We start from the raw sequence: 57,671 nt of genomic DNA, 5'->3' as shown, positions 1-57,671 counted from the left end.
GCATTGGTGGGGGAAGTGGTGAAACCAATCTGGTTGTTCACAATGATGTGCAAGGTTCCGCCGGTTTTATAGGCCTTTAGCTGGCTCATGTTCAAGGTCTCGTACACCACGCCTTGCCCCACGAAAGCCGCATCCCCGTGAATCAACACGGGCATATATCCGTAGTCGCCTTCAATACCTACCTTGTCTTGCTGGGCGCGGACAATGCCTTGCACCACTGGGTCAACGGCTTCCAGGTGTGAAGGGTTCGCGGCAATGTATACCTGTGTGTGGCACCCTTCATATGACTCATAGACCGATTCGGTGCCCAGGTGGTATTTCACATCCCCCGAGCCTTGCAAAGAACCCGGGTCAAGATTTCCTTCAAACTCCGAAAATATCTGCGCATTGGATTTCCCGGCCACATTCACCAACACATTTAGCCTTCCCCGGTGCGCCATCCCGATGGTCACCCCCGCCAGACCATCATGAGCCGCGTCGTCCATTACTCTAAGCAGCAATGGAATCAAGGATTCTCCGCCTTCCAACGAGAAGCGTTTCTGGCCGACATACTTGGTTTGCAAGAAACTTTCAAAGGCTTCGGCGGCGTTGAGACGATTCAGTATCGCCGCGCGAACCTCCTTGGTGGGGGGCTCGTAGGGTTGCTCGATTTCTCGTTGTATCCAGTCACGCTGCTCGGGGTCTTGGATGTGCATATATTCGATGCCGCTGGTGCGAGTGTAGGTGTCGCGCAAATGCCCCAGGAGCTCGCGTAAGGTCATGCGCTGGTTTTTCTTGCCTCCGTATACTCCGATGGGGAATTCCGTGTCCAAATCCCAAATCGACAGGCCATAGTTACACAGGCACAAATCGGGGTGATGCCGTACCCGGTAATCCAGAGGATCCGTGTCGGCAATCAGATGGCCGCTAGAACGGTAGGCATGTATCAAACGTTGCGCATTGGCCGCTTTGTACTGATTGCTGTAATTGTTATCAGCTTCGTTTCGAACCCACCCATACGGGTCATAGGGAACTTTTTCAGAGTTGAAAACCCGTTCATAGAATCCATCTTCGCCCTTGAGCTTCTTTTCTACCGTCCCCAGGAAGGTTCCAGACAGTGCCCCTTGAATCACGCGATGGTCATAGGTCGAAGACATATGCATGATTTTGCCAACCCCCGCTCGGGCTAGCTGTTCATCGCTAGCTCCAGCCCACTCGGCCGGGTATGCCGTGGCACCCACGCCAATAATCGAGCCTTGCCCCACCATGAGGCGCGGCGAGGACATCAGCGTTCCCAGGGTGCCTGGATTGGTCAGGGTCACGGTGGCACCGTTGTAGTCTTCCATGGTCAGTTTACCTTCGCGAGCTTTACGCACCAGCTCTTCGTAGGCGGCCACAAATTCGTGGAAGGACAGCGTGTCGGCCTTTGGCACCACCGGGGTTACCAATAGGCGTGATCCATCGTCTTTGGGCAGGTCTATGGCCAGTCCGAAGCCCACGTGAGCGGGATGGAAAATATAGGGTTTACCATCTCTAAGCTCGTAGCGAACATTCATTTCCGGCAGTTCCGACAGGGCTTCGACGATGGCATATCCAATCAGGTGGGTGAACGATACCTTGCCGCCTCGAGTGCGGCGCAGATGGTCGTTGATTTGAATGCGGTTTTCAATTAATACTTTCGCGGGGATTTGCCGGTAAGAGGTCGCGATGGGTACCGACAGGGAGGCTTCCATGTTTTTCGCGATGGCCGCGTTGATGCCTTTGAGGCGCTCCAGTTGATCTTCGGCGGCGGGGGCAAGATGCCGGTTATGCTCGATTTCGGCGGCTTCCCGGGCGGCGTAGGGTGAACTCGGGTCGGCCGCACGCGATCGCGGCGCTGGTGGCAGGTCGGAACGGGAGACGTCGAGGGTGCGAGCGGGGATAGCGGTGGGGGTGCTTTCGTAGGCTCCAACCCCGGTCTCGCTCTCGGGCGCTGGGCTGGGGGCGGTTTGCCCGCTGGGGGCGGCTTCATGAGGTGCTAGCTCGGTATCACGGCTAGCCACACCATCTGGATTCATTAATCCCAAGGATTCCATCTGTTGAAAATAGCTGCGCCATTCGGGTGAAACCGTTTGTGAATCTTGTAGGTACTGACGGTAATACTCGGCGATAAATTCCGGTGAGGCTTGGTTTCCTGACACCTGTGTCTGAGCCACTGTAATCCCTTTCATGTTATGGTAGTTAGAAGCTAATACTAAATCTAGTAGGGTTTTGGAATTTCCGCCAGAAGACGACGCAATGAGGCCAGTCTTTCGGCGTGTTCGGGATGCTTGTCCAGTTCACAGTCGGGGGAACCTTCCCGGTGGGTACAGCCCCGCGGACAAAGTTGAGCAATGGCATCCAGTTCGCTAAATCCTTTCACCAAGCCCGCTTCATCTACGTGTGCCAACCCAAAGGAACGCACTCCCGGCGTGTCAATCACCCAACCGTCGGGAACCGCCAGGGCGATGGCCGAAGACGAAGTATGGCGGCCTTTGCCGGTAACCTGGTTCACTTCCCCGGTGGCTCGCTGGGCGGCGGGCACCAAGGCATTAATCAGCGTGGATTTCCCCACTCCGGAGTGCCCCAGCAGCACGGTAGTTTCCCCCCGCAGCCTTTCGCGTAAATCCTGGAATTCCCCGGTGTCATAGTTATCCCTGCGCAATTTCCATACCGGCAGCAGGGTCTTGTACCGATTGGTCAAATTCGAGGCCGCATCCAAGTCGGTTTTCGTAATCGCTAACAGCGGCTTGACCCCGGCATCCAGGGCACTGACGATAGCGCGGTCTATCATGCCGGGTTTCGGTTCGGGGTTAGCCGCCGCCACCACTATCAGCATCTGGGTGGCATTGGCGACAATCAGTTTTTCTTTTATCCCGGTCTCTGATTCGTCAAATGTCCGGCGCAGCGCGGTGTGGCGTGGCTCGAGGGTTACGATTCGCGCCAAGGTGTCTGCCGTCCCAGAAGTGTCGCCTTCCAGACTGACTTTGTCGCCCACCACAATGCCTTTGCGTCCCAAGGCGCGGGCTTTCACGGCTTGTACCGCTCGTTGCTGGTCGGGAATCGCCACGGTGAATCGTCCTCGGTTTACAGCGGTAACGGTTCCGGGGGTGGCATCAGCAAAGTTGGGGCGTTTCTTGGTGCGCGGGCGGGTGCCTTTGCCGGGGCGCACTTTTACTCTGGGGTCGTCGGTGCCAATGTCACGTCGATTCATGAGGTGCTCCTATAACCTGCGCCCACATTTGCGGAAAATCTGGCAGAGTTTTCGTGGTGGCGCCAATATCGTCAATTTGTATCGTTCGGTACAATCCCATCAGGGCGGCAAAAGTCGCCATGCGGTGATCCCCGTAAGCTCGCATCATGAGGGGCTGGTCGGAAGGTAGCCGCGCTCCAAGCTGTGTTCTGGGAATTCCAATAATTTCCAACCCGTCCTCCGGGGTGATAGCACACCTGATACCCAGTTTTTGTAATTCTTGGTACAAAGCATTTAAACGGTCGGTTTCGTGTCCCCGCAGGTGACTCAGACCTTCGAGGTGGGACACCCCCGAGGCGTGCGCGGCCAAGGCTGCAATCGTAGGAACCAGTTCGCCACATTGACTGCAATCTAGTGAAACCGCCCGCAAAACCCCGGTACCACGCGCGGTGATCACCCCGCAGCGGTGACGCACCTGCATGCCGAACTGGGGCAGAATCTGGCGCCATAAATCACCCACTTGGCTGGTATGTGCTGGCCAGCCGGGCACTGAAACCACCCCGCCGATAATCCCGGCTGCTGCCAGGAACGGTCCGGCGTTAGACAGGTCGGGTTCAATGGCAAGATCTTGGCCAAACACCGAATCCGGTTCCACCCGCCATTGCCAGGTGCCGTCGGACTGTATCGATCCAGTGGCATTAATTCCACGTAAAGACAAAGCTTCCAGGGTCATCTGGATGTGTGGCAACGAAGGCACCACCGGGGTTTTACAACGTATAGTCAAAGGTTTCCCCCACAGTGGCGCGCTCAGCAGCAATGCCGAGACGAACTGCGAGGATGCAGCGGTATCCACGGTGATTACCTCGGGAACATCACCTCGGCGGGGATTAATGGTAAAGGGGAAGATGCCGTCCAAGGGGTCGTCACTTTCCCAGTTGGCACCTAATGAAGCCAAAGCCTCCAGCAACCCGCGTAACGGGCGCTTGTTTGCCGCCGCATCGGCTGTAAATCGCGCCGGCACTCCCAAAGCCACCACCAGGGCGGGTAGGAAGCGCATCACCGTGCCAGCCAAGCCACACTCAATTTGTACCGGTTGTTCCAATTCCGGGAGGTTACGATGGTTCGCTAGGGAATCCGAGGACGCCAAAGCTTCCAGCCCTGCACCAGAATTACTGCTGACACCGGATTGCTTGGTTTCTTCCCATAAACCGGGAATCGGCTGGATTTCTACCGGGTTACCTGCGGGGGGCCACGGGGAAATCCGCGCCCCCAAGCCTTGCAAGGCTCGCACCATCAAATCCGTGTCCCGCGCATACAGCAGACCCTCCACCCGCGAATCCGTATCCCCTATCGCGGAAAGCAGCAGTTCCCGGGCGCTAAGCGACTTAGATCCCGGCAGATGCACACTGGCATAGACCGACCCACTCGCTTGAGGAGCCGACCAAGGAGTTGGTGCAACATCCGTTTTCACGCCTCTAGCTTAGCGGTTGGGGTTCATGAGGTGCGGGTCGCTTCACAACTTCATTTCACGTTTTGCGGCTTTTCCCTTGATATCCTCAGGAAATACCGGAGCGCAGCGAAGAATATTTTTCCTTTGGAAGCACCCTTTATGCTGGAAGCATGAAAATTCTACACACCTCTGATTGGCACTTGGGTCGCGAATTTTACGGTTATGACCTGCGCGAGTACCAGGAACAATTTTTGGCGCAAATGCTAGGGCTACTCCGCGAGTTCCAGCCCGATGCGCTGGTGATTGCCGGGGACGTGCTGGATAAAAAGAACCCGGCGGATGTGGATGTGCTTATGTTGTCGGAATTCATCTGTGCTGCGAACGAATACTGCCATGTGGTAATAATTTCAGGTAACCACGATGGCGCATCTCGTCTGGGATTCCTCTCCGATGTTTTGCATCGCGTGGGGGTACACATTGTGAGTCGCGGCTCACAGGTGGGGATTCCAATCGAAATTCCTAATCGCGAGGGGAACTTGGCGGGACGGCTGTACCCGATTCCTTACCTTTACCCCCACCAGGAACGCGAGGAGCTCTCGACCTGGACTGATACCGAGGGTAATCCCCATCCGGATGCGTGGCTGGAACAAAACGCTGCACACAGTGAATCCGAGGCTCCGCAACAACGTCTTTTGCCTGGGAAAACCGGGATAATCAACGCCGCAGCTTTAAGGCGTATCGGTAATGACATCTTGGCACGGGGACGCACCGTGCCCCTAATCGGCATAGCACACGACAATTTCACCAAGAATTTCACGCCCCCTGAGGACGAAGTGGGCAAATACACTGTGGGGTCGCTGCCGAATGTGGATAACACGGTTCTCGCTACCTTAGGGGGGGTGGTATCAGGTAATCAAGGGCTGGATTACTTCGCTTTGGGACACATTCACAAGTGCTACCCAGTGATAAAAAGCTCGGGCTTCGAAGCCTGGTATTCGGGTTCTCCTCTGCCATATGCCACGGATGACACGAATGACAAGTACGTGCTCGCAGTCGAGATTAACCCGGCTCACGAGGTAACGGTCGAAAAAATCCCCTTGAGCATGCCCTATCAGGTATGCGAGTTTAACGATAGTTTCGAGAATCTGTTGAATCTAGGAAACCCTAAATACGCCGGGCTTCACGACGCGTTTTGTCAGATTACCCTTACGGAAAACTACACGCCCGAAAATGCCTTGCAACGCATTAAAAGCATCTTTCCACGTATGACTCGCCTGCAGACCTCCTCGAAGACTGGAGGAACTGCGAAATGGGTAACCGAGGCGGTTTCCCCCTTGGAATTCACCAAGACATTTTTGAAAAACGCCCAGTGCTCCGAGGAAGCCATCTTGCTAGTGGAAACAATCTACGAAGAATTAGTGAAAGGCGGCAGCAAATGAGATTTCATCGGCTAACCATGGAAGGAGTGGGTTCCTTTGCCCACCGGGAAGTCGTCGACTTTGATGCCCTGGGTTCTCAAGGCCTGTTCTTGATTCACGGGGATACCGGGGCGGGGAAATCCACGATTTTGGACGCCCTGTTTTGTGCCCTGTACGGCAGTGTCCCCGGGGGCTCAGAAAACAACGAACGCCGCATGGTGTCTTGGTATCTGCCGCCCAAGACCAAACCTCGACTGACTTTGGATTTTTCCGTGGGTAACAAGTTCTACCGGCTAACCCGCACCCTGTGGAGTTACAACGAGCTGGGGGAAAAACTGTCGAACTATCACGCGGCAACACTAGAGGTATCCGTAAAACCGGATTTCTGTGAAATCGACGAAACTATCTCCGGGGTCAATGCGGTCGCCGACCGGGTAGTGCGGGTTCTTGGTCTAGAATCCAAGCATTTCGAGCAAACCGTGATGCTCCCACAGGGCAAAGCCCAAGAATTTTTGACCGCTAACGGTACCGAACGCTATGGGGTGCTAAAAAGTCTATTCAAATCAGAGATTTATTCCGATCTGGAAGAGGCCGCCAAGGCTCGACAAAAGCAAGGTGCAGACGAGTCCAAGCAGTATAACGCCGCCCAGTTGGAACGCCTAAGCACGTTGGTTTCTGGACTGGTGAATAATCCGGTACTCGAAGGTTGCGGTATTGACCTCGATTCCATCCAAGAAGCTCTTCACCCGAAACAGGATGGGAAGAAAGGCTGGCAGCCTCGGGTTTTCGACACCCTTTACCCCCAGGTGAAACCGCAATTAGATCAGGTGAAAGAATTTATAGCGAATCAAAGTCAACACACACGACAGCAACTGGAGGAAGCTCAAAAACTTGCCGATAAAGCGGCCGATGATTTTTCTGGGGCTAAAGCCACCTTCCAAAAGATTCAGGCCGCGCACGCCCTGCAAGACCAACTCCAGGTTTTAGAGGCTCGCACGGAAGAAATCGCAAATCTGCGCGAGGAAAACGCCCAGGCCGCCCGCGCAGCCACAGTGATTACGACCGCTGATAACCTCCAGTCCCCCCAGCTTCAAGCCTCCCAGAAAGTGGCTGAACTGTCTTCACTGGTGCAACAAATTTTGTCAAAAGACCCGGTTTTAAGCAATGTACAAGCGCAAGGGCTGGATTTAGTCGCAGATACTAAAACCTGGTTATCGGCCGATTCCACCATGGATTTCCAGCGTAGTGACTCCTGGAAATCTTGGTTTAAACGGGCACGAGAACTGGTACAAAGCCAAGGAAATCGACTCCAGACAGTAGCCGGAAAACTGACCCAATGTCACCAGCAGGCTGAGATAAACCAAGGTTACTCTGTCCAGCTAGGAGAATTGACCCAGGAGCAAGCAAAGCTTTTGTCGCAACAAGATAACCTGCGCAAAGACCAGGACGCCGCGCGGGCAAAGCTGGAACAAACCCAGCAGCTGGCCGCTGCCCGCGTCGGCTTAGCGGAACAGAAACAAGAATCCGATAAGGCTTTGGAACAGGCTCGCGATTTAGAACGGTTGCAAAAGAAAGCTCAGAAGCTCTCGCAGTCAGTAGCCACGAACAAACAAGCGGTGAAATCCCAAGCCCGCCTCGTCAAACAGGCCTTGGATGCGTGGATTGCCGCTGACGCTCCCCGGTTAGCCGAGACCTTGGTGCCAGGTGAGCCCTGCCCGGTTTGCGGTTCGTGCGCACACCCCCACCCAGCCACGTCCCGGGGCACAGTGGCGGACTACGCCGAGTTTGAATCCGGCAGTGCCCGGTTAGAAGAGTTACAGGCAAAACTCCAAGAATCCGAAAAACAGCTGAGTACCCTCAACGGTGAAATCCAAAATCTGGAAAAAATTCTTGCGGGTCAAAGCCGCCAGGATTTGGAAAAAACCAATCAGGATTTGAATACTAGGCTCCAAGCAGCCACGCAGGCACAGCAGGACTTGGAAAAAACCCAGATTGAAGTCCAGTCCCTGGAAAAACAGCTCCAAGATGTCTTAGCTACCACCTTGGAGCTGGAAAAGTCTTTGGCAGCCACTCGCGCGAATCTGGAAACCGGAGAGGTCGCACTGCGTCAACTGCAAGCTGCCATCAAAGCTGATCTGGGAGAGAAACCTGGCGAAGTCTCCGTCGAGGACTACGCCGCAAAGCTGCTGTGCCACAACCAACAATCTGTCCAGACCTTAGAGCATATAGATGCCATCTATCAAGAGTGGCTTTCTGCCCGGGAACGCTGGCTGGCCAGGCAGGAACAACTGCAACAGGCTCTAAGGGAAAACGGGTACGACACCGTTACAGCGGCTCGCGACGATTTTAAACCGGAAAAAATCTTGGAGTCCGACTGTGCCACGGTTTCCCAGTGGGAAACCGACACGGCTAGCACCAAAAGTAAGCTAGAGGTGTTGCGTGACCTGTTGAATAAAAAAATCCCGGATATGTGCGTCTTAGAGCAGGCTCAACTTGCAGCCAAACAGAAGCTCTCCGATTTGCAGTCTTTGGAAAAAGACCTAGCCTTAGTGTCTCGGAAATTCGAAGAAAGCCTCGCCGGCATCGCTGCCAAGGAAGCCGCCTGGGTCGAGTCCTCAAAGCAGATAGCAACTCTAAACGAGCTGGTCGCAGCTCTTAGCGGCAATAATCCTAAAGGGCCGAGCCTGAGTTCCGCCTACCTGTCGACCCGGTTAAAACAAGTTATCGAGATCGCTAATGACACGGTCAAGGATATTTCTAATGGATATCTCGAGATGTCTTTTACCTCGCACAGCCTAGACGATCGGTCACGTAGCAAGGAGGGCTTGGGAATCAATATTTATAATGCCGCCGAGGATTCCACTACTTCTCCGCTGTCATTATCGGGTGGCGAGAAATTCTATTGCTCGCTAGCCATCGCCCTGGCGCTGTCTGCGGTGGTACAGGCTGAACGTGGGGGTGTTGAACTGGATAATATTTTTATTGACGAAGGCTTTGGTTCCCTTGACGACACCACCCGTGATATTGTTATCAGCACCCTGAAGCGGCTCTACCAGGATTCAAAGCGCAGCGTGGGGATTATTTCACATGTCAACGAGTTGAAAGCGGATATTCCACTGCAGCTCGAGGTGAAAAATTATCGCAGCGGCTCGGGAAGCAACCGGGATGCCGTTAAGAAAGGATCCTATTTGCAGGTTATCGGTTTGGAGTAATTCCCAGGAATTCTCGCACCAACTCTAGTTCACTAACGTCGAACCACAGCAAGCTGGGAAGCTCCACTCCCGCAGATGTCAGGCCATCAGCTTCACTTTCGCTAGTGTTGCCTTCCGGAGAATCACTTTCCGTAACAGCCTCGCTGACATGAAATGACACGACTTCCTCAAGTGGCACGGGACGAGACAGTGAGTACTCCCCGGGTTCCCCGAGTCGGCTTTGTAATTCGGCGGCAGTTTCCGCCACCGCCACCACTAGGCGCGGTTCGCTCGCGGCGCTTTGCAAGTGCCGCGACCGAGCCGCCGCCTGGTATAGAGCCGTGTCCTCGGCGATTTCCTGGTCTTCCCCGTGTAAGCCGCCCAGCTCAGGGAAGTTATTAGCTTTAAGGAATTCCTCGTCCACTATCGTGGCACAACCCCCGCTAAACTCTAGGTTTTCGAGTTCTTGGGGATTAAGCGCCAGATAGACTCGATGTAGTTTTCCTTCTTTCACCGTGCTCTCCTTTATTTGTCGGGGGCGGCAGCTTTTTTACTGCCGGTTTGCCTCACGGGTTTTTCGCCTCGGCGTCACCCGAATGCCGGCCACGCTTGGAAAGGCTTTTTCTTTGCCGCCCCGAATTTATGCCCGCCTTTCGACGCGGGCGCATTCCCAACAGCTGTAGCACCGAATTTGTTAGCTTGAGGAAATCCGTCAGCACCTTGGCCTCGGGGTTTGCCGTGACGATATCACAGCCAGCCACCAGGGCTCGGTCAAAGTCTTCACTCGCATCACGAATACATACCCCGGGGATTTCTGGCAGAAACTGAGCCAGAGCCTGGGAAATAGATTTATCCCAGTGCGAACCCGCCACGCCGGCACGAGCGCGATTGACCACCACCAGGGCAGGACAATGCCACAGGTTCCCCGCCACAGCCTGGTCGTGGTTCACTACCAGGCGACGCAAACCCACCGGATCAGCCAAACCTACCTCAAGCACCAGATCGGCAACGGATAAAACCGCTGTCTGTGCCGCAAAACGCGATGCCCCCATCCCAGCTAAAGGATCTGCAGTGTCTTCGAATCCGGGCGCCAAGTCAACCAGAATCCACGAGTATTTCTCGCGCGCCCATTCCACCACCGCCGCCAAGGGTTTATCGCTAATTTCGCGCCATCGATTTCCTTTGTTCAGCCCCGACAAAAGGTCTACCTGTGACCCCACATTCGTGACTACCTCTGCAAAGTTGCGCTGATTAAGGTGCCCAAGTTGCGCCAAACGACAGGCTTGCACCAAACCGGAAGTCTCGAGGGAAATCCCCAACATTTGTACCAGACAGGAATCTACCGTGTCGGCATCTATCAGCAAAACTTCGCCGTAGCCACGCAGGAATGACGCTAAGTTCACCACCATCGAGGATTTTCCGGTAGAACCGGGAGGCCCCCACACCGCCACGACTTTGCCGGATTTTGGGGCAACGGTAGCGGCGTCAGGCGTGTCGTTCTGGGGGCTCGCTGGCGGATGGGAGGGTGCCTGCGGGCTGGGTGGTGGGGGCGGCATCATGAGTTGCATTACCAGGGCGAGGATTCTGTCGGTATCGCTGTCGGTAATTTCGGGCAGGCGCGGATCGGTTTTGGCCAATACCGAGATTCCACCCCAATGCGTCAGCAATTCCAGGTCATCCACCGGAGCCAAGGCCACAACTGTCGTCTGAGCCTGGGTCAAATCCTGGCGTGCCGCCGCATCTAAATCAATGATTTCGGTGTCAATGATGGCTATATCTACCAGTTGCGCGGCGGAGGCCGCCAAAATCTCGGTAATATCCCTACAGCGGCGCACTATTTTCAACGGTAGATTCTGCTGCTCGATTTCACGGATTATTTCAGCCTCTAAATCCGGATCCAGGCAAGTGGCTATCCCGATTTCACTCATGATGCCACCGGAATAGCCACGAGGGATCGCTGCAAGCCGACGGCGGCGAGCAAGTCCTCTAAGTCTTTGTTTTCCACCAGGATTTCAATCGAAATATCCTCGGTAACCCGCATCGCCACCCCGGGTTTTTTCTCGGATACGAACACGACCCGAGGAGCAATATTGTGCGCCTCCCGAGGCAAATTTTCTACGTCGGTATCGCTGTCCGTCCCGTTGGGGAGCTGCCAGATTTCCAGGTAGTCACCTTTAGAAACCCCACTGGGCAGCGGGGAGGCCAGCTTCAACACGATTTTCTTGACATTTCCAGACCCGCTGGACACGCAACCTCGTGACAATAATTCCCCGGCACCGATGGTTTGAGTGGCGCGAATTTGTCCCAGTTTAGCGGCCGGGAAATAATGTCTGGCCGCCACCCCCGGGTTAGCTTCTATCGCCACCAGCATATCTTTGGTTATGGATTGACCCGCCAAGATAGTGTCCTTGGCCGCCCAGTATCGATCCATATGACCCGCGACCCGAATAGCTACAAAAGTCAGCACCATAGCCAGAGCTATCAGGATGATTCCGATATATACCCGGGGGCTGTGCCACCACCCTTGGGTTTTCCCACTGCCAATCGGCACTAGCATCACCTCCTATTATTTTATCCCTTAGAATATCATCCCCAACTGAATACTTTTTGTTGCGTCTTGGTTCTTTTTGATGTACCATGATGTCATGGACTTCAATTTTTACACGATTGCTGATGTAGCCGACATGCTCAAGGTTTCCCCCGGAGCGGTGCGTAACCTCATCAACAACCAAGAGTTGCGTGCCATCCAGATTGGGGGGCGGGGATTGTGGCGAATTGAACAATCAGCACTGGAGGAATACGTCCAAAAACAATATGCCCAAAGCGCGGAGCGCCTCGAGGCGGGACAGGTTTTGCTCGCCGACTAGGTTTTTCCCCTATAGCTCTTCGCTAGCGCGGACAAGACACATAGAGCAAGGCGTCAAAAGGCAAGGTAACCTGCCTGCCGTGGTCGATGATGTCCACAAAATCTTGCCCCACGCGTTGAATGTAGCCCTGCAGGGAACTATTGTGGGTTACGAACTGAATCTCTAAGCGACTGGCTGCGAAGTCGCGCAGAATTTTCGCGGCGGTGAGTCTTTCTTCTACCTTGGTTGGCCACTCTGGAGTGGCATCCAGACCCGAAATGGCACCTAATGAACGGTACCACACCAGCAACTGCGCGCGCTGCAGCTCCAGAATCAGCCACGTTCCCGCCGCGCGCAATACTTGACCCCGCAAAGATTCTCCGTTCATGAGTCGCAACTCGAGCTCCGCGCCCACACTCCCTAAAAGACGGCCGGCCAGGGTAACTTCGGTAGCCTCAGCGGTGGCCATATCAGCAACTTCCACTTGGCGTTGCACCTGGAGCTGGGCATCAAATTGTGAAGAAATATCGCTAATTAGAGGGTTTTCTCTCATGTTTCCAGTCTAGAACATCCCACCCCTTCAGGGCATAAATCAATCAAACAACACCAAACAACATTGCTTGACAACTAACCTGATGTATGATTGTATTATAGTCATAACAAACCTAAGCCCTCTAAACCAGTGGCTAAACCTAATGAAAGAAGGCGCAACATGACATCCACCACCCTCACCTATCAAACAAAGCCTGTTACGAACCGGGTTGCTCCCGAAGAGAGCTTCCGGTATTTGACTTGCCGCACACCCCCACGTGGGGGCACCTCGCTGTGCCAGCAGACCTCACGGCTCCGGCGCACTCGTCAAAACGCGGGCTCAACTCGCCCCGCTGATACCCGCCCCGGGCCTAGGCGCGGGAAAACCTCTCCGGATTTAGTGGCCAAATCCCCCTTTGATGACCCCAAGTTGTCAGACCCACGACGCTGGGCAGCTCAGATTGCGCGCTGTTCCCTAGAGGCCATCGAAGGTGAACGACCACTGACACAGTTAAATCCGTGGGTTACGCCCCTGCAATATCGGCTCCTAGAAAAGCAGCGCCAACGCAACCAGGGTTCACGCAGCCCGAAACATGGCTCGAAGCTTTCACAAAACCTGGGTACCCCACCGCAAGTACGTCCCGTCCGGGTACTTTCTGCTCGGTGTCGTGCCACCTTAGACGGAGCCCAAGAGGCCACCGTGGTGCTTCACGACGGGAAACGGGGGCGCGCCAGCTCGATGCGCTTGGAAAACCAGGGCAACCGCTGGCTGGTGACGGCGCTAAAAATCGGTTGAGTGCCAACCGCAACGATTGGCACTCAAGCTCAGCTGAAAAAATTCACCGCCGTTTCTTGGAAGCTCTACGCTGAGCCCGGTTTCCAGTCACAGCCGGTTCCAGGGAATCATCCCCGGAATACGTCACCTGTTCGCTCATAGCGGCACGCCCGGTATCCCCCATGACGCTGCGATTGGCACTAATCGACTTGGCTCCCGCCCGACGCCCTTTCGGCTTCGAACTCTTGCGGGAGTGACCGGCCTCATCACGAGGTTCTGATGCCGCGTTCTCATCCGCAACGGCCGACTCAGTTTCGCCGCCTTCCACCAGCTGTGCCTGTTCAAAAGCCTCCATAAAGGCCTTAACATAACCGAACACATTTTGGACGGTTTCTTCCTTTACCCGCTCCATCATGGACTTAAACATCAGGTAGCCCTCGGTTTTGTACTCTACCAGGGGATTTCGCTGCCCCATGGCACGTAAACCGATGCCTTCTTTCAAGTAATCCATCTCGTAGAGGTGTTCGCGCCACAGGCGATCCACCACGGAAAGCAACACCCGGCGTTCCATCTCGCGCATGGGGTCTTTACCCAACTGGGTTACGGCAATCTGGTTTTCCGCCAACGATTTTTCAGCCAATTCGTATTGCAGTTTCGCGTCATCAACCAACTGTTCGGAGATAAATTCGCTGGTCAAGGCACTCCGTCCCCCCACGGCATTCTCTATATCCGCCACCGTTAGGGAAACCGGGTAAATGTTTTTCAACCCCGCCCACAGAGTTTTCAAATCCCATTCACTGGATTCTTGAGCCGTGGTAGCCCCCTCTACCGCCGTGGACACGGTGTGCTCAATAAAGGATTCAATCGTGGGTTCCAAGTTTTTGCCATGCAACACCTGGGAACGTTCCCCGTAAATCGTCTCGCGTTGCTCGGTCATCACGTCGTCATATTTCAAGACATTTTTGCGAATCTCGGCGTTACGACCCTCCACCTGAGCCTGGGCGGATTTAATCGCCGAGGACACCATCTTAAACTCCAAGGGAATATCATCAGGCATCCCCGACTGCATAAACCGCGCCGCCGCCCCGGTGTTGAACAGGCGCATCAAATCGTCTTCCATCGACAGATAGAAACGCGACTTCCCAGGGTCACCTTGACGCCCGGAACGACCGCGCAACTGGTTGTCGATACGCCGCGACTCGTGGCGTTCCGTGCCCAACACATACAACCCGCCGAGCTCCACAACCTCGTCGTGTTCCTTCTTTACCGCCGCCTTGGCTTTCTCTAAGGCTTCTGGCCAGGCGGCTTCATAAGCCTCGGAATCTTCTTCGGGATCCAAACCTTGATCTTTCAAAGCCTGCACCGCCAGAAACTCGGCGTTGCCCCCAAGCATAATATCGGTACCACGACCAGCCATATTCGTGGCCACCGTAACTTGGCTTTTACGCCCCGCCATCGCTACCACCGCTGCTTCGCGTTCATGCTGCTTCGCGTTCAAAACCTGGTGAGGAATATGGCGGGCATTGAGTAACCTCGACAAATATTCGGATTTTTCCACGGAGGTCGTACCCACCAAAACCGGTTGCCCCCGGTGATAGTTCTCTTCGATGTCATCTACCACCGCCGCGAACTTGGCTTCGGCCGACTTGTAGACCACATCTTGTTTGTCTTCACGAATCATGGGTTTGTGGGTCGGAATCGGCACCACCCCCATCTTGTAAGTCTCTTGGAATTCGGCGGCCTCCGTCTCGGCGGTACCGGTCATACCGGCTCGCGAGCCTTGGGGGTAAAGCCGCACATAATTCTGCAGGGTAATCGTAGCCAAGGTCTGGTTCTCGGCCTTAATCTCTACCCCTTCTTTGGCCTCAATAGCCTGGTGCATCCCCTCGTTATAGCGCCGACCCGGCAACACGCGCCCGGTGTGTTCATCCACAATCAAGACTTCACCCTCGGGGGAAACAATGTAGTCCTTGTCCAGTTTGAACAATTCCTTGGCTTTAATCGCATTGTTCAAAAACCCAATCAGCGGGGTGTTAGCTACCTCGTAAAGATTGTCAATTCCCAGGTAATCCTCTACCTTGTCGATACCGGGCTCCAGAACACCAATCGTGCGTTTCTTTTCATCAACCTCGTAGTCCTCGCCGCGATTCAAGGTCAACACCACCTTCGCGAAATCCTGGTACCAGTGGTTGACATCGCCCTGGGCGGGACCAGAAATAATCAAGGGAGTACGAGCCTCGTCAATCAGAATCGAGTCAACCTCGTCGACGATGATGTAGTTGTGACCACGCTGTACCAAGTCCTCAACCCGCTGCGCCATATTGTCACGCAGATAGTCGAAACCGAACTCGTTATTTGTCCCATAGGTAATATCGCAGTTGTACTGCTTGCGCCGCTCCGCCGGATCCATCTGAGCCAAGATAATACCCGTGGTCAAACCGAGATAGCGGTATACCCGCCCCATCAGCTCGCCTTGATAGGAAGCCAGATAGTCGTTGACCGTCACGACATGCACGCCTTTACCACTCAAGGCTCGCAGATAACACGGCAAGGTGGCCACCAAGGTTTTGCCTTCACCAGTTTTCATTTCAGCGATATTGCCCCAGTGCAACGCCGCCCCACCCATGATTTGCTCCCGGAAATGGCGCAAACCCAAAATCCGGTCAGAGGCCTCGCGTACCGTAGCGAATGCCTCTACCAGCAGGCTGTCCAGGGACTCCCCATCCTCAAGGCGCTTCTTGAAGTCCGCAGTTTTCGCTTTCAACTCCTTTTCGGATAGCGCCTTGTATTCATCTTCCAGTCGATCCACTGCGTCGGCGATTTTCACCAGTTTCTTAAGGACTTTACCTTCACCTAAACGCAAGAACTTATCGATAACGGACACGTTTTCCCTTTCCTTTGGGGCTCGTTTGGGACTCTGTGGTGGCGACGCGACAAAGAGCTAAAACATCGCAGCCTCCCCCATTTTAGGGGAAAGTTCCATATTTAGCTAAAGCAAATCGGCAAAATGGCACCTCATGAAACCGAAAACCCAACGTCACCCCCAGGGAAACCTAGCCTCGGGGCTCAAAGAGAACCCCGAGGCTAGGCTACTGAAACCAATAAATAAAACCTATCCTTGGTTGATAGTGCAATTCGCGTTGAGCCGAATCACACCATAAGTCCAGCCTTGACGGTGGTAAACCACGGCGGGTTGCATGGTTTCCGAATCGATAAACAGATAGAAGGGATGCCCCACCAGCTCCATCTCGTCCAAAGCCTCCTCCACACTCACCGGCGTGGTTTCATGCAACTTTTCACGCACAATCACGGGAGAATCCCCCAGTTGATCCTCGCGTACCTCGCCGGGCTTTAACGGGGCGCGAACCGGGGCGGGCTTGGCTTGCGGCTCGGGCATCGCCACATCCAAATCGACATCCGGGGGAATGTCGTAGCGACGGTGATTCTTGATGCGGTCGCGGGCACGACGCAGCCTTTCATAGAGTTTACCCGCCGCAATATCAACAGCCGCATAGCGATCCGAAGACGAAGCCTCGGCGCGCACCACCGGACCTTTGCCATGAACTGTAATTTCGATACGCTCCGCAGTATCGACCTGTCGAGGATTGCGCTCGTGGGTCAATTCCACGTCCACACGTTGCGTACGCGGCGCTAACTGTTCCACCTTGGCGATTTTTTCCTCTACGTACTCGCGAAAATTCGGGTGGATTTCGGCGTTTCGGGCTTTTAGTGTGATTTCCATTGTTGGCCTCCTTAAGAGTTTGAGTTGGGACCCAGCACCAGCTGCTGGGACGGATGGTTCGCGTCTCACCTCCCTTCCGCGCGGGCAACACTCCGTCGTGTTTTACCTGCTGTTTTTACGTTAATTTTATTCTAGTGCAAGCGGATTATCCGCGCAGTATTTCCGGGGGGTTTATTTCATGAGGCGCCGGCTTCGCCGGTGAATTTCAGGCTACTATTGGGAAAACTGGCTGGTGGCGAACACGAATCCACCCAGGATTTCTGTCCCCACGCCTTGCAAAACCCGCGCCATTTCCCGCAAAGTGGAACCAGTGGCGCTGACATCATCAACCAAAACCGCCGCCACCCCGGAAAGCTCCGAACCAGCCCCGGGCGCAACCAGGGTCATTCGATGGTGCCGATTCGTCACCCGCTGCGAATACCCCAGCCCGGCCTGTTTTTTGGTGCCCGGCCGCATTTTTAGTATCTCTAGCACTCCCGACTGGCTCGCCACCCCGGATTTGACCAGCCCAGACATGATGCCGGTGGCGAAAGCCCCCGCGACCGGGGACGATGCTCCCGGGGTGGTCGAGGGTGCGGGGACTACGAACACTTCGCGATGGCACCTCATGACCCCGAGGCGCGCCGCTAAAACCGCCGCGTTTTCACCCGCGGCCGCAAAGTAAGACCGCAAATCCAAACGCGGGTCGTGTTTGCCCGCCAAAACAAAACGGCGCATAGCGCCTTCGTAATTCGCCACAGCGAAACCAGGGATGCCGGCAAGCTCCAGGTCAAGCACCTGGGGTTCACCCAAAATTTGCGCCAAACACCGGTCACAAACCATTTCATCCCAAGCCCCGCAACCCACGCATTCCGTGGGCAGCAGCACCCCACCCAAATCCGTCAACGCGGCCCGCAGTTCGCGACTGACTCGCAGTGCGCGACGTGAAGAATCCTCAAATTCACCGCCCACGATGACTACCCAGGATAGGTGGGGTCTTGCACCCCGCTCAAAGTGTGCTGCCAGTTACGCCCCGAACGCGAAAAGAGTTCGCCGTTCTTGGTGGCCAGGTAAACCTCGTTTTCGGTGCGCCCCCCCGCCAAGGCCACCGCGTCTTTCACCCCCGGCAGGGTCGAAACCGGACCGAACAGCGGGATTATACGCACCGTGGTTTTCTCGCCGCCGCCGGTCAAAGCGGCCAAAGTATAGCCTTGCAACCACGACAAATCCGCCACTGTACTAGTGCCGATTTCCAGCTCCTGAGTGCCCACCAGGGTTTCGGGCAGGCCGTACTGGTTACGCAGGATTATCGCCAGCGAAATCTGGTCTTTGCCGTCCACACTGCGAATCGCCGCCAAACGGCTGCCGTCCGGACTGATTGCTAGGGCGGTAACTATGCGGGAATCGTGCCAGGGCAGCTCGATTTGAATACCACTGCCGTCGTCGTTATACGCCAAAATATGGTTGGGTTGGGCGCTGTCTACCGTCCAAATCCAGCCCAAACGATCTACCACGGGCGCTGCTAATCCCAGGCCAGAGTACAACACCTGGGCGGAGCGTTGCTTCCACACATAGAGTTTTTGACGCGCGCCATCCGTGAAAGCAATCGTTTTCCCATCCACGGACACAGCCGGGTGGCTCATAGAAATCCCCGCTAAGTTCGACGCTGACAGCAGCACTTCAACTTTGTCCCCATCCAGGCGAACCAGGTTGCCATCTTTAATCATCACCGGGTTGACCACCCCCGACGGGTCGCTAATCGGCTCGGTGTTTGGCAGCGGCACATTACCCAGACTCAAACTGACCGAAGAAATCCCCGCCACATCGCGCAAAGTCGAGCCGATTTGCCAATAGGCCAGAGCGATGGTGTGCGGGTCGGTAAAGGGCTGGGTCGAATCGATGTTGACATTGGCTACCCCGTCGAAAACCTCGACGGTTCCCCCGCGCAGACTGGTTCCGGGGGGAAATACCGAGGTCGCCGCGCCACGAAAACTTCGTGGCGGCCCGGCCAAAATCGCGTTGACCAGGTAGGACGCCATGCGGCGGCGCGGGTACCAGCGTAAGTCTGGAATCAAGGCCCCGTGGTTGGCGGCCAAAAAGAATATCGGGGCTGAAGCGTAAATCGAAGCAAATACGGATTGGGACAGAATCACGCCGTCTTCAAGATTCGCGATGCGCCACTGGTTGTCCGCCGCTTTGACCAGGGAAAAACGTTCTTGAATCTCGGAGGTGGTGTTGGCGACTGAATATTTCCCGGAACTGTCGACGCTGCCCACGGCTTTCGCGTTGGCCTGAACCGCAGCATCACTGGTGGTGGTGATGTCTATGCCCGAATCGGTGTCGACAATCACCACTTGGGCATCTGGTTTCCAGTCCACCGCCGCCTTAGAGGCCAAAAAAGACCTGGCTACGGTGAAATCGTCGGAATACCCGGCCGCACAGGCGCGAATAAAGCCCCGCACGATTTCTTCCGGGGACGCATTCGGTACCGGCCCGGGCGCGTTTAGACCCAGCAATGGCTGGTTGGCTGCGATTTCGATATCGGATTTTTGTACCGTTCCGGCATACGGCAGGGTTGCGCAAGCACCTAATGAAACCGCCCCGACCAACAGGGCAGCTATCGTTACGTAACGGGGTTCATGAGGTGACATCCCCGTTGCTCTCCGCCCCCACCACTGTGACTTTCTAAACATCTTCACCCCCGACTGTGCTTTGGTATTCCTCAAGTTTGGGTTCTACGTAGTCAGTCAAGGCTACGGGAGCCGGTCCCATTTCGCCTCCACGCAATCGGGGCAGAGTCAAACGGAAGGACGAGCCGTAGCCTTCTTTGCCCCAGGCCTCCAAGGTACCCCCAGAGAGCCGGGCGTCTTCGAGGGAAATCGCCAGTCCCAACCCGGTTCCCCCGGTGGTGCGCGCCCGAGCGGTGTCTGCCCGATAGAAACGGTCGAAAACCCTCGAGGTCACTTCCGGGCTCATGCCCACCCCGTGGTCGCTTACCCGCAGGGAAACCGCAGTTTCACTGGTGTCCGTGGTGATGACCACCGGGTTGCCTTCCGAATGCTCGATGGCGTTTACCACCAGGTTGCGGATGATACGGGTAACCCGGCGGGTGTCGAGTTCGGCGGTGCAAGGATAGGCGGGCAGGTTCAACACCACCTTGCAGCCGACTTTTTCGGCCAAACTGGCGGTGTCCTCTACTACCTGGCGTGCCAGGGCGTTGATATCTGCCGTTTCAAAAGACAGGCGAGCCGAGCCGGAATCGATACGCGAGATTTCCAGCAAATCCGCCAGCATCGCGTCGAAACGCTCGATTTGGTCGTGCAGCAACTCCGCGCTGCGCAGCGCGGCGGGATCCAAGGCTCGGCGCGCGTCAAAGATTACATCATCGGCGATTCGCATGGTGGTCAGGGGGGTGCGCAGCTCGTGGGATACATCCGAAACGAAACGCTGCTGCAGGCGTGACATTTGCCCCAGGGTGTCGATTTTTGATTGCAAGGATCCAGCCATTTTATTGAAGGAATCCGCCAGCTGCGCCATCTCGTCTTGGCCTTGGGACAACACCCTAGCGTTGAGGTCGCCGGCGGCCAGACGTTCGGCGGTGCGCACCGTGCGGCGCACCGGCACCAACACGGAGTACACCACTACCCAGGTCATGGCCCCCACCAACAGCAGCAGAGCCACACCCCCCGCGCCCAACACTTGCATAACCAAGTCCAGATTGGCCTGTTCATCGGCCAGGGAATACACAAAATACAGTTCATGTGCTCCCGCCAAGGGCAGTATCAGGGGGGTTCCCACCGCAATTCCCGGGGCAAAGCGCCCGTTTGTTTCCTTGATTTTCACGGACTGCCAGTATTGTCCCGGCTTTTTTTCCACGGCTTCGCGCAGTTCGGGGGTGATGGTTTCCCGCAGGTTTCCCGTCCCGATTTCGTTAATCACAAAAGAAGATGTTTCGTGGGGGTTTCGCAGAATCAACACCGCCGGGGCGCTCCCCCCCGAGGCGAGGGTGGCCATGGAAGTAATCACGTCTTGAGCCAATGATTGCACTTGTTCCACCGTGGAGACTGGGGCTAAATCCAAACGATTTTGCGCCGATTTGGCGCGGGAAGCCGATTCGACCAGCAGCTGGTTGAGTCGTTCTTGAAAAATCCCGTCTCGGATTGAATTCGCGGTATACAGTCCGATTCCACCCAAAATCACCAGGGTGGACACCAGCATGACCATTCCCATGCGCAGCGTCAGGGATTTTTGTAAAGGCAGCGGCACCCATGATGACTGCAGCAGCTGTAAAGAATATCGGGTGACGGTGTTGATTAGCTGGCTGACCCGGCGCTGTCGCCTCGAGCGGCGAAACACTGCGGGGGTAGAGGCGCTCACGAATGCGCACTTCCAATCCGGTATCCCACTCCTCGAACCGTCAAAACAACCTGGGGGTTATCCGGATCAACTTCCACTTTGGCGCGCAGTCGTTGTACATGCACGTTCACGAGTCGCGTGTCGGCACCGTGACGTAAGCCCCATACTTGCTCCAGGAGTTCTTCGCGGCTCAAGACCCGCCCGGGTTTCGAGGCTAGTGCCACCAACAGGTCATATTCCAAAGGGGTGAGTCCCAAATCCCGACCGCCGCGAGTCACCTGGTGGGAGGCCAGATTAATCTCGAGGTCGGCGGCTTTCAGTACTTCTTCGGCTTGGGTTTCCAAGTGTCGCAGCCGGGCGGCGACCCGCGCCAGGAGTTCTTTGGGTTTAAAGGGTTTGGGCACATAGTCATCCGCCCCGGCCTCCAGGCCAGCCACCACATCAGTGGTGTCGGTTTTGGCAGTCAACATGATAATCGGCACCACCGAGGTCTGGCGGATGCGCCGACAGATTTCAATTCCGTCCATCCCGGGCAGCATCAAATCCAACAACACCAAGTCGGGGTTTATTCGGTTGAATTCACCCAGGGCTTTTGCCCCGTCGGCGCAAAAGCTCGGGGTGTAGCCGGATGATTCCAAAATAATGCCTATCATTTCAGACAGGGCGGTGTCGTCGTCAACTACCAGAATTTTAGAACTCATAGTCCTATTTTGACATGATTTACGGAAGCTGGGGCATTAGTCCTGGGAAAGCCGGGGATTTTTATTCACTTTGACAAGAAATTACGGCTCGGACATGGCAACATAGACTTGGGCTTAGTGAAAGGGAACAAATATTTATGGACCAACCGAATCAATCACCCACCCCGCCCAACCCCTCAAGTTGGGGCAACTCCGAGGTTCCTACCAGTGGATATGGACAGTTCAGCGCGGGTTCCTGGCAGAATCCCGGGGGGTCGCCCGCTGGCACGACTGCTGAGGCGGGAAATGGCAGTATTCCTCCGTCGGGTGTGTTCGGCGGAATATCGCGTCCAAATAACCCAGCCGGCTCCGACAATCAAAGTACTGCGGATACCTCGGGGATGGCTTTTAGGGGAACTCTGAATGCCAGTGCTGGTGCGAGTGCTGGTGCTGGTGCTGGTGCGGGAACCATGCCGGGGTTTAGTGAAAATCCTCGGGATTACCAGCAGGTTCAACCCGGGGTGATTCCCCTGCGGCCGTTGTCTTTGAGCGATATTTTCAACGGCGCATTCCGGGCGCTGCGCGAAGCCCCTTCGGTGATGTTCGGTCTGATTTTGGGAATCTGGGCCGTGTTTGCTTTGGTTTCGGGAATTATTACCGCCCTGTCATTCCCCGACATAAACCAGGCGATGCAAACGCTTGAAAACAGTGGTGAAAACACCGAGGCCATGTTGGATACCGTCCTGGGAATGATAGAGAGCGCTCTGCTGGTCAGCATCCCCACCAGTATTGTTCGGATTGCGGTTCTGGCGATAACCACGGGTATCGGGGTGGCGGCTATCGCCCCCATGGCTTTGGGACGCCGTCCTTCCATCGGTGACACTTGGGACGCGGTTAAACCCCACTTTTGGAGGCTGATTGGCTTTACTTTCCTGCTGGATTTGATTGCTATCGGGGTGGCGATGCTGGCTTTCTCGCCGCTGATTTTGACTTTCGTTGGGACTTATACCCAAAACCTGTGGATGGCGGTATCCGGGGGGTTACTGGTGTTGCTCACTGGTTTAGCCGGATTCCTGTGCTATGTGTTCATAACCATCCGCGTTATTTTCGCGGTTCCCGCTATGGTTATGGAGAACATCGGGGTGGGGGCATCCATGCGCCGCTCTTGGGCTCTGACCAAGAAGTCTTTTTGGCGGATTTTCGGTGTCATCGCTCTCACATACATGATTTGGATGGCGATTATGGCTGGACTAGGTTTCATTGTCCAGATAGTGGTTACGGTGGCTGCGACCGTCACCAAAAACATGACCTTGGTAATGGGAATCAGCGAAACCTTAAGCGGGGTTATCGCCGGGGTCTATATCCCGTTTATTGCCGGGGTACAGTCCATCCTCTATATCGATTTACGAATGCGCCGCGAAGGTCTGGCTTTAAGTTTGCTGCGCGCTTCCCAACAACAGGACTGAGAGGTTCCCTGTGTTCGCCCCCGTGTTTACCGCCTTCACTGTCTTCCCCACCGACGACAGTGCGAGTGACGCACCCCTGGGGGGGGCAGCCGGGCGGGAATTGTTGGAACGGGAGCTAGAAAAACCCATCTACCAGGAGCATCACTCGATACTCAAAGGCCTTATCTCTCAGCTTATCGAACTGTTTTCCGGCGCGCATTTCAACCCGGATTTGCCTTCCTTCAATTGGATTGTGGTTGCCCTGTTGATAGCGGTGATGGCGGCGGTGGCTACCTTGCTGTTGACCAACAGTTCCTGGCGAATCCACGCCCCAACAACAGGCAAAAAACCAAAAGATTCCGTGGTGTTTGACGACAACCGCAGCGCTATCCAATATTTGGCGGCGGCACGGGCAGCCGTGGGACGCGAAGACTTCTCGGTGGCTTTCCTCGAACAGTTCCGTCACCTCATGAAGATGTGTGAAGGGGAAGGCAAGCTGGTTATCCCCCCGGGGCTCACCGCCGTGGAAGCCAGCCAGAAACTGACCCGGATTGCCCCCAATTTCGGGGTCGACTTGAACTGGGCCGCCACCCAGTTCAACGCTTTGCGCTTCGGTCACCGCCAGGCTTCGCCTGCGGATTTCCACCGGATACGAATTTTGGATGAAAACCTGGAGCGTCAAATCAAATCACATTCTCCCCTCGCGCATCCTTCCGCACAGCTGGCGGCCACAGCACCGACCCCCGCCCTGGCTGCTGCCTCGACGGAGGTGACCTCATGAGTTCCCCCTCCGCTCCCACCGCCACCCCGCGTATCAGCGAAGCCTTGCACCAGTCACGCTGGATTGTGGGCGGTTTCGTGCTGCTGGTAATCTCTTCTCTGATTTTTGGTTTACTGTCCAGGCCTACAGACACTAACCCCTTGTCCCCTAATAATCCCGGCCCGCGCGGGGCAATGGCACTGGCTCAGGTTTTACAGCAAAAGGGAGTGAATGTCCGCAATATCTATACCACTCGTGACGTGGCGCAACTGGGGGAAGACGACCTGCTGGTGGTGACCGGGGTGGCGGATTTGACGGATAAACACATCAGCTCCCTGATGAAATCCCCGCGTACCAACCTGTTGTTCCTGGGTACTTTCGCTCAGACGAATCGCCTAGAGCCCTACGCGGTGGCAGTGGGTGAGAGTACCCCGGATGGAGTGGCACCGCGTTGTAAACTGCCGGCTGCTTTCGAGGCTGGTCCTTTGCACGGTTCGCGCGGTTCTCTCAAGCCTTTGCGTACCCCCGAAGCGGCCTGCTACCAGGTAGCACCCGAGAAATACGCCTATCTGCAGTTCCAGCGTCCTGGGGGGCTGCGGGTTAGCTTCCTGGCCGATGCTGCGGCCGCCGAAAACCGCGAAATTACCCAGAACTCTCAGGCTGCGTTCCTGTTGAACCTGATGCTGCCAGCCAAGAACGTGGGTTGGATTGTGGGCAGTACTTTCCAGCTGCCTTCTGGCCATGACGCCGGGTCGGGCACTGCCGATGTTATCCCCCCAGCCATGACTCGTGCCTTGATATTGTTCTTTGTGGCTTTGCTGGTTTTGGCTTTGGCGAAGGGTCGGCGTTTGGGGCGGGTCATCACCGAGGTGGTTCCAGTGGTGGTGCACGGAGCGGAAACCGTCTATGGGCGGGCTCGTATGTACCGGATTCACGGGGCGTTTGAAACCGCCGCCCATCACGCCCGGGGCTTCACCGCGCGGCGTTTGGGGGAAAGACTGCATCTGGCGCGGGGTATCAGTGCGGAGCAGCTATGCGAGCGGGTCGCGGAGCTCACCGGGATGCCCGAGTCGCGGGTTCATGAGGCGCTAGCGGGATCCCCGCCACGCACGGGAGCTGAATTGGTAAATCTTTTAAAGAATCTGAACAGCCTGGTTGAAACCACCAAAGGGAAGGAACACAAATAATGGAAACACAAGCTGCCATCTTGGATAAATTTTCTGCGCTTAGAGGCGAAATCAACAAGGTAGTCAAGGGGCAGGATGCCATCGTGACCGGGCTGGTCATCGGGCTTATCACCGGGGGACATGTCCTGTTAGAGGGCGTGCCGGGGGTGGCAAAAACCCTTACCGTACGGGCACTGGCGGCGGGGCTGAGCCTCAAAAACACGCGGGTGCAGTTCACCCCAGATTTGATGCCCGGAGATTTGACCGGTTCCTTGATTTTCAACTCGCAAACCTCGACTTTCACCTTCCGCGAAGGCCCGGTATTCACGAACCTGCTTTTGGCTGATGAAATCAACCGTACTCCCCCGAAAACCCAGTCGGCGCTGTTGGAGGCCATGGAGGAACACCAGGTCAGTGCCGACGGGGTCAGTCGGGAACTACCCAACCCTTTTATGGTAATCGCCACCCAAAACCCCGTGGAATACGAGGGTACCTATCCCCTGCCGGAGGCACAGCTAGACCGCTTCTTGCTGAAACTCGAGGTTCCCCTGCCTTCGCGGGATACCGAACTGGAGGTTCTTAACCTGCATTTACGCGGGTTTAACTCCCGGGCGCTGGCGGATTCCGGGCTGCGACCGGTGGCTAGTGCCGAGGATATCGCGGCGGCACGCCAGGCCGTGAAATCGGTGAGCGCCGGTTCGGAAGTATTGGGATACATCGTGGATTTGGTTCGCGCCACTCGGACACTACCCCAGGTGGAGCTGGGGGTATCCCCGCGCGGGGCGACAGCTCTGTTGGCGACCTCGCGGGTATGGGCTTGGCTGTGCGGGCGGGACTTCGTCACCCCTGATGATGTCAAATCCTTGGTGTTGCCCACTTTCCGACACCGGCTGCGCCTGCGTGCCGAGGCCGAGATGGAGGGTGTCACTGCCCAGTCCCTGTTGGATACGGTGTTATCCGCCACGCCGGTGCCCCGTTGAACTCGGGGGGGGTGAAACCCCCGGAGGAAAACCGGGATTCCCGGATGGCACCTCGTGAATTCGAACGAAAAACCCAACCCGCCCCCTTACAGAAAGGATCAGAATAGTGGCTGTGACTTCCCGCTTGGCGATACTGATCGCCTTGGGGATTCCGTTGATGTTCCTGACCGAATGGAAGGCGGCGGGGACGTCTTGGCTGTTGTTGTGCCTCGCGTTGTGGCTGTTTGACGCGCTGCTGGCACCATCGCCACGTCGCTTGACAATTACCCGGCAACTGCCGGTGTCGCTGCGCCTTAACGCCACTACCCCCTATTCGATTACGGTTTCGAACCCCACCCGGCGGCGATTTCGCGCCTGGCTGCGCGATGCGTGGCAGCCTTCCCTGCAAGCCGCGCCGGCGCGGCATCGTTTTGTGCTGGCGGGCAAGCAAACCCTGGAGTTGGCAGCCACGTTCACCCCAACCCGCAAAGGCACCCTGGTCAGTGATTCGGTGACGATACGTTCTTTTGGACCGCTCGGCCTGGGTGCCCGCCAGTTTTCCGCCCCGATTGGGCAAAAAGTGCGGGTGCTGCCCGAGTTTCGTTCCGCGAAGTATTTGCCGTCCCGCCTGGCGACGCTGCGGCGCCTGGAGGGTAACACCCTGTTGACCCAACGCGGGCAGGGATCGGAGTTTGATTCGCTGCGTGAATATGTGCCTGGTGATGATGTGCGCGACATCGAATGGCATGTTTCAGCGCGTAACCGGGTGCCGGTGGTGAAAACTTGGCGGCCGGAGCGTGACCGCAATGTGATTATTTGTTTGGATACCTCACGGACTTCGGCGGTGCGACTGGGAGCGTATCCGCGCCTGGATGCGAATATGGAGGCGGCTTTGCTGTTGGGAGCTTTGGCATCCAGTGCGGGGGATCGGATTCACTTGATTGCTTTCGACAACCGGATTCGCGCTAATATTCAGCCTTCTCGCGGCCAGGGTCTGGTCGGCGAGATGGCCAGTGCTATGGCCGGTTTGGAATCGTCTTTGACCGAGGCGAACTGGATGGGTTTGGGACAAAACCTGTTGGCGACGGTGCGCCAGCGTTCCCTGGTGGTGGTGTTGACTGGCTTGGAGGCCGGGCTGGATCGGGGGCAGTTGATGCCGATGGTGGAGTCTTTGAGTGGGCATCACCAGGTGTTGGTGGCCGCCGCGATGGATCCCGAGGTTAGCGAGCTGACAGTGAAGGCTGATAACACCGAGGAGGCCTTTCTGGCATCCGCCGCGATGGCGGACTGCGAGGAGCGCCGCCGCGCCGGGGATTTGCTGGGTTTGCTGGGTGCCCAGGTTCTGACCACGGATCCCGATGCTTTGCCGCCGGCCGTGGCCGATGCCTACCTAGCGCTCAAGCGTCGCGGCCAAATTTAAGCTACCTAAGGCGTAGTCTCTCTAAAGAGAAGCCGCAGCATTACAGCAATGATGACCTAATTTAGCAGTGGTGCCGGGCGTAAGCCCGGCACCACTGTTTTTCACCATCAATCTGAAAATCTGAATCTTTGGCTCGCGGTTTTGCCGTTTTGTCGCTCGGTGCTCCGGGGTGGCACGGCCGGGCTAGCTATGGTTTGTCCGATAACGCTTAGCGGCAAAGCCGCTAAGAGAAATTACGGAAACCATGAATCGCCACGCTGCGCCGCGCGGGCGAAGCCCGCATATCGGCGCAGTCACCATGTGGAGGCGGTCAGCGACAGCAACGATTTGCTGTCGCTGACCGCAACTCCGCAAACGGCGAAGCCGTAACAGCCACCCCGGACGAGCACCTCCGCTAGCTTCAATACTGCCGTACTCTATCTGACACCAGCGCCTCCACTAGCAAGACATCGCCCCTCGCCACACCGCCGCTCGCTGCGCCGCGCGGCGTACACCGCATATCGGCGCAGTCACAGCGTGGAGGTGGCTAGCGACAGCAACGATTTGCTGTCGCCGCCGTAACTCCTTACTTGGTGTACACCGCCATGTTCTCTGGCAGGACTGCCTTGCCACCGAAGAGCTGCATGGACTTGGTGTCAGCCGGGACGTTAACCCGGGTGGGCTTAGCCAACACCAAATCAGCATTCAGCGAACCCGCCAGGGCACCAGCCACGAGGGAATCAGCATAGGACTGGCCGCTGGACACTAGGACGCTGCCTTTAGCGGGGGTGACCCCGGCCAACATGTAGGCGGTCTCATACCGATCAGAGCCAACAACCTTATCCACCCCCGCACCAGCGGCGCGGCAGGCCGGGCCGCCCGCACACACAGTTTTCGCGGTCGCATCCTTAGCGACAGCCGCACCCGGCTTGACCAAATCCACCGTGCCACCCATCAGGGAAGCAGCCGAAGAACACGCCAAAGCATCAGGGAAGTCCCCGCCAGTAGCATTACACGCGATAGCGGATTTACCCCCCAAAGCCTGCAAAGTCGCAGCCTTCACCGAAGCAGCAGTCTGATACCGATCAACCCCAGCATGGCGGATTACCTCCAAACCAGCGTTCTTTAGCTGGGCTTCCTTCGCAGCCGACACCGCCTGGTATCCGCCAACAATGTGAACCGTCTTAGTCTTATACGCCTTCAAAGAATCCAAAATAGACTGCTCCAACACGCTACCGGTACTCAACACGACCCCACCCTTATACGCACCCGCCAAGGCACCACCAACCAGGGCATCCGGGAAACTAGACCCGGTAGCCAACACAACCACCTCGTGGTTCTTCGCCAGCCCCAGCGCCGCCACCGAGGTAGCCACCCGGTCAGCCCCAGCCGCACGCCTCACCGCACTCTTCGACAAATCCAGCTTCTTAGTGAACTGCTTATCAAACTTGTTTCCCACCGACGGCTTAGCACCGGGCTTCTTGTCGCCAGGCTTCTTCTTCCCGTCCCCAGCCTTCTTAGCCGGGGTGGACGGGCTAGACGGCGTATAGCCGCTGCCACCGTTACCAAACCAAGTACTACCGGATCCGCTGTTAGCAGCCTTGCACTGAGCTTTCAATTCCAAATCACTATTGAAGTCAGAGGCAGCCGGGTCACTGCCATCAGCCTTGACCCACTTCACGAACTCAGTCGCCGAACCATCCTTGCAAGCACCGTCAGTTGACACGCCATCATAGTTAGCCGGGACTTCACCCTTTTTCACCTGCTTAGTACGAGCATCCGGAGTGAAAGCAGTACCAGTGGAATCTTTAAACGTAATCGTCACCTTAGCACTGGTATTCGGTGGGGTGTATGTTGCTTCAAGTTCGGTTTTATCTGCAGTGATACTACCGCTTGACCAGCCGCTGGAGCCTTTGGTAATGGTGTAGGTGACGGCCGTGGTGGTGCCGAGAGCCCAGTTGGCTTTCTTAGTGTTATCGTCAACTAGGGTTTCAGTGAGTGTGTATTTACACGGTCCAGCTACGGAAGTAAACGCAGAATCGAAGATGAGTGTCTTGAGGGTGGTGTAGTAGTTTGTGGCACCGGATGAATTGCTTCTGTCCTTGATTAGCCCGGCTACGTCTACGTCTCCTGTCCATTGAGGACAACTGATTCCATCTGTTGTGGCGGTTATTTTTATTGGTGGTCCTGGGTTACCCCATTTTGTGCCGCTGGTGTCACCGGTGGTTTTCACGACTACTGTTAGATTGGCGCCCTCTCCGAACCTGGAGAATTTTCCGCCGTTCTTTGGTGTATCTGCGGCGAATGCTACGTTCGCAAAAGCGGGGGTGAGACCTATTACTAGCAGGCCTGAGAGGGCGGCTACGCTAAGACGTTTAGAACGCCCCCCCCCCGCAGAATTTCCATAGGTACGAGTCATATGTTTTCCTTTCAGATTTCAGATATGATGAACGGCATGAAGCCGTTTGCGTAGTTACACGCAAGAGCTACATTGTCATATTTCCGGCGGTTTTGCCAATGTTTCGCAAAAACTTGTCTGACTTCTTGGGGGTTTCTGCTGGTGACTCGGTGTTTCGGGTTTCTGAATCCAGGTTTTCCTTTTGTTTTGTCTTGGGGCGTGTTATGTTGCTTGGCCACAGAATTCTGTCCAGAGCACCAAGCGGGACGCGCACCTATTTCCTGTAAAACCAGGGCAACAAGGTAACCGAGGCTGCCTGAAGATACCCTAAAAGAGGGAGCTGCCACGTGCACAATCGCTTTTGATTTGGAACAGGACACCTTGTCGAAGACCTACGGCACCCCCACGTACACCAATGCATACACCGGTATCCAGATGCTGCGCATCGAAGACAGCAATAATTTGATGCCCGTAAATGGTGACCGGCAAGTAACACAGCTGCCGCGCGAAGCCGTTCACCAGCTAGGGTCGATATCCTCGGGGTGCTTACCCAACAGGCGCGCGGATTCCTCGAGGACGACCGCGTGAATCATTTCGCGCAACTCTATTATCGAACGCGCCCGCTGTTCCAGGGGACGACGATACACCACCACCTGCGGGTCAAGACCACGATGCGGATCAGCGCCGAAACCACGGGACAATACGACTGCGTCACGCTCCCACGGAGCCGGGTCGGAAGGCGGGACATCCTCGACCCCGTATTTGATAGCCGAAAAATCAGAACACACCGCCACCAAAGAACGAACTTCCTGTACCACCAGGTCATCGAAAGACTCCCGGCGGGTACGATAGCGCGGCAGCATCGCGGGCACCAACACCCCACGCGAACCGCGTCCATGCCGATCCCGATGCACCGGGTCACGACGGGTACGCGGGGCAGTGGACACCTGCCAATGCAGCTCGCCTCCGAAATCTAAAACCCGTACTTGATGTGTTCCACTAGCCACCCTGCTAGCATAACGCACCCTTCCCCGAAACTCCCAGGAAGCCGCCCCTGGGCGAGCCGCCGGCCAATTTAGTTTAAACCGCGCTAGGGTGGATACGTGAGTTATACCCGCTTGTGTTCCAAACCCGGTTGTGCCAACCCCGCCGTGGCGACGATGACCTTCGACCACGCCGAGGCCACCGCCATCCTAGGACCATTGGCCACCAAAGCCGACCCTATTGGCTATGACCTGTGCCAGAAACACGCCGAGAGACTCTCTGTTCCCCGCGGATGGCAGGTGGTGCGTCTGGCGGATTCCTTTACGCCGCCCGTCCCCAACGACGAAGAACTGATGGCCTTAGCCAACGCGGTTCGAGCCGCCAGCCGCACAGATTCCCCGCGCCAACAGCTTTCCCCCGGACACTATACCGGGTCAATAGACCGCGACTCTAACCCCGCCCAGCCCCAGACCCCGGGGACACGACGGGGACACTTGACCCTGGTGGATTCCCCGAAACGCGTGTCTTAAGGATGGCACCTCATGAACCCCGGCGAACCCTAACGGCGCCCCGGCGAACCCTAACGGTGAATATACGTATGCGCGTCAGGGCCTTCCTTTTCCCGGAAACGCGCCAGCGAAGCCAGAATCTCTTTTTCCGCCTCCGCGCGACCCACCCAGTCGGCACCCTCCACGGACTTCCCGGGCTCTAAATCCTTGTAAACCTCGAAGAAATGCTGAATCTCTAGACGGTGAAACTCGCTGACATCCTCTAACTCGGTACGCCACGACGCCCGCTGATCCCCAGCGGGCACACACAAAACCTTGTCATCCCCGCCATGTTCATCACTCATCCGGAACATCCCCAAGGCACGACAAGTAATCACACAACCCGGGAAAGTCGGTTCCTCTAGCAAAACCAAGGCATCCAGCGGGTCACCATCCAAGCCCAACGAGTCGTCAATAAACCCATAGTCATCGGGATAACGCGTGGAAGTAAACAACATGCGGTCAAGCCGAATCCGACCGGTTTCATGGTCAACCTCGTACTTGTTACGGTTCCCCTTAGGAATCTCGATGGTGACATTGAATTTCAAAAAATCCGTTGACATCTCTACCTTCTTGCTTGGTTCTTCAGCTGGCTTAGACTGTTGCGAGCTTATTTCTTCATTGTGCCATTAAGGACAGGCTCACGGGTAATCTTTTATAATTATCCACGGGTTTGCCCCTAGACCAGCTGGGCTGGCTGGACTGGCTGGACTAGCTGGGCTGCCCCAGTCGAAAGGTTTTCAATGCAGACACACACGCGAGCCGGCATCATCGTCGTGGTGGGCGCACTGGTGCTCGGCGGCGGATACATAATGGCAGACGGAGCCGATGCGGTGCCAGGGATACTCACCTTCAAGCCACCCCTGCCACGGGTGGCGGCCTTCCCCACCCCGAAAGCCGCGTCACCCACCCCGAATCAAGCCCCCCTGTTCGACACCAGCACCGCCCCCGACCCCGCGTTTTTCAAAAACCTGACCCGTGAGTTCATCACAGATTACCGCATGAAAGACATGAAAGTATCGTGGTGGATTGGCACCCTCGACGGGGTGGAACTGGCCTCTGCCAACCCGGATTTGGCGCTCGCCCCGGCATCCACCACAAAACTGTTCACGGCAGCGGCAACCTTGCACGATTTCGGGTCAACAGGACGGGCGCGCACCGTGGTGGCTTGGGATGAATCGGCTCGCAAACTGTACCTGATTGGAGGGGGAGACATCCTGCTGGGGACAGGAGCCGACACGCCAGAAGATATTTTCGGTTACGCCGGTTTGGGGACACTGGCCGCCGACACAGTTCGAGCCTTGACCAAGCATTCCAAAAACATTTTAACACAGGCTCCCTATACCCTGGTGGTGGATGCCTCCTGGTTCGGGACGGAAAAAGCCTCGTCAGCGTGGCGCCCCGAAGACCACCAGTGGGTTGGCCCGATTCAAGGTCTAGGAATCGACACGGGGTCGGTGGCGCGCGGCCAGTACGGCTACGTGCCGGACGCAGCTGGGGTGGCCGGCCAGGCTTTTGCCGCTGCATTAGGTGCCAGCGGGGCTGCGCCCGCCAAGATCGAAACCGGGAAATCTGGACTGGCCAAAACCGAGATTCTCGACCCGGCTCGCCCCCTGCCACAAGTAGTCGAAATCGGGCAGGCACCTCATGAATCCCCAACCATAGTAGCACTGGCGCAAGGTGCCCCCTTCGCCCAAGTAATTCGAAAAATGCTCAAAATCTCGGACAATACCCTGGCCGAAACCCTGGGACGGCTGGTGGCCTTGCATCGCGGGGCAAAGCCCACTTTTGCAGACAGCGGAAAAAGCGTACAAACAGCAATAGGGGAACTGGGGGTTCACCTGGGCAACACGAACCTCGTGGGATGCTCCGGCCTGGCGCATTCCACCCAAATCCCGGCGCAAGCCCTGGCCAATCTGGTGCGCACGGCGGCCAGCCCCGAGCACCCGGAACTGCGTGCCATGTTGGCGAATCTGCCGGTAGCGGGGGCGGATGGAACCTTAAGAAACGTCTACCAGGAAACAACGGCGGCGGGGAATCTGCGGGGGAAAACCGGCACCCTGGCGATTTCACATTCCCTGGCGGGCACGATGGTGTACCAAAACCAGGTGCTGGCCTATGCGCTGATTATTTCCGGATACCCGGAAGAAAGCCCCGGGGGAACCATCAGCGCAAAACAGATGTTTTTAACGGGACTGCTGGGCGGGAAAACCGAATTCTCCCCCACCGACCCCAAAACCAGCCCCGCACCAGCAGCGTGATTCAACCCGCCAGGCACACCCCAATTTTACTTGCTGGGAAGTTTCCTGTTACACTCTTGCCCATGATGAAGCGAATGCCTCGCTGACGTGCACGTCAGCCACTCACAGCCAGCGCCAGCTGCCCCGGCAGCACCTCGTGCGCTCACAGCATTCGTATTTTGTTCCTGCGTGCCCGTCAGAGCCAAAACCCTTTTGGAACACCACCAAATTTTCCCATTTTCACCCCGAAAACCGGGGTACTGACATGCAAAGGATAATCATCATGACTAAAACCACCATTGGACCCAACTGGCAAAACCACCCCGAATGGGGCTTCGCCACCCGCCAGATTCACGCCGGTTTCACCGGCGACCCGACCACCGGGGCACAAACTGTCCCGATTTACGCCACGAATGCCTTCCACTTTCCCAACGCCCAGACTGCGGCCGCACGTTTCGGACTGCAAGAACTCGGACCTATCTATTCCCGTTTGACCAACCCCACTAACGAGGCCTTAGAGGGACGCCTGGCTTCCCTGGAAGGCGGGGTGGGCGCCTTGGTGACCTCTTCCGGGCAGGGCGCCATCACCCTGGCGCTGTTGACTTTGGCCAGCCCCGGCAAGAACATCGTGGCTTCCCCGTCTATCTACGGCGGCACCTATAACCTGCTGGCGCGCACCTTGGCGCGGCTGGGTTTGGAAACCCGTTTCGTCACTGACCCCCGCCACCTGGTGGATTGGAAAGATCTGACCGATGAAAACACGATTGCCTACTATGGCGAAGTCATCCCCAACCCCCAAGGCGATGTGCTGGACTTGGAGCCGCTGGCGAATCTGGCGCATGATTTCGGGGTGCCGCTGGTAGTGGATAACACGGTTCCCACGCCGTATCTGTGCCGTCCGATAGAGTGGGGCGCGGATATTGTGGTGCATTCCGCCACGAAATACCTTGGCGGACACGGCTCGGCGCTGTTGGGAGCGATTGTGGACGCGGGGCGTTTCGACTTTGCTGACCAGGCGGTCGCCGCGAGGTTCCCCGGTTTCAACCAGCCCGACGATTCCTATCACGGCGTGGTTTACGCCCGGGATTTCGGGGTGGGCGGGGCGCTGGGCGCGAACCTGGCGTTTATCTTGAAGGCTCGCGCCGAGGGTTTGCGCGATTTGGGTTTCACTGCTTCGCCTTTCGCGGTGTGGGCCGTGGGGCTGGGGGTGGACACCTTGAGTCTGCGGGTGGCACGCCACGTGGAAAACGCCCGCGCGGTGGCCGAGCATTTACAGTCCCTGGTGGGTGGGGGCGTGGTTCAGACCGTGCGCTGGTCCTCGCTGCCGTCCTCGCCGTACTACCAGTTGGCGCAAAAATACACCCCAAAGGGTGCCGGGGCGGTGTTGAATTTCGACTTGACCGGCGGGCTCGAAGCCGGCAAGCGTTTCATCGATTCCCTGGAGTTGCTGGCAAATGTTGCTAACATTGGGGATGTGCGGTCTTTGGCGATTCACCCGGCTTCCACTACGCATTCCCAGTTGAGCGAGGCAGAGCTCGCCGCGCAGGGGATTTCGGCGGGAACCGTGCGGATTTCGGTTGGCATCGAAGATTCCCAGGATATTATCGCGGATATTGACCGAGGTTTGGCCGCAGCAAAGGCAGTGTGACGTGACGCTTCGAGATTTGTATGCAGCAGCGCCCGTGGCATCGGGGGTTGATTGGGTCGCCCCCGATGCCGGTGGGGTGCTCGACGCTCCTGGTGCGCCCGTAGCGTTTACTTCGGTTTCACGAGGTGCCAACCCGAAATCCTCGCGAAACCCCACCCGCCCGGTGCGGGTCTCTTTCGAGTTGTATCCGCCGCGCAATCCCGATCCTTTCAGCCAAGCCTGGGCGGGGATAGACCGGCTGTTGGATGCCCACCCGGACTATGTTTCGGTGACTTTCGGCACATCTAATTCCACCTCGGCATCCTCGCAGTCCGTGTTGGCGCACGCCTTGCAGCGCTTGGGTCGCCCGGTTTTAGCCCATTTGACCTGCGTGGGGAAAACCCGCACGGAACTAAGCACCACCATCACCGAAATGCTAGATATAGGGGTGCGGGATTTCCTGGCGCTGCGCGGGGACAATCCGAAAGGCTCGGTCAACTGGGAACCCGCCCCGGGCGAGTTTTCCCGCGCCAGCCAGCTGGTGACACTGCTGCGGGAAGTCGCCGCCGAATATCTCGGGGATGCCCGGGCGATTTCTATCGCGGTGGCGGCTTATCCGGCGGGGACCGTCTCGGCTCGAACCAATGCGGTGGCTGCCTTGGCCGAAAAACAGTCCGCTGGGGCGGATTTCGCTATCACCCAGGTGTTTTACAACGCGGATGACTACGGTGCCCTGCTGGATTCGGCAACCTACCAAGGGGTGAGCATCCCGATTATTCCAGGGATTATCCCCTTCACGGATGCCGCCCGTTTGCAACGCCTCGAGGGCTTGACCGGAGTGAGTGTGCCCTCTCGGCTGCAAGCGATAAGCGAAATCAGCGACCCGGAAGAACGCTTTTTAGAAGGTCTTAGCGCTACTCTCGATTTCGTAAACGACTTGATTCAGGCGGGGGCTCCCGGTTTACACTTCTATACGTTCAACCGCCCCCGCCCGGTACTCGACCTGGTCGAACACCTGCGCTCTAGGGGTTTCACCCACGTAGACGAAGATTCCTCTTCGGAGCTCTTGGATTTAATGAATGCCGCCATGCAGCGTTTTTCGCCGTGAATCCCGGCTGGCACCTCATGAACCCGAAACCAACCCAAACCACGAAACCAGGCCACAAACGGCCAAAAAGCAAGGAGAAAACTCATGCCACAAACCACACTCTTCCCCGCTGCCACCATCGCCGGCTACCCACGTATCGGCGCGAGGCGCGAACTCAAACGCAGCCTGGAGCGCTACTGGGCGAAAAAAATTGACCGCGCGACTTTCGATTCCGAGGTATCCCAGCAGATAAACGGGCGAATTAGCCACCTCAAGGGGCTTGGCCTAGACGGCGCAGCGGCGCAACCAGCCGATTTCGTGCCTTACGACCAAGTTCTCACTTTGACCTGTGCCCTGGGCGCGGTGCCGCAACGCTTCGGGAACCTGGTGCGCCCCGATGGCTCGCTGGATGTGGACGGCGAATTCACCCTGGCACGCGGGGTGGATGACAAGGCGGCGCTGGAAATGACCAAGTGGTTCGACACGAACTATCACTATCTGGTGCCCGAAATCGGGCTCTATACACCGATTAAGCCCGTGGCGAACCCCTGGCTGTCCCAGGTTGCGGCCGGGGGCAAGGCCGGGCGCCCGGTTTTGGTCGGACCGGTAACTTACCTGCTCGGAGCAAAACCCACGGGGGATGCGCCGGCGCAGTTCAATCCTCTGGATCGCCTGGACGACGTGTTGGCGGCCTTCGAAGTGTTCCTGGCACAATTCGCGGGGGCCGGAGTGGACTGGGTGCAGCTAGACGAGCCGGGTTTGGTGCGTGACACCTGGGCGCTGCCCCGCACGGACGTGCTGGCGGCGGCGGCGAAGGCCTATGATTTCTTGGGGGGATTGTCGCAGCGCCCGGCTTTGTTTGTGAATGCCCCGTACGGGGACTTGGGGTCTGACGGGCGCGAGGCGCTGGCAGGAACCCCTATTGAGGCTATCGGCTTGGATTTGGTGGCTGGCCAGGTTCCTGCGGCCGAGGATTTGGCGCGGTTAGAGGGCAAAACCGTGGTGGCTGGGGTGGTATCGGGGCGTAACATTTGGCGCACTGATTTCGCGGCGGCACTGGAAAAACTTCGCCAGGTTCAGGCCGTGTGTCCCCGGGTTGCGGTGTCTACTTCGACGTCTTTGCAGCATGTGCCCCATGATGTCGCTGTCGAGACTGCTATCGACCCCGAGGTGCGTTCCTGGTTGGCGTTTGCCGACCAGAAAATCGCGGAGGTACAGGTTTTGGCGCGCGCTTTGGCTGATTCTGATTCGGTTCATGAGGCGCTAGCCGAAAACGCGCGGATTTTGGAAACCCGCGCCAAGCATCCGGGGGTGCGCCGCGCCGAGGTGCGGGCGGCTACCGCAGCGGTGGTGGACGGCGACCGCACCCGGGCACCCTATGCCGAGCGGGTGGCCGCGCAACGAGTTTTGGACTTGCCCTTGCTGCCGACCACGACGATTGGTTCTTTCCCCCAAACCACCGAGATTCGCCGGGCGCGTGCCGCGTGGCGTAAAGGCGAGATTGACGATGCCGGATACCGGGAGGAAATCAAGGCTGAGATTGCCAGGGTGGTGCGCCTGCAAGAGGACTTGGGGCTGGACGTGTTGGTGCACGGCGAGGCGGAACGCAACGACATGGTACAATATTTTGCCGAACAGCTGGAGGGTTTCGCCACCACCGAGCACGGTTGGGTGCAGTCCTATGGTTCGCGCTGTACCCGTCCTTCGATTCTGTGGGGGGATGTGACCCGGCCACATCCCATGACCGTAGAATGGTCGGCCTATGCCCAGGGGCTCACGTCCAAGCCCATGAAGGGAATGTTGACCGGCCCGGTTACCATTATGGCTTGGTCTTTTGTGCGTGACGATGTGCCCCGACGCGAGGTCGCCGACCAGATTGGCCTGGCCTTGCGCGCCGAGATCGCTGATTTGGAAGCATCCGGGATTCGCATTATCCAGGTCGACGAGCCGGCCATCCGGGAGCTGTTGCCGTTGCGCCGCGCCGGTCGGGCGGCTTATTTGGACTGGTCAGTAGGCGCTTTCCGGCTCGCGACCGGCGGAGCCAAGACGGCTACCCAGATTCACACGCACCTGTGCTACTCGGAATTCAACGTGGTGGTCGATGCGATTGACCACCTGGATGCGGATGTGACATCCATCGAGGCTTCGCGTTCCAAGATGGATATTCTACCGGCCGTGGCCGACCATGGTTTCGAACGGGGCTTGGGACCAGGAATTTGGGATATTCACTCGCCCCGGGTGCCGAAGCTGGACGAGGAAATCGGCCTGCTGGAAAAGGCCGTGGCAGCTCTAGATCCCCGCCAGTTGTGGGTTAACCCGGATTGCGGCTTGAAGACCCGAGCATATCCCGAAACCGTGGCGACACTGCAGAACCTGGTGGCGGCCGCGAAAGCGGTACGTCAAGAAATCCAAGACCAGGACTAGGTTATGCGCGAACTCCCCGAAATTCTGCCGGTAACCGGCGCGTGGCAGCCCACCGCCCCGGTGGGCAACCGCCAGTTCGCACACTTCGGAGCCTTGGAACTGGAGGGCGGGGGGCGCCTGCCCACGTTCCGGATGGCCTACGAGACTTTCGGGGAGCTCAACGCTGCGCGTTCCAACGCGATTCTGATTGACCACGCCTTGACCGGGGATTCCCATGTCTCCGGTTCGGCGGGTCCCGGGCATAGCAGTGCCGGCTGGTGGCGCGAAGTCGTGGGGCCAGGACGGGCGGTGGATACCGACCGGTGGTTCGTGGTGTGTCCCAATGTGCTCGGTGGCTGTCAGGGATCTACGGGGCCGGCAACACTCGCGCCTAATGGACGCGCCTGGGGTTCCAGTTTCCCGTTGGTGACGATTCGTGACCAGGTCGCGGCCGAAAAGCTCCTCATGGACACGCTGGGGATTACCCGCTGGCACGCGGTGATTGGCTGTTCCCTGGGCGGGCAGCGTACCTTGGAGTGGGCGGTGAGCTACCCCGAGGCGATGTCGAAGGTGGTGGCGGTGGCGACCGGAGCATCAACCACCGCCGAGCAGGCCGCCTGGTGTCACGCCCAGATGCACGTACTGGAACTCGATCCGAACTTCTGCGGCGGGGACTACTACGATAACCTGCCTGGTCACGGCCCGTTCCGGGGTTTGGCTTTGGCGCGCGAGATTGCCCACACCACCTATCGTTCCCCGCGTGAGCTCCAGGAGCGTTTCGGGCGCGACCCCGGCTATCAGGAGGATCCCCTGTCCGGGGGACGCCTGGCGGTGCAATCGTATCTGGATCACCACGGGATAAAGCTGGCCAAACGTTTCGATGCGGGGTCATACCAGGTGTTAACAAGGGCAATGCTGACCCACGATGTGGGGCGGGGTCGCGGCGGGCTGGTGGTAGCCTTGAGCCAGGTCACTGCCGAGGTGCTGGCTTTGGGGGTGGACACCGACCGGCTGTTCTATCCCGCGCAAACCCACCAGATTGCCGAGTTAACCCCCCACAGTCACGCAGTGATTATCCACTCCGACTCCGGCCACGATGGCTTCCTCATTGAGTCCGAACCCGTCGGCACCGCCATCGCCGATTTTTTGGCCTAACTATTCGTGGACATTTAGCGCGTGGAATAATGTAGCAATTATCGTAAAACCCAAGGCCAGAGGGTTGCCACTTGTTGCCAATGCCGGGTTCAGAGCCACTAAATGTCCACAGAATGTGACAAACCTCACAATTAAAGCCTTCGTCCGCGTTCCCATTTAAAACACAGGAACTATAAATTGACGACCGGTTTTGCGATAAACTGACTACTGGAAACTAAATAAATTGACGACTCGAACTACGGTAAATTGGCGACTAGCATCTCATGAACAGGGAAAACATGACCGAAACACCCGCTGCACCAGCACCGAAGCCCACCCCAACAGTACCACCGACCTCAGCGCCGTATAGTCCGCGTTTGGCTGATCAAGACCTACAAGACGCACTGCGACGGGCGGGTGGAGTGTTGATTACCGGACCGAAAGCTTGTGGGAAAACCGAAACCGCGCGGCAAATCGCGCAAAGCACCCTGCAAGCAGACACAGACCCCAGCCTGGCGCGGCAACTCGAAATCCTGCCTGACCTGGCACTTCAAGGTGCCACTCCCCGGCTGATAGACGAGTGGCAGGTTCACCCGATACTGTGGGATTTATCCCGGCACGAGATTGACCGGCGCCGCGAGCCCGGCCAGTTCATCCTCACCGGTTCCACCGCGCCGGGGGCGGGTGCCGCGAAACATTCCGGTGCCGGTCGTTTCGCGCGCCTCACGATGGGAACCATGACTTTCCTGGAAACCGGGCACAGTGACGCTACGATTTCTCTGCACGAACTGGCAAAATCCGCCCCCGGCGAGGAAATCGCACCTCACGCCAGCAGGCTGACCATACCCGACATCGCCCAGCGCCTCGCTTTCGGGGGGTGGCCAGGCAATTTGGGGCTTACCGCCAAGCAGGCGACGGAAAACAACCGCGACTACCTGGAGACCATCGCGGCGGTGGATATTCGGGTGCCCGATGACACGTATCGCGACCCGCAGCGGGTGAAAAGGCTGCTGGTGGCCTTGGCGCGCGGGGTGGGAACCGAGGTAACCACCAGCGTGTTGGCTCGTGACACGGATTTGTCTCGCGACACGGTGCGCGAATACCTCGATTCCTTGGCTCGTATCTTCGTGGCGCAAAACCAGTCGGCGTGGCGACCACATTTGCGCTCACGGGTGCCTTTGCGGGAAACCCCGAAGCGTCACCTGGCCGACCCGGCGCTGGCCGTGGCCGCCCTGCACGCCGATGCGGATGCCCTGCTGGGGGATTTGGAGTTTTTCGGGCAGGCCTTCGAGTCACAGGTGGTACATGATTTGGGTTTCATGAGTCGCCAGGAGGTATACCACGCCCGCGGCGCTGACGGCCTGGAAGTTGATGCGGTGGTGGAGATATCGGGGCGCACGGTTTTGGTCGAGGTGAAACTTGGCTCCAGCGATGTCACCATCGACACTGCCGCCACCCATTTGCAAGCCTTCGCGAGGCGATACCTGGAGGCGGGAAACACGAGACATGCCCCGGTGCTGGTGGTGGTCACCGGGGGCGGGCTTAGCTACACCCGCCCCGACGGGGTACACGTCGTGGCCTTCGGGAACCTCGGGGCTTGAATGGCGGACACACCGCAGACTGGGAAATGTGTCAGTCGCCAGACGGAGGCTAGCGTATAACAGCTTGGATGTCAGCCTTCTGGCTTCGCCGCGCAACTCGAGGCGCTACGATGGTTTCCGAATCGAAAGCGACCCCGTCAGCTCCGTCATCGCCAACTTCCTTGCTTCGTAAACAGTTATTCACTTTATGTCGACATCCGCAGTGGATTCCGTTCTCAGCCAGACCCTAAATCCTCACCTGCGATGCCCACTAATCAGGAGCAACCTCTGAGTATCCCCAGAGTAATATCAATCAGCATGTGCTATAAGTGCACGAAAATCATGCTTGGGGTGTATTGAAAATATCAACACACCCCAGGCACACTGTATTGGATTATACTAGTCGCATTCTTTATCCCCAAAGGGAAATACAGCAACTACTAGAGTGGAAAGCACTATAGCAATTACATAAGCAATAATTGGAAACCAGAAATTATCTAAGTACACGCCGTAGACAACATACGCAACCAGCCTCGAGGCTCGGCTAGCTTTATCAACCAGAACGGAATAAGGCTTATATATGTGTACAGCTGTACGAAGAATTGAATCTACTACTACCAGCATCGCGCCAATAATTATCGGTAACATGCTAGTTTGCATATACACCATAGCATCCCCCGATTCCAAGTATGTCAAACAAGGCTCCTTTACCTTCTTCCAATAATTTCTTTAAAGCACGCTCAGTGACCTCACCATACTTCTTGCCTTGCAGTTTACCTAACATCGTATGGATAGCTTTATTAAGACCACCAAGAGAATCGATAATCTTCTTCAGCTTCGGTGATTTCGCAAGGAAAGCAATAGCCTTAGCAGCCTTTGCTCCCTTTATAATTTGAGCCCCTGGTACAAAAATTGATGCCACTTCAGCTACGCAGATGGCGAGACTGCCCCACCAAGCAAAATCAGGATCTGCTACAACAGGAAAGACCGCCCCGTCCGTTTGCACATGTTGATAAACCTTGTCGCCATCAATGATATATGAAGTTGGCAATTTCTTTCCTGTGGCATCAATGGCCCATGGAACACCAGATTTCATCACAACTTCCGAAAAATCATCAGTTGCTTTTCTCTGAAGCGAAATAGAACCATCACTCTCCTTGCCCCATTTAGAGCCGTCTGGAAGCTCAGTCTTTAACTCCAAGCTCTCGGTTCCACTACCTTTATTAATCTTCCATAGTATTTGCACCCCATCCGATGTCGGATTAGAAACAACCTCTTGACTCCCTTTTTTCAGGATCGACAGTTCTCTCTTTTCTCCCCATTTAAAACCCGGGACACCAATCTTTAGTAATTCAGCTCCTTTCATGGTCTGTATTGTCAAATCCGATTTTGTAGGTATGCCGGTAAGCACACTTGTTTCTTTGGCGTAAGCAATATTTTCTTCTACTGGAGTCGTATCTTTAATTAGCGAGTCAATCAGGCTCGAAGTAGCACCTATACCTTTACGCGCTGAATCAGTATCGTACGTTGTAACAGATTCGAGTTGTTCTACGGGAACTGCTGCTGCTATCCCCGCACCACTTAAGGCCAGCGCAACCGTAGCAGCGCAGGCACATACCAGATTTATTGGTCTTTTCACGATTATCTCCTTTTTCGCTCTCCAACTCCTTGAGTTGGGTTACGATGGTGCTTCTATGCACCAGCAGCGATTTTTCGCTGCCAGTCTTAGTGAATCACATCTGCGGCTGTCGGGGCTACAGTCATGTGTCGGTATTTTTTATAGACACCTGTCGGTATCCAATGTCTGTTTACTCCGTTAGAATGCAGGTAAACCCTCGATTTTTTGACGAAAGAACTGGTTACTATGAAGTTTACTGCTTTTGCTAGTGCAGCCTTGTTGCTAGCGTCTACCTGTCTCGTTGGCATGATTGACGTGGATTCACATGCGTGGAACACGATAGTTACCCGCGTAATACAAACTCAGGATGAGTCAAGACACCTGAAAACAGACAGCCTAAACAACCAACCCGTCAACAACATGCAGCCAACCCCAAGAGCCGGTTAAGCGCAAGTTATGGACATGTCCCGTTTATGCAGCTTGTGAGGTTGTCCACAGTTTACAGTTAAGGCTACATGATTTCGAGTCGTGAGATTTGGAGAAAAGCACGAAATTCCGGGCACTCAGTTAAAAGAGTGAGCGGATCAGCAAATCCTAGTACAACCCCTGATTCTATAAACAAAACCTTGCTAGCATCGCGGATTGTGCTCTGGCGGTGTGTAATCATGATGCAGGTGATGGAAAGGTTGGCAATATTTCTAAGGATTTTATGTTCGGTTAGTGGATCGATGTTTGCGGTTGCTTCATCCAACAGCAAAAGTGCCGGCTTCCTTACCAACGCCCGCGCAAGCACTAGACGCTGCGCTTGACCACCGGACAGTCCAACTCCTCCTTCTCCCAAGGGTGTGCTCAGTCCCAAAGGCATCGATTTAATATCACTTGCGAGTTCAGCTGTCTCCAAAGCTTTCCAAATATCGGATTCTGATAAGCTATCGTCGCCCATCCTTAGATTGGATTCAATGGTACCCTGCGAGGCAGGTGCCCCTTGCACTACGACGCCGATTCGACGTCGTAATAGCTCCGAGCCGATTTCTGTGACGTCTACTTCATCTACAAGTACGCGGCCTTCTGTCGGTTTCAGTAACATGCAAAGGATTCGTCCAATTGTGGATTTCCCAGCACCCGTAGCGCCAGCAATAACAATATGGTCGCCGCGAGAAATTGTGAAACTAGCATCAGATATCACATTTTTCTCCGAACCGACGAATCGAAACGAGACCTTTTCAAAGCTAACCGAGTTCATGTCCAACTTACTGTCTGCATGAATAGCAGACGAGGGGTTAGCTTCGGTTTCTTCTCCTAGGATGTCAACCAGGCGGCTAATGTGTACACGTGTCATGAGAATAACATTGAAATCAGTAGCCATACTTGCTACGGGCGATAAAGCGGAACTAGATAAAGCGGACAGCCCAACAACGGTCCCCAAGGTTAGCCTGCCGTGCGCAAATTCAACGAAACCAATCGCTAACAGAACGAGCGGAGCAGCAAAGCTGATAGATGATACTATGGTTCCAAAGAGTGCGTCCATATTATTTCGTCTTGTCGAGGCTAGCACCTCTCGACGTAGCATCGAATCATACTTCGATGCAACAAACATCTCAAGCCCCATCGCTTTTGTATTTTCTATCCCATTCAAAGAATCAATTGTAAGGGACTGAGTCTTTGAACGAGCTTGAATCTCTTCGTCGGAAAGTCGCCGTCCGACTCGTGCAAAACAAAATACTGTTGCCAATACAACAGAAATTAGTAAGAAAAGTGCGATTCCGTAGGATAAAGAAATTTTTACAATAATCAATAGATAAAAAAATACATTAAAGACATTTAGGAATAGAGGTAGTATCCTTGTTGTGATGGCATCTCTAATGTTGGAAATCGAGCTAAATCGTAAAAGTAAATCTCCGGCAGGTCGTCCATAAAAATACGCAAAAGGTAATTTTACAAGGTGCGCAAAAACTTGTGATGACAGCCTGTAATCCAGAGAACGTTCTAAAATTATGGACGCAAATGCTTTTGCTAATATATTCGTTGCGTAGCAAAGAAAGAGTAATCCGATAAACACTAAGAGCATTCTGATATCTTTTAGATTAGGTTCAGCAAAATATTTGTCCATTATATATGCTGATAGCGCCGCTGGTACCAACCCGATAACAATACCAAAAATAGTTGTAGCGATTATAATAGTAATAACAGCGACATAATCTTTTAGCGGTCGCAAAAAAGACCGGTAATCAGTGCTATTTCTGCGTCGAGCTGTAGGCATCCGGCTTGTTGGTTTAGCGACAAGCGCAATTCCGCTTGCATGAGAGTTAAATTCATCATAGCTTAAAATCAAAGTCCCATATGCAGGATCAACGATAGTGACATGGTTGCGTTTCACGCTTTTTAGTACCACATAATGATTATTATTCCACAACAATACTGCGGGTACGCTAAGAGTAAGTATTGGAGTGTTAATATCAAAACGATACACATACACCTCATACCCGTACATCCGAAGCAGATCACGAAGCCTCCTAAGACTCAATCCGTCCCTTCCAACGGGTGCCGCCTTTCGCATATCGGGCACAGTGACATGACATCCAGTAGCGTTAAGAATCATAGCGGCACAGGCGAGGCCACATTCAGATTGGGTCGCTTGAAGTATTGGCTTTATCTTCCCCACGGTCAGCTCCAGCTATACAAAATAGAAATTATAGTGAAATTTTCCGCATCTGCATCCTGAGCAGGGGCAAGATTAAGCATGCATGCTAAGAATGCTGTGCATATCGAGAAGGTAAATAAAAGCACTGCCAACTTGCTCATTTTATCCAACGCGTCCACTTTATACTCCCAAAAGAAATGGATCAAAATTAGGTTTAACTGGTGAATATAGAGATGCTAATCCCCATACAATCCCAGGCATACCCATCATAAAACTATTAGATGGTATTCCCGGTATTCCTCCGAAACGCCAACCATCACGTTCGGCACGCGACAAAGTTGCTGACAAAATCGCATTGAATTCATCTATTGAGTACATACCTTTTATAGTCGCACGCTGCAATATCAACAGATTACCTACTGTCCCGTGGCATAGGCAATCGCTTGTACCAGCACTGACCATTTCTAAGGTTTTTTTTGCAAGTTTACGTACCGCATATTGCAACTCTTGGTCAAGATATCTTCTCTGATCGCCGCTCAACCCCGCGTCGTTATTATCTGCGATAATTTGACGAGCAATGTATGCTCCACCAGTGCCATGACACCATGCTTGGAGTTGTTCTGATTGTTCTTTGCTTTGAGATTCCTCTCTCAGATCTTCCCACCCTTTCTCAAAATCGAAATGGCGCCTTTCCCATTCAAGGGCAGCACCAATCATCTCAGCGCACTCTTCGACTCGATATTTAGAAGCCTTCCCACCAACTGCAAGTGCAGCGGCAATCCCTGATGCGCCATGCGATAAACCTGTGAGGCCTGATACACTATCTTGCGCTGGCCAAAAAGCGCCGTCGGCAGTTACCTGAGCCGCAGACAAAATTTTGTCAATGGATTGTCTAATAAGCTTGTTGACTGCTTCTTGGTAGTCCAATGGTAAACTGTTAGCAAGAAAAATCGAGCCTGCAGATCCCGATATGACATCGTAATTTTTGTCGTATGGAACCATACTCGTCAACATAGACAAAGTCCGTTTAAGCGATTCTGAGGCACGCTCGCGGTGCTTTACTTGTTGCAGAGATAGGTATTGAGAGACAGCAATTCCAGCAAGCTGGTCGAAAAGACCAACGTTTAACGCTTGTACATTCTTATCTACGCTTGCTTTATCAAGAGATACAGCATCCCCGAATAGCAATCCGGTATGTTCTATCTCGTCGTATAGGGACAAAAATTTCTCGGCAAAAGGTTCGTGGCGAACGCGTTCGAACATTAAGTGAATCCCAGCTAATCCGTTATAAAGATCCATACCAGCTGGTCCTAAAACCCAACAATCAGGAGTCAGGGCATTCATCGTAGCAAAACCAACGTTACCACGATGCCTAATAAGAAGATTCATCACGTTCTCCAGACCTTCGAAAATGTGCTCTTCTAATCGCTCTTTTTGTGAATATCTGGTGCAATCCCAACTGTATGTTTTTGTTAATATCTTTATTGATTCTACAGGAAGGCTGCTTTTCAAAATTGTTGAAGCGAAAGACATATCTATATATGCGCATTGTCGATGAATCTCGTCTTCATCAATATCCAGGATGTGATTTATTATACGATTAACACCGCCACATTCCGCCGAAAAGCGATGTGATTCAATAACAAAACTGTTATTCCTTAGGTCGAGTTCTGTGTATGGGATACGTGCGCCCCTTAGCGCTGCCATTTCTTCACGAATTAAGAGTCTGCGGTAAGATTTTCCAAAATATCTAGGCAGTAATTTACCTAAACAAGCATCTCGCAATGCAGCATCACGCATAAACGTTGGATGAAATGACTCAAGTAGAATCTTAGAATACACCATGGTTGGTCTCGGTAAAACTCTGACTACAAGTTCAGATGAACTTAGTACGGTATCTAAAATTTTTTCCTTTCGATTCATCATCAGAATTGCAGCCAGTTTAAAACCCTCCAAAAAATCAGAACCATACTGCAACAAAAGATGACGGTGTGTAATCGGATCTTTTTCGTTAAACTGAGCGGGTCCGTTGATTAGTGAATATCCTCCATCAGGTGTCGAATGAATTTGAGGTACGTTCAGCTCTACAGTTCCGCCAGGTTTGTAGCCGATGACTGATATATCTAATGGATTGGCACCGGAGACCTTTGAATTAACACGTTGTGGAACTATACCGACTGTATAGGCAGCATCAGCTAAAACTTTCGCGCCGACATTCTCAACGTCAATCGTCATGAAGTCTATAGGGCGGGTGGTATTTAGAACACATTCTGCATCAACAACTATGACGTTCTCACCAGATATCAATATGTTTTCATGATGCATATCGTCGGCTAGCAAGTAGTACAAAATGGCGTTAAGTACGCCAAGCTTCTTGGCGATAACCGGAGCCTGACGCGGCTCGAAATCTTTTGCTGCGAAGAATTCTTGCCACAGGTAATCGTCCTTCTCGAATGTGACAGGTATATGCGGCAGCAAGTCATTAAGCTCAGGTAATAACTTGCACACACGATATATCAAACGTTCGCCGAATGCATTCCGGGGCTTGTACACAACCTTTTGCATGTCTGACTCCAGCACTGCTACCGTCTGACCGTTATTGTGCCGGTCACCAAGGTTCGCGGTTATTCTCGAAAGCCGACTGACATCAAATCCAAACTCTCTTAACAGTAATGATTTATCCTGAATAAGATGCTCTCCGAGCTTGGTGGATGCTTCAATCCAGTCTATGAGAACCTCAGTTACCAGACGTGCGATAACCGGAAATTCTGTGTAGATGGCATCGCGTACCGAAGGCTCTCCCAGGATTGCGTAATACTCCTGCATAGATTTATCCGAATAGTCTCTTTTATAAACTAGCAGTGTCGATGGTGCTACAATCTGAGTTAGGATATCGACAGGGATGGAATCCGCCAATACATTAGAGAGTTTCTCACCGTATCCTCCATGTTCGGTGACCAGCGTTGTCCGAAGCTCTTGTGTCGCTGCTGTAACATGATTTTCTATGATGCTCAGTAACCCATGATGTCCTGATGTCGATTCACCACCGATAGTACGCGCCCACCGTTCGAATACTGTACTCCATTCAGGCAAAGCATGGTTTTGCATTCTCTCTGATAACGATTCAGAATCCTCATGAGAAAGCGACTCTAATTGTTTCAAGGTACACAGAGGAGAGAGCAATTCATCTAAATGATACATGCTATTTTTAAATATGCTTAATTGACGGAATATGTGCATAAAAGAATCATTCTCCGAGATTTTAGGATTCTGTTTTAGTTTATTACGTTCCGGAATGCTTAATGTGCGAGCGACAGCGTTATCAGATAATTTTCGCATAATATTTTCCATTTCAGACAAACATTTTAATAATAGAGAGAAAGTCTTGTCTGACGAGTTGAATTCGCCAGACAAGACTTTCTTTTTGTTTCCCAACGCACGAGATTCCAGCAGGACGCGCAGAGAAACTATCCGGCCTTAGCAATACTGTTCACTGCATACGACTCCACATTTAGTCCATGATGAGTACCAAGGTAAGCACCAGCAGCATCCGAGTGTCTTAAAGGCAGCGGAACCTGCACCGGCTTCATTTTCCAGTAATTCTTCTGGCACTTCAGCAAGGTCTACTTCTTCAAACTCAAACATAGTGTTTTCCTCTCTTTAGAATTGGTGTACATTAACAACAGGCGCGAGTGCCAAGACGGCAACTGCCCCAGACCAAGGTATCGTTGAAACATTGGGTGAGTGTGGCGATAATAAGAGTCCCGCAGGGAATCGATGTTCCTCCCGAAACGTCAAGATCCTCATCGTCCAACTCCACGACAAAGTCTAATTCTGGTTCTTTGACCATGATGTACACCTCCTTTCTAATCTAGATTGTTATCTCAATGCTCTGTTTCTGAATTGCGTGTATCCAAAAACAAAGATTAGTACCGCATATATCAGCATCACCGCAACAGCGTAGTTTCCAGGCAAGCCGATAGCCGCTCTTATGCTGGCGCTGCCAGCCCCCGCATCCCAACTACTAGCCCAATTGAGTGGGCCTGGTAACCATTTAGTAAATGACATCAAGCTTTGTGACTGATTCGATACCGCAGACAGTGTAGGTTCGATGAATAAGGCATATGTCAGAATAATACCGGTCAGTATCGCCAGGTTTCTGATGATGAAACCTAAACCCGCTCCCAGCAGTGCCCATATCCACTGCAAAGCTATCATTCGTAGTGATGGCTCCAGTTGAGTATCTGCAAATACTTTAGTCGGATACCCTGTGGAATAAAGAAAGAACGCTGAAACCGCGTGGTTAATAACAACACCCAGGGAACCGACACCTCCACCAAACAGGACACTTGAAACCCACAAGACTCGAAATGCGTTGTCTTTGCCCCCTCCAAGAAGACACAGTCTAACTGCCTGGCGACTAGTCAACGATGCAGTCGTCATGTAGGCAGACAAAATTAAGGGTTGGACGTATCCAACGCGACCTGAGAAACTGTACAAGTAGCTGTAAGATACGCGCTCTACTGCCTCGCCTTCGTAACCCAATGCAATGGCGTGTGTAATAAGGCCGTTCAGTAACGTAAACGTAACTAATAACACGCTCACAAGTCCCCACAGAAGATAATCACGGTACTGGACAGCACATGCGTACCGAAAAAGCAATGCTCTCATTAGTCATCCCCTTCGGAATAAAGAAAATCATGTACTTTCAATCGATATAGCGCCGACAACGAGATGTGTTTTTCTTTACTCCAGTCTGCTAAAGGCAACCCGCCAGATACTTGCATCGCAGGATCGTGCAGAATAAGAAGTTCTCTATCTCGATAAACAACGTCTTGATTACAAGAATTCTCTAAAGCTGACTCATTATCCGTGCAGATGTATCGTGCCGATTGACCTATGGATGCCAATATGCCTGACACGTCCCCCTCGTAGATTACTCTGCCCTCCATTAGAAAAATGCATCTATCAGTAATGGCTTCAGCTTCTGCCAAAAGATGCGTAGCGAGTAGGACAATTTTCTGGACTGTGGCCAGATTCTTCATCTTGCTATGAAACCACTCAATGCCTTCGGGATCCAGTCCGTTCAATGGCTCATCCAACACGAACACATCCGGATTCTGGATAAGCGCTAGGGCAAGAGCAAGACGTTGCCGATTTCCTGTGGACAGCTTCACAACTCTGCGGTTGAGGTAGGGCTGAAGGCCGCACTCGGCCACCACGCTATCTCGATTTTCACTGTCCAATCCCACCGCATCGCATAAGGCATCAATCTGGTCGATAACCCTAGTGTGCGGAAGAAGGAAGGGCTGGTCGAATACGCCACCATAGGTCACACCATCGCTAGGGAGAACAACTCCACTTTCCTTCTTAACAGCCCCGATCAGAAGCGAAATTAGCGTGGTCTTCCCGGCTCCATTCGGGCCAAAGACTCCGGTCACCTTACCAGGTGGAAAAGTCGCATCTATGGGGCCGAGATGAAACCCCTTATAGCTTTTCTGCAACTGTTTGCATCTGATTGACAACTCATTCATGGTTACGACAGCTCACTGAGTGGATTACAACGATCAATGCACAAACAAATGCTACGACGAAACATATACCGCTAAACATTGTCAGCCCCGGAACCCATAATGCTACACCACTAAGCAACGCCACGATCATCACCAGCGAAGTAGCCCGTGAGCTTCCTCGGAACATCCATGAACCAGACCCACGATCGGATCCACCATTGCGCGAGCCGTCAAATGACGAAATTTCCTCTTCCATAATCCACCTCTTCCTCACCGAATGCCCAAGTCATCCGTTGGTGTCAGCAACGATTTTTCGCCGCTATTCTCAGTGAATCACACGCGCAACCGTCGGCGCTATCGTCAAGTGTCGGTATTTTTATACCAACACCTGACGATACCCAGCATCACTTCGCTCCACTAGAATGCAGGTAAAACTCGATTTTTAGGCGGAAGGACTGGGTATCATGAAAATTGCCGCGTGCTTTTTACCCCATCACTAACATGCATAAGAGCGTAACCAGAATGAAACGACATCAACTCAAAAGCCTTCTCCGCTGGGTTTTCCCTAGTTTTAAACCCCACCCAGCTATTTTGACAGCGATTTTCGCTTTTACAGCAGCGTTCTCATTTATGGCCGAAACCATCATGGGGACATTTTCCGACCGCGTCATGGAACCGAGTTCTACAATTGTCCTGCTTGTGTTGATGGTATCACTCGCCCTGTGCGGGATTTTCCCACCGTACTTCGAGTCACTTTTCATTCTTCTGTCTAGTATTTACTTCGGTCTATTCGGGTCACTGACAACACCCACCCTCGGCATATACGTTCTGGTCGGGGTGTGGCTGGTGCGGTCTTGGATAATACCGGGGCTACTACTGCTCCTCGTGACCGAAATAAGTCTAACTGCGGTTTCCCCACACCCGAGTCTCCAGGCTATCGGAGCAGTATTCGGCTCCGGCGTGACCATAGCCCTAGGGCTCGCTATCCGTTATTTCCGGCTAAAAACCGCTAAAGCCAACACCCAAGCAGAGCACAGCCGCAGACAAACCGAACAAGCACGCCGCGAGGCGGAGCTCGCACGGCGGGAGGCGCGGGAGACCAGTAGTCTGATACGTAAACAGTTGGCGGTTCAGTTGCACGACACGATAGCCAAAGACCTCGCGCATATCGCGATTAAAGCCCAGGAACTAAGCCAACCGGGTTGCGCCACCCCTGAGGAACTCGCTGCCTTGGCAAACCAGGCCATCGCCACCTCGAAACGCATCAAACCTACCATTCTGCAACTCGATACCGAATCCGGGAGAGCCAACATCACCGAAACCGTATCCCTGGTAACCAAAATGCTCTCTACCAGGAACATCACCCTACAAAACGACGTGAGTGAAAACCTCGACCCACAGGTTACCCGCCAGCAAGCCCTCCTGGCCTGCCTAGTCATCCGCGAGGCCGCCACGAATATCCTAAAATACGCCCCCACCGACACCACCGCCAGCCTGGAAGTAACCCGAGAACCGGACGGAGCCATCACCATCACGACCAGCAACACTATCGGTGATTCGCCTGCAAACATAGGAACCACCGGGGGCTTTGGCCTGGCAAACCTCGAACGCCAAATCACAACTAATGGAGGCGAACTAGAATACAGTCATACCCCCGCCCGCTGGATACTGTGGGCTACAATTCCCACCGGAGGAAAGGAGTAGCTAATGAGTGAGGACATCCGCGTACTCATAGCCGACGACGACCCGATAATCCATGACAGCTTCGCTAGGCTCCTTGACAGCCAGGACGGCATCACTGTAGTCGCCACCGCCCCCAACGGAGCCGAAGCCCTCACCAAGATGACCCGGAGTATCGACGTGGCACTCATCGACGTAGACATGCCCATCTTGGATGGCATCGAGGCCGCGAAACTCATCCGCAAAAGCTACCCCCAAACCACCATCATCATGCTCACCGCTTTTGAACACGAGGATTCCTTGGCCCAAGCCCTCGCAGCGGGAGTCCAAGGCTTCCTCACCAAAAACACCACCCCCAAAGAAATCGCCGAATACCTCAAAAAAGCCCGCGCCGGCACGACTGTTTTCGACACCCGCCCCACGACGATTCTGACCGAATCCTACACCGAGAAAGCCCTCACCCAAGCCCAATACACGGACTTCATCAACGCTGTGAACACCCTACCCCAGCGTCTACAACCAGTATTCACCCAGCTACTCGACGCCAAAACCAACAAAGAAATCGCCCAAGAACTACACATGTCCCCCACCACCGTCCGCTCCTATGTTTCCGAAATACTTGCCCACACTGGATGCAAAAGCCGCGGGCAACTGGCCATCACCGCCGCCCGCGCCGGCATCACCCAATAGGTTCTATCCCGAAGCCTGGCAGAAATACGGGAGAAAATGGGGGTGAGACTCAAGATAACAGAGACTCACCCACACAAAAACCCCGGATTTCTGCCAGCACCCCCGAAAAGCGCCCAACTTGCCGACCGGAATTCCGACAAACTGACGACTGGAATCCAAATAAATTGGCGACTAGATTTACGCTAAATTGACGACTGGCACCTCATGACCCCTGACCCCATAGCCGATGGGAAGCCCGTCCACCGGAGGATACGCAGACCGGCCGACTTAATTTCGCCACGCCGGTAACGCACCTTCGCTGCGTTTCGCCAGTTTCCCCACTGCGTTTCGCCAGTTTCCCCACTGCGTTTCGCTAGTTTTCACGCTGCGTTTTGATAGAATGTGCTGGTGGAACTGATTCAAAGACACCTGGAAACGCGGGTAAAGGAGTTGCTGGGTATCAGCCCGATTGTAGTTATCGAGGGTGCCCGCCAGGTCGGTAAATCCACCATGACTAAAATGCTGCTGCCCCAAACGGAGGTACGGTTTCTTACTTTGGATGACCCCGTGACCAAGAATCTAGCCACGGAAGACCCCCTACTACTCCTGCAATCTAGCGGGGACACGCCACTGGTAATAGATGAAGTGCAGCGAGCCCCGCAGCTAGTGCTGGCACTAAAAATGCTGGTAGACCGCAATCGCCAGGTTGGGAAATACCTCTTGACCGGGTCGGCGAATCTGTTACGCATCCCCCAGTCCGAGGATTCCCTCGCAGGGCGGGCGATGACGCTACGCTTGCATCCATTTACTCAGGGAGAACTTGCAGGACAAAACGATGACTGGGTATCCGCGATTACCCAACTAGCCAAGGGTGGAGCCACGCTACTGGATAAGCAGCTGGCCGCCTTGACCCGCGAAGAAATCGTGAAACGCGCCGCCAAAGGCGGCTACCCACCCGTGCAACACTTGGATGAAAAACAACAACACTTATGGCTAAAGGACTACTTAAAGCGACTACTGCAAAGGGACGCCACCGATTTAGGGCAGCTCAACACGAAAACACTAACGCAGCTGTTCTCTCTGCTAGCGGCTAGCCCCGGCGGGGAACTTGTGCTGCAACATTTAGCGGATAAGCTCAGTATTAGTCGGGAAACCGTACGTCGCTATCTAGAGCTACTGGACTCGATGTTCCTCACGGTGGAACTACCAGCCTGGTCACGCAGCCTGACCACTCGCCAGGTGCGACGTCCGAAACTCTACCTCAGCGACCCCGGATTATTCACTACTCTGGAAAACCTCAACACTGCGCATTTGCTCTCACCCCAAGGCTTCGACTATTTAGGCGGACTGATAGAAACCTTCGTGGTATGCGAACTATACCGACAGCAAGGCTGGAGCGGCACTCCCCATGAGCTTTTCTATTACCGCGACCGCGCCGGAGCCGAGGTTGACATCATCATCGAAACTCCCTCGGGTGTTATCGGAGTGGAAGTCAAAGCCTCCACCAGCGTCGCTCCCAAACAATTCAAACACCTACAAACCCTACGTGACCGGCTCGGGGAGCAATTCATAGCCGGGATAGTACTGAACCTAGCCGAACCCACCCTGGTCGGCCGAAAGCTGTATTCACTGCCTATCAACTCCCTGTGGCAGTCCCCGCAGCCCGCTAGTCTTTAGCCCCCGCAGTTGTTAACGATAGGTAGTCACGATGAAAGTCCAGGTTTTGCCTGAAGCGTCCTGGGTTTTGTTCCGCTTCTTATACGGGTGCTAGTTGTTTAGCATGGGTTTGATTATATTGGGTTATCACTTCCTCGGGAGTGGAATAATCTAGCGATTCGTGGAGACGCTGGTGATTCCACCAGTACACCCAGTTCAGGGTTGCCCATTCGACTTCGGTACATGAGCCAGGTCTGGGAGTAAATCAACTCGGTTTTGTATAGCCCGTTGACTGTCTCGGCTAGCGCGTTATCGTAAGAATCCCCAATAGTTCCGGTCGATGATCTAATCCCTGCATCTGTTAGTCGTTGACTGTATTTAATGCTTACGTATTGACAACCATGGTCAGTGTGATGGATTAGTCCTGCCAGATTGTCTTTAGCGCAGCCTACCGCCTGTTCTAGAGCCTCTAACGGCAACGCCTCAGGGGCATAGTTGACCTGGTAGCCCAGCCCACAATCTTGCGTGAATACACGTCTGTAACAAAAGCTGTGTACACGAAACCCGACAAAGTTCTAACATAAGTGATATCCGCGACCCACAGCCGGTTCGGCGCGTTGGAGCTGAACCGGCGTTGAACCAAATCCGGGCGTGTATCCGGGCGGTGAAGGCCGGGTAGTCACCGGTTTACGGCCTCGGTGTGCCCCATGAATCCCGGCCAGGCGCATCAACCTGCCAGCCTGTTCCCGTCCGATAGCAAACCCCGCCCGGCGCATAGCACGCCAGATTTTACGAATCCCATAAACACGGTAATTCTGGTCGAAAATCTTTACGATTTCCTCGATTAACAAGGCATCTCTCAATCGCCTAGCACACACAGTTCTTGACTTTGCAGCCCGGTAACCACGTGGCGTGAGGAAGCCCCCAACCATGTGTTCTCTCATAACCCGGCAAATACACTCGACCGAGAAACAATCACGATACTCGTCAATAAACGCAATCATTTCATACCGGGGTACTTGCACCTCCGGTGCGTACCCAGCCTCGCTCGGAATGCAAACTCGAAAACTGCGTTTTCAGTTTGCATCCTCACTCGGCCGGGTGGTCGAGTTCTTTGGCGAAAAAAGCTGATGCCAGTTTCAGAATCTCATTCGTACGTCTGAGTTCTGCGTTTTCTTTACCCAGACGTCGTATCTCGGCAGACTCCTCTCGAGTGACCCCGGATCTCTCGCCCTGATCTATTTCAGCTTGATTCACCCAGCGCCACAGTGATTCCCGACTGACACCGAGTTTCAGACCGATATCACTGATAACCGCCCATCTCGAAACCCCAGAATCGTCTCGAAGCCGGTCAAACACCAGCCCGACAGCACGATCCCTAAACCCCTGCGAATAATTCCTAGGCATAAAACAATCCCCTCAAAAAAACCTAGAAACAAAACACGGGACACTTCAAGGCCACGAAATCCAATCCAGCAACCCCATCACCCCACAAGCCCAAAAAATCTTAGACAAGCTGGGTTCCTAAAGTTACATGATTCAGGATAGATGATTTCAGCGTATCACATCCTACAGAAGTGTCCCGTAGTATACAGAATATATCCGCATATCTACGGCTAAGCCCGCTTTTTCATGAGGATGCTGGTGCTATTTTGGCGACGTGTAGAACCGCCTGGTAATTTTCCATAGCATCGCGCAGACTAACACTTCGGGTGGCGAATTTATTATTTATCCAGGCAACGTAATCCCCTGAGATTGCGAATTGTCCATTAGCTAAGCTAGCGGCATCCTCAGCCTTAGGGTCGCCATCATCCTGTAGCACAATTGCGGTATTGTCTCGGGGATTGACTAGATACAGTTTCGAGGCCGGGCTGGAGAAGAAGACGAGATATTTTTCTGAGGCGTCCGCAAAAACCAGGGTGGAGTCCTCACCCAATACGCGAATCGATCCACCTGTTTCCAGGTCCAGATATTTTCGTACCGCCGAGTACCCAATCAGGAAGGGA

The 57,671-nt window shown here is 54.7% G+C and carries 42 protein-coding genes and 1 pseudogene (2 of these 43 cut by a window edge); 19 read left to right on the top strand and 24 right to left on the bottom strand.

Features of this window, described 5'->3' with window-relative positions; all coding sequences use genetic code 11:
• The 3 genes in view from F4555_RS00470 to F4555_RS00460 are tightly spaced (at most 29 nt apart) and all read right to left on the bottom strand, a layout consistent with a single transcriptional unit that may run on beyond the window.
• A protein-coding gene (locus F4555_RS00470; RefSeq protein WP_115325597.1) for a multifunctional oxoglutarate decarboxylase/oxoglutarate dehydrogenase thiamine pyrophosphate-binding subunit/dihydrolipoyllysine-residue succinyltransferase subunit crosses the window boundary here: on the bottom strand, positions 1-2,189 show its 5' portion. Its footprint begins 1,615 nt before the window's first position; the window shows 2,189 of its 3,804 coding nt (coding positions 1-2,189); its start codon is at positions 2,187-2,189; the stop codon falls past the left edge of the window.
• 29 nt (positions 2,190-2,218) lie between these two features.
• On the bottom strand, positions 2,219-3,211 hold the full coding sequence (rsgA, locus tag F4555_RS00465) for a ribosome small subunit-dependent GTPase A (RefSeq protein WP_004013210.1): 993 nt from the start codon (positions 3,209-3,211) through the stop codon (positions 2,219-2,221).
• Positions 3,198-4,661, bottom strand: a complete 1,464-nt coding sequence (locus tag F4555_RS00460; RefSeq protein ID WP_115325598.1) for a 3-phosphoshikimate 1-carboxyvinyltransferase — start codon at positions 4,659-4,661, stop codon at positions 3,198-3,200. The genes rsgA and F4555_RS00460 overlap by 14 nt, the downstream gene beginning before the upstream one ends.
• 149 nt (positions 4,662-4,810) lie before the next feature.
• On the opposite strand from F4555_RS00460, the gene F4555_RS00455 reads away from it, so the two are divergent.
• On the top strand, positions 4,811-6,079 hold the full coding sequence (locus F4555_RS00455) for a metallophosphoesterase family protein (RefSeq protein WP_004013212.1): 1,269 nt from the start codon (positions 4,811-4,813) through the stop codon (positions 6,077-6,079).
• On the top strand, positions 6,076-9,270 hold the full coding sequence (locus F4555_RS00450) for an AAA family ATPase (protein WP_115325599.1): 3,195 nt from the start codon (positions 6,076-6,078) through the stop codon (positions 9,268-9,270). The genes F4555_RS00455 and F4555_RS00450 overlap by 4 nt, the downstream gene beginning before the upstream one ends.
• Here the strand turns inward: F4555_RS00450 and F4555_RS00445 are convergent.
• From F4555_RS00445 to F4555_RS00435, 3 genes are read right to left on the bottom strand one after another with little or no spacing between them, the layout of a single operon-like run.
• Positions 9,254-9,763 (bottom strand): DUF6912 family protein, encoded by a 510-nt coding sequence (locus F4555_RS00445; protein ID WP_114989957.1) that lies wholly within the window; start codon positions 9,761-9,763, stop codon positions 9,254-9,256. The two genes, F4555_RS00450 and F4555_RS00445, sit on opposite strands and share 17 nt — an antisense overlap.
• A 52-nt stretch (positions 9,764-9,815) precedes the next feature.
• Entirely contained in the window at positions 9,816-11,177 is a 1,362-nt protein-coding gene (locus F4555_RS00440) for a CpaE/TadZ family protein (protein ID WP_115325600.1), read from the bottom strand.
• Entirely contained in the window at positions 11,174-11,806 is a 633-nt protein-coding gene (locus tag F4555_RS00435) for a hypothetical protein (protein ID WP_004017270.1), read from the bottom strand. Before F4555_RS00435 ends, F4555_RS00440 begins: the two co-directional genes overlap by 4 nt.
• An 88-nt stretch (positions 11,807-11,894) precedes the next feature.
• Between F4555_RS00435 and F4555_RS00430 the strand changes: the two genes are divergently transcribed.
• Positions 11,895-12,116 (top strand): helix-turn-helix domain-containing protein, encoded by a 222-nt coding sequence (locus tag F4555_RS00430; RefSeq protein WP_004017271.1) that lies wholly within the window; start codon positions 11,895-11,897, stop codon positions 12,114-12,116.
• Positions 12,117-12,138: 22 nt separating this feature from the next.
• Here the strand turns inward: F4555_RS00430 and F4555_RS00425 are convergent, their stop codons facing one another.
• Complete coding sequence (locus F4555_RS00425; protein ID WP_036369708.1) at positions 12,139-12,648, bottom strand: hypothetical protein; 510 nt, start codon at positions 12,646-12,648, stop codon at positions 12,139-12,141.
• Positions 12,649-12,807: 159 nt separating this feature from the next.
• On the opposite strand from F4555_RS00425, the gene F4555_RS00420 reads away from it, so the two are divergent.
• Complete coding sequence (locus tag F4555_RS00420; RefSeq protein WP_115325601.1) at positions 12,808-13,422, top strand: Rv3235 family protein; 615 nt, start codon at positions 12,808-12,810, stop codon at positions 13,420-13,422.
• 43 nt (positions 13,423-13,465) lie between these two features.
• Here F4555_RS00420 and secA read toward each other — a convergent pair whose 3' ends face one another.
• From secA to mtrA, 6 genes are all read right to left on the bottom strand, one after another.
• The gene (gene secA, locus F4555_RS00415; protein ID WP_004013220.1) at positions 13,466-16,285 is read right to left on the bottom strand and encodes a preprotein translocase subunit SecA; all 2,820 of its coding nucleotides are present in this window, start codon (positions 16,283-16,285) and stop codon (positions 13,466-13,468) included.
• Positions 16,286-16,513: 228 nt separating this feature from the next.
• Positions 16,514-17,143: a ribosome hibernation-promoting factor, HPF/YfiA family gene (gene hpf, locus F4555_RS00410; protein ID WP_004013221.1), complete on the bottom strand. Its 630-nt coding sequence runs from the start codon at positions 17,141-17,143 to the stop codon at positions 16,514-16,516.
• A gap of 213 nt (positions 17,144-17,356) precedes the next feature.
• Positions 17,357-18,094, bottom strand: coding sequence for a ComF family protein (locus F4555_RS00405; protein ID WP_255312821.1), 738 nt, complete (start codon positions 18,092-18,094; stop codon positions 17,357-17,359).
• A 5-nt stretch (positions 18,095-18,099) separates the two neighbouring features.
• On the bottom strand, positions 18,100-19,848 hold the full coding sequence (locus tag F4555_RS00400) for an LpqB family beta-propeller domain-containing protein (protein ID WP_249289007.1): 1,749 nt from the start codon (positions 19,846-19,848) through the stop codon (positions 18,100-18,102).
• Complete coding sequence (gene mtrB, locus F4555_RS00395; RefSeq protein ID WP_004013224.1) at positions 19,808-21,499, bottom strand: MtrAB system histidine kinase MtrB; 1,692 nt, start codon at positions 21,497-21,499, stop codon at positions 19,808-19,810. Before mtrB ends, F4555_RS00400 begins: the two co-directional genes overlap by 41 nt.
• Positions 21,496-22,179 carry an MtrAB system response regulator MtrA gene (mtrA, locus tag F4555_RS00390; protein ID WP_004013225.1) on the bottom strand — a complete coding sequence of 228 codons (684 nt, stop codon included), beginning with the start codon at positions 22,177-22,179 and terminating at the stop codon, positions 21,496-21,498. The genes mtrB and mtrA overlap by 4 nt, the downstream gene beginning before the upstream one ends.
• Positions 22,180-22,316: 137 nt before the next feature.
• On the opposite strand from mtrA, the gene F4555_RS00385 reads away from it, so the two are divergent.
• The 5 genes from F4555_RS00385 (at position 22,317) to F4555_RS00365 (ending at position 27,908) form a co-directional block, all read left to right on the top strand.
• Positions 22,317-23,624: a glycerophosphoryl diester phosphodiesterase membrane domain-containing protein gene (locus F4555_RS00385; RefSeq protein ID WP_255312822.1), complete on the top strand. Its 1,308-nt coding sequence runs from the start codon at positions 22,317-22,319 to the stop codon at positions 23,622-23,624.
• Between the two features lie 10 nt (positions 23,625-23,634).
• Entirely contained in the window at positions 23,635-24,384 is a 750-nt protein-coding gene (locus tag F4555_RS11405) for a DUF4129 domain-containing protein (RefSeq protein ID WP_115325603.1), read from the top strand.
• The gene (locus F4555_RS00375) at positions 24,381-25,550 is read left to right on the top strand and encodes a DUF4350 domain-containing protein (RefSeq protein ID WP_115325604.1); all 1,170 of its coding nucleotides are present in this window, start codon (positions 24,381-24,383) and stop codon (positions 25,548-25,550) included. The genes F4555_RS11405 and F4555_RS00375 overlap by 4 nt, the downstream gene beginning before the upstream one ends.
• Positions 25,550-26,509 carry an AAA family ATPase gene (locus F4555_RS00370; protein WP_115325605.1) on the top strand — a complete coding sequence of 320 codons (960 nt, stop codon included), beginning with the start codon at positions 25,550-25,552 and terminating at the stop codon, positions 26,507-26,509. The genes F4555_RS00375 and F4555_RS00370 overlap by 1 nt, the downstream gene beginning before the upstream one ends.
• A 106-nt stretch (positions 26,510-26,615) precedes the next feature.
• Positions 26,616-27,908: a DUF58 domain-containing protein gene (locus tag F4555_RS00365; RefSeq protein ID WP_004015556.1), complete on the top strand. Its 1,293-nt coding sequence runs from the start codon at positions 26,616-26,618 to the stop codon at positions 27,906-27,908.
• A gap of 565 nt (positions 27,909-28,473) precedes the next feature.
• Here F4555_RS00365 and F4555_RS00360 read toward each other — a convergent pair.
• Positions 28,474-30,306, bottom strand: a complete 1,833-nt coding sequence (locus tag F4555_RS00360) for a cell wall-binding repeat-containing protein (protein WP_221413432.1) — start codon at positions 30,304-30,306, stop codon at positions 28,474-28,476.
• A 494-nt stretch (positions 30,307-30,800) separates the two neighbouring features.
• Positions 30,801-31,232: a metallopeptidase family protein gene (locus tag F4555_RS00355; protein WP_004013234.1), complete on the bottom strand. Its 432-nt coding sequence runs from the start codon at positions 31,230-31,232 to the stop codon at positions 30,801-30,803.
• A 156-nt stretch (positions 31,233-31,388) separates the two neighbouring features.
• On the opposite strand from F4555_RS00355, the gene F4555_RS00350 reads away from it, so the two are divergent.
• Entirely contained in the window at positions 31,389-31,799 is a 411-nt protein-coding gene (locus F4555_RS00350; protein WP_115325607.1) for a DUF3499 domain-containing protein, read from the top strand.
• A gap of 50 nt (positions 31,800-31,849) precedes the next feature.
• On the opposite strand, the gene F4555_RS00345 is transcribed toward F4555_RS00350, so the two are convergent.
• Positions 31,850-32,380 (bottom strand): inorganic diphosphatase, encoded by a 531-nt coding sequence (locus F4555_RS00345; protein ID WP_004013236.1) that lies wholly within the window; start codon positions 32,378-32,380, stop codon positions 31,850-31,852.
• Positions 32,381-32,560: 180 nt separating this feature from the next.
• Here F4555_RS00345 and F4555_RS00340 point away from each other — a divergent pair, with 180 nt between their 5' ends.
• The 6 genes from F4555_RS00340 (at position 32,561) to F4555_RS00315 (ending at position 41,909) form a co-directional block, all read left to right on the top strand.
• On the top strand, positions 32,561-34,078 hold the full coding sequence (locus F4555_RS00340; RefSeq protein ID WP_115325608.1) for a D-alanyl-D-alanine carboxypeptidase/D-alanyl-D-alanine-endopeptidase: 1,518 nt from the start codon (positions 32,561-32,563) through the stop codon (positions 34,076-34,078).
• A 262-nt stretch (positions 34,079-34,340) separates the two neighbouring features.
• Positions 34,341-35,705, top strand: coding sequence for an O-acetylhomoserine aminocarboxypropyltransferase/cysteine synthase family protein (locus F4555_RS00335; protein ID WP_004015551.1), 1,365 nt, complete (start codon positions 34,341-34,343; stop codon positions 35,703-35,705).
• 1 nt (position 35,706) lies between these two features.
• Positions 35,707-36,792 carry a methylenetetrahydrofolate reductase gene (locus F4555_RS00330; protein WP_255312823.1) on the top strand — a complete coding sequence of 362 codons (1,086 nt, stop codon included), beginning with the start codon at positions 35,707-35,709 and terminating at the stop codon, positions 36,790-36,792.
• An 84-nt stretch (positions 36,793-36,876) separates the two neighbouring features.
• Positions 36,877-39,195 carry a 5-methyltetrahydropteroyltriglutamate--homocysteine S-methyltransferase gene (gene metE / locus F4555_RS00325; RefSeq protein WP_103758809.1) on the top strand — a complete coding sequence of 773 codons (2,319 nt, stop codon included), beginning with the start codon at positions 36,877-36,879 and terminating at the stop codon, positions 39,193-39,195.
• 3 nt (positions 39,196-39,198) lie between these two features.
• Positions 39,199-40,329: a homoserine O-acetyltransferase MetX gene (metX, locus tag F4555_RS00320; RefSeq protein WP_004015548.1), complete on the top strand. Its 1,131-nt coding sequence runs from the start codon at positions 39,199-39,201 to the stop codon at positions 40,327-40,329.
• A 278-nt stretch (positions 40,330-40,607) separates the two neighbouring features.
• The gene (locus F4555_RS00315; protein ID WP_231282862.1) at positions 40,608-41,909 is read left to right on the top strand and encodes an ATP-binding protein; all 1,302 of its coding nucleotides are present in this window, start codon (positions 40,608-40,610) and stop codon (positions 41,907-41,909) included.
• Positions 41,910-42,537: 628 nt separating this feature from the next.
• Here F4555_RS00315 and F4555_RS00310 read toward each other — a convergent pair.
• The 6 genes from F4555_RS00310 to F4555_RS00285 form a co-directional block, all read right to left on the bottom strand.
• Positions 42,538-43,527 (bottom strand): hypothetical protein, encoded by a 990-nt coding sequence (locus tag F4555_RS00310; RefSeq protein ID WP_004015546.1) that lies wholly within the window; start codon positions 43,525-43,527, stop codon positions 42,538-42,540.
• Positions 43,528-44,017: 490 nt separating this feature from the next.
• On the bottom strand, positions 44,018-46,168 hold the full coding sequence (locus tag F4555_RS00305) for a peptidase domain-containing ABC transporter (RefSeq protein WP_004015544.1): 2,151 nt from the start codon (positions 46,166-46,168) through the stop codon (positions 44,018-44,020).
• A 159-nt stretch (positions 46,169-46,327) separates the two neighbouring features.
• Positions 46,328-49,498, bottom strand: a complete 3,171-nt coding sequence (gene lanM / locus F4555_RS00300) for a type 2 lanthipeptide synthetase LanM (protein WP_260400007.1) — start codon at positions 49,496-49,498, stop codon at positions 46,328-46,330.
• A gap of 126 nt (positions 49,499-49,624) precedes the next feature.
• Positions 49,625-49,792, bottom strand: coding sequence for a hypothetical protein (locus F4555_RS00295; protein WP_155815239.1), 168 nt, complete (start codon positions 49,790-49,792; stop codon positions 49,625-49,627).
• 234 nt (positions 49,793-50,026) lie between these two features.
• Complete coding sequence (locus F4555_RS10995) at positions 50,027-50,818, bottom strand: hypothetical protein (RefSeq protein ID WP_231282861.1); 792 nt, start codon at positions 50,816-50,818, stop codon at positions 50,027-50,029.
• Positions 50,818-51,681: an ABC transporter ATP-binding protein gene (locus tag F4555_RS00285; protein ID WP_004015539.1), complete on the bottom strand. Its 864-nt coding sequence runs from the start codon at positions 51,679-51,681 to the stop codon at positions 50,818-50,820. Before F4555_RS00285 ends, F4555_RS10995 begins: the two co-directional genes overlap by 1 nt.
• Before the next feature lie 609 nt (positions 51,682-52,290).
• Here F4555_RS00285 and F4555_RS00280 point away from each other — a divergent pair.
• The 3 genes from F4555_RS00280 (at position 52,291) to F4555_RS00270 (ending at position 55,686) form a co-directional block, all read left to right on the top strand.
• A complete protein-coding gene (locus F4555_RS00280; protein ID WP_255312824.1) occupies positions 52,291-53,364 on the top strand; it encodes a sensor histidine kinase in 1,074 nt (357 codons plus the stop codon).
• Between the two features lie 3 nt (positions 53,365-53,367).
• The gene (locus tag F4555_RS00275) at positions 53,368-54,030 is read left to right on the top strand and encodes a response regulator transcription factor (RefSeq protein WP_103758805.1); all 663 of its coding nucleotides are present in this window, start codon (positions 53,368-53,370) and stop codon (positions 54,028-54,030) included.
• 387 nt (positions 54,031-54,417) lie between these two features.
• Positions 54,418-55,686: an ATP-binding protein gene (locus F4555_RS00270; RefSeq protein WP_174222560.1), complete on the top strand. Its 1,269-nt coding sequence runs from the start codon at positions 54,418-54,420 to the stop codon at positions 55,684-55,686.
• Positions 55,687-55,765: 79 nt separating this feature from the next.
• On the opposite strand, the pseudogene F4555_RS10990 reads toward F4555_RS00270, so the two are convergent.
• Together F4555_RS10990 and F4555_RS00245 are read right to left on the bottom strand one after the other, a co-directional pair.
• Positions 55,766-57,072, bottom strand: a pseudogene (locus tag F4555_RS10990) (IS3 family transposase).
• A 223-nt stretch (positions 57,073-57,295) separates the two neighbouring features.
• Positions 57,296-57,671, bottom strand: partial view of a selenium-binding protein SBP56-related protein gene (locus F4555_RS00245; RefSeq protein ID WP_004013250.1) — the 3' end only. Its footprint extends 1,079 nt past the window's final position; only the last 376 of its 1,455 coding nucleotides appear in the window; its start codon lies beyond the right edge, outside the window — the gene reads right to left on this strand; the stop codon is at positions 57,296-57,298.

It is taken from the genome of Mobiluncus mulieris (assembly GCF_014204735.1).
GTDB lineage: Bacteria > Actinomycetota > Actinomycetes > Actinomycetales > Actinomycetaceae > Mobiluncus > Mobiluncus mulieris.
The sequence above is the reverse complement of the archived record's forward strand: the minus strand, read 5'-3'. Positions and strand labels throughout refer to the sequence as shown.

Coding starts and splice junctions, on each gene's coding strand:
- hpf (WP_004013221.1), bottom strand. CDS start 17,143: ATGGAAATCACACTAAAAGCCCGAAACGCCGAAATCCACCCGAATTTT.
- F4555_RS00285 (WP_004015539.1), bottom strand. CDS start 51,681: ATGAATGAGTTGTCAATCAGATGCAAACAGTTGCAGAAAAGCTATAAG.
- F4555_RS00375 (WP_115325604.1), top strand. CDS start 24,381: ATGAGTTCCCCCTCCGCTCCCACCGCCACCCCGCGTATCAGCGAAGCC.
- F4555_RS00340 (WP_115325608.1), top strand. CDS start 32,561: ATGCAGACACACACGCGAGCCGGCATCATCGTCGTGGTGGGCGCACTG.
- F4555_RS00420 (WP_115325601.1), top strand. CDS start 12,808: ATGACATCCACCACCCTCACCTATCAAACAAAGCCTGTTACGAACCGG.
- F4555_RS00315 (WP_231282862.1), top strand. CDS start 40,608: ATGACCGAAACACCCGCTGCACCAGCACCGAAGCCCACCCCAACAGTA.
- F4555_RS00450 (WP_115325599.1), top strand. CDS start 6,076: ATGAGATTTCATCGGCTAACCATGGAAGGAGTGGGTTCCTTTGCCCAC.
- F4555_RS00335 (WP_004015551.1), top strand. CDS start 34,341: ATGACTAAAACCACCATTGGACCCAACTGGCAAAACCACCCCGAATGG.
- F4555_RS00425 (WP_036369708.1), bottom strand. CDS start 12,648: ATGAGAGAAAACCCTCTAATTAGCGATATTTCTTCACAATTTGATGCC.
- metX (WP_004015548.1), top strand. CDS start 39,199: ATGCGCGAACTCCCCGAAATTCTGCCGGTAACCGGCGCGTGGCAGCCC.
- F4555_RS00370 (WP_115325605.1), top strand. CDS start 25,550: ATGGAAACACAAGCTGCCATCTTGGATAAATTTTCTGCGCTTAGAGGC.
- F4555_RS00280 (WP_255312824.1), top strand. CDS start 52,291: ATGGCCGAAACCATCATGGGGACATTTTCCGACCGCGTCATGGAACCG.
- F4555_RS00455 (WP_004013212.1), top strand. CDS start 4,811: ATGAAAATTCTACACACCTCTGATTGGCACTTGGGTCGCGAATTTTAC.
- mtrA (WP_004013225.1), bottom strand. CDS start 22,179: ATGAGTTCTAAAATTCTGGTAGTTGACGACGACACCGCCCTGTCTGAA.
- F4555_RS00385 (WP_255312822.1), top strand. CDS start 22,317: ATGGACCAACCGAATCAATCACCCACCCCGCCCAACCCCTCAAGTTGG.
- F4555_RS00275 (WP_103758805.1), top strand. CDS start 53,368: ATGAGTGAGGACATCCGCGTACTCATAGCCGACGACGACCCGATAATC.
- rsgA (WP_004013210.1), bottom strand. CDS start 3,211: ATGAATCGACGTGACATTGGCACCGACGACCCCAGAGTAAAAGTGCGC.
- F4555_RS00295 (WP_155815239.1), bottom strand. CDS start 49,792: ATGTTTGAGTTTGAAGAAGTAGACCTTGCTGAAGTGCCAGAAGAATTA.
- F4555_RS00435 (WP_004017270.1), bottom strand. CDS start 11,806: ATGCTAGTGCCGATTGGCAGTGGGAAAACCCAAGGGTGGTGGCACAGC.
- F4555_RS00345 (WP_004013236.1), bottom strand. CDS start 32,380: ATGTCAACGGATTTTTTGAAATTCAATGTCACCATCGAGATTCCTAAG.
- F4555_RS10995 (WP_231282861.1), bottom strand. CDS start 50,818: ATGAGAGCATTGCTTTTTCGGTACGCATGTGCTGTCCAGTACCGTGAT.
- lanM (WP_260400007.1), bottom strand. CDS start 49,498: ATGGAAAATATTATGCGAAAATTATCTGATAACGCTGTCGCTCGCACA.
- F4555_RS00430 (WP_004017271.1), top strand. CDS start 11,895: ATGGACTTCAATTTTTACACGATTGCTGATGTAGCCGACATGCTCAAG.
- metE (WP_103758809.1), top strand. CDS start 36,877: ATGCCACAAACCACACTCTTCCCCGCTGCCACCATCGCCGGCTACCCA.
- F4555_RS00440 (WP_115325600.1), bottom strand. CDS start 11,177: ATGAGTGAAATCGGGATAGCCACTTGCCTGGATCCGGATTTAGAGGCT.
- F4555_RS00360 (WP_221413432.1), bottom strand. CDS start 30,306: ATGACTCGTACCTATGGAAATTCTGCGGGGGGGGGGCGTTCTAAACGT.